General features: G+C 68.1%; 44 protein-coding genes and 2 tRNA genes (2 of these 46 only partly in view). 32 read left to right on the top strand and 14 right to left on the bottom strand.

Annotation, left to right across the window (positions count from 1 at the left end; translation table 11 throughout):
- From groES to BSZ36_RS06845, 7 genes are all read left to right on the top strand, one after another.
- Positions 1-248, top strand: partial view of a co-chaperone GroES gene (gene groES / locus BSZ36_RS06875; protein ID WP_094547261.1) — the 3' portion only. The gene continues 43 nt to the left of window position 1, outside the view; 248 of the gene's 291 nt are visible here — the last part of the coding sequence; the start codon falls outside the window, past its left edge; its stop codon occupies positions 246-248.
- A gap of 110 nt (positions 249-358) precedes the next feature.
- Positions 359-2,002, top strand: coding sequence for a chaperonin GroEL (gene groL / locus BSZ36_RS06870; protein ID WP_094547259.1), 1,644 nt, complete (start codon positions 359-361; stop codon positions 2,000-2,002).
- Positions 2,003-2,217: 215 nt separating this feature from the next.
- Positions 2,218-2,946 (top strand): PP2C family protein-serine/threonine phosphatase, encoded by a 729-nt coding sequence (locus tag BSZ36_RS06865; RefSeq protein ID WP_094547257.1) that lies wholly within the window; start codon positions 2,218-2,220, stop codon positions 2,944-2,946.
- Positions 2,946-3,386 (top strand): FHA domain-containing protein, encoded by a 441-nt coding sequence (locus BSZ36_RS06860; RefSeq protein ID WP_094547255.1) that lies wholly within the window; start codon positions 2,946-2,948, stop codon positions 3,384-3,386. Before BSZ36_RS06865 ends, BSZ36_RS06860 begins: the two co-directional genes overlap by 1 nt.
- A 2-nt stretch (positions 3,387-3,388) precedes the next feature.
- On the top strand, positions 3,389-5,917 hold the full coding sequence (locus BSZ36_RS06855; RefSeq protein WP_094547253.1) for an FHA domain-containing protein: 2,529 nt from the start codon (positions 3,389-3,391) through the stop codon (positions 5,915-5,917).
- 50 nt (positions 5,918-5,967) lie between these two features.
- Positions 5,968-6,420, top strand: a complete 453-nt coding sequence (locus tag BSZ36_RS06850; protein ID WP_094547251.1) for a hypothetical protein — start codon at positions 5,968-5,970, stop codon at positions 6,418-6,420.
- The gene (locus BSZ36_RS06845; RefSeq protein ID WP_094547249.1) at positions 6,421-7,593 is read left to right on the top strand and encodes a cation:proton antiporter; all 1,173 of its coding nucleotides are present in this window, start codon (positions 6,421-6,423) and stop codon (positions 7,591-7,593) included.
- 40 nt (positions 7,594-7,633) lie between these two features.
- Here BSZ36_RS06845 and BSZ36_RS06840 read toward each other — a convergent pair whose 3' ends face one another.
- Positions 7,634-9,403, bottom strand: a complete 1,770-nt coding sequence (locus BSZ36_RS06840; RefSeq protein ID WP_179271063.1) for a serine/threonine protein kinase — start codon at positions 9,401-9,403, stop codon at positions 7,634-7,636.
- Positions 9,404-9,531: 128 nt separating this feature from the next.
- On the bottom strand, positions 9,532-10,920 hold the full coding sequence (locus BSZ36_RS06835; protein ID WP_094547245.1) for a pyridoxal-phosphate dependent enzyme: 1,389 nt from the start codon (positions 10,918-10,920) through the stop codon (positions 9,532-9,534).
- 220 nt (positions 10,921-11,140) lie between these two features.
- On the opposite strand from BSZ36_RS06835, the gene BSZ36_RS18865 reads away from it, so the two are divergent.
- Entirely contained in the window at positions 11,141-12,652 is a 1,512-nt protein-coding gene (locus BSZ36_RS18865; protein ID WP_179271062.1) for a hybrid sensor histidine kinase/response regulator, read from the top strand.
- A 21-nt stretch (positions 12,653-12,673) separates the two neighbouring features.
- On the opposite strand, the gene BSZ36_RS06820 is transcribed toward BSZ36_RS18865, so the two are convergent.
- Entirely contained in the window at positions 12,674-13,270 is a 597-nt protein-coding gene (locus BSZ36_RS06820) for a septal ring lytic transglycosylase RlpA family protein (RefSeq protein WP_179271061.1), read from the bottom strand.
- A gap of 103 nt (positions 13,271-13,373) precedes the next feature.
- Between BSZ36_RS06820 and BSZ36_RS06815 the strand changes: the two genes are divergently transcribed.
- The 3 genes from BSZ36_RS06815 to BSZ36_RS06805 all read left to right on the top strand — a co-directional run bounded on the left by BSZ36_RS06815 (position 13,374) and on the right by BSZ36_RS06805 (position 16,206).
- On the top strand, positions 13,374-15,164 hold the full coding sequence (locus BSZ36_RS06815; RefSeq protein ID WP_094547239.1) for an ABC transporter ATP-binding protein: 1,791 nt from the start codon (positions 13,374-13,376) through the stop codon (positions 15,162-15,164).
- 96 nt (positions 15,165-15,260) lie between these two features.
- Positions 15,261-15,674, top strand: a complete 414-nt coding sequence (locus BSZ36_RS06810; protein ID WP_094547237.1) for an ester cyclase — start codon at positions 15,261-15,263, stop codon at positions 15,672-15,674.
- A 52-nt stretch (positions 15,675-15,726) separates the two neighbouring features.
- Positions 15,727-16,206 carry a peptidylprolyl isomerase gene (locus BSZ36_RS06805; protein WP_218827594.1) on the top strand — a complete coding sequence of 160 codons (480 nt, stop codon included), beginning with the start codon at positions 15,727-15,729 and terminating at the stop codon, positions 16,204-16,206.
- Between the two features lie 40 nt (positions 16,207-16,246).
- Here BSZ36_RS06805 and BSZ36_RS06800 read toward each other — a convergent pair whose 3' ends face one another.
- Both BSZ36_RS06800 and BSZ36_RS06795 read right to left on the bottom strand, forming a co-directional pair.
- The gene (locus BSZ36_RS06800) at positions 16,247-17,425 is read right to left on the bottom strand and encodes an AI-2E family transporter (RefSeq protein ID WP_094547235.1); all 1,179 of its coding nucleotides are present in this window, start codon (positions 17,423-17,425) and stop codon (positions 16,247-16,249) included.
- A gap of 127 nt (positions 17,426-17,552) precedes the next feature.
- Entirely contained in the window at positions 17,553-18,668 is a 1,116-nt protein-coding gene (locus tag BSZ36_RS06795) for an LVIVD repeat-containing protein (RefSeq protein WP_179271060.1), read from the bottom strand.
- 187 nt (positions 18,669-18,855) lie between these two features.
- Between BSZ36_RS06795 and BSZ36_RS06790 the strand changes: the two genes are divergently transcribed.
- From BSZ36_RS06790 to BSZ36_RS06780, 3 genes are all read left to right on the top strand, one after another.
- Positions 18,856-18,929 (top strand) — tRNA-Lys (locus BSZ36_RS06790).
- 59 nt (positions 18,930-18,988) lie between these two features.
- A tRNA-Leu gene (locus tag BSZ36_RS06785) sits at positions 18,989-19,072 on the top strand.
- Between the two features lie 173 nt (positions 19,073-19,245).
- Complete coding sequence (locus tag BSZ36_RS06780; protein ID WP_094547231.1) at positions 19,246-21,153, top strand: ABC-F family ATP-binding cassette domain-containing protein; 1,908 nt, start codon at positions 19,246-19,248, stop codon at positions 21,151-21,153.
- Positions 21,154-21,170: 17 nt separating this feature from the next.
- Here the strand turns inward: BSZ36_RS06780 and BSZ36_RS06775 are convergent, their stop codons facing one another.
- From BSZ36_RS06775 to BSZ36_RS06765, 3 genes are all read right to left on the bottom strand, one after another.
- Positions 21,171-21,770 (bottom strand): MarC family protein, encoded by a 600-nt coding sequence (locus BSZ36_RS06775; RefSeq protein WP_094547229.1) that lies wholly within the window; start codon positions 21,768-21,770, stop codon positions 21,171-21,173.
- 34 nt (positions 21,771-21,804) lie between these two features.
- A complete protein-coding gene (locus tag BSZ36_RS06770; RefSeq protein ID WP_094547227.1) occupies positions 21,805-22,737 on the bottom strand; it encodes an EamA family transporter in 933 nt (310 codons plus the stop codon).
- A gap of 94 nt (positions 22,738-22,831) precedes the next feature.
- On the bottom strand, positions 22,832-23,863 hold the full coding sequence (locus tag BSZ36_RS06765; RefSeq protein WP_094547225.1) for an LLM class flavin-dependent oxidoreductase: 1,032 nt from the start codon (positions 23,861-23,863) through the stop codon (positions 22,832-22,834).
- 272 nt (positions 23,864-24,135) lie between these two features.
- On the opposite strand from BSZ36_RS06765, the gene BSZ36_RS06760 reads away from it, so the two are divergent.
- The 13 genes from BSZ36_RS06760 to cls all read left to right on the top strand — a co-directional run bounded on the left by BSZ36_RS06760 (position 24,136) and on the right by cls (position 43,948).
- Positions 24,136-24,939 (top strand): DUF305 domain-containing protein, encoded by an 804-nt coding sequence (locus BSZ36_RS06760; protein ID WP_094547223.1) that lies wholly within the window; start codon positions 24,136-24,138, stop codon positions 24,937-24,939.
- Positions 24,940-25,005: 66 nt separating this feature from the next.
- Positions 25,006-26,982: an LVIVD repeat-containing protein gene (locus BSZ36_RS06755; RefSeq protein ID WP_094547221.1), complete on the top strand. Its 1,977-nt coding sequence runs from the start codon at positions 25,006-25,008 to the stop codon at positions 26,980-26,982.
- Between the two features lie 84 nt (positions 26,983-27,066).
- A complete protein-coding gene (locus tag BSZ36_RS06750; RefSeq protein WP_094547219.1) occupies positions 27,067-28,359 on the top strand; it encodes a dipeptidase in 1,293 nt (430 codons plus the stop codon).
- 310 nt (positions 28,360-28,669) lie between these two features.
- Positions 28,670-30,466 carry an AGE family epimerase/isomerase gene (locus BSZ36_RS06745; protein ID WP_094547217.1) on the top strand — a complete coding sequence of 599 codons (1,797 nt, stop codon included), beginning with the start codon at positions 28,670-28,672 and terminating at the stop codon, positions 30,464-30,466.
- Positions 30,467-30,594: 128 nt separating this feature from the next.
- Complete coding sequence (locus tag BSZ36_RS06740) at positions 30,595-34,293, top strand: T9SS type A sorting domain-containing protein (RefSeq protein ID WP_094547215.1); 3,699 nt, start codon at positions 30,595-30,597, stop codon at positions 34,291-34,293.
- A gap of 110 nt (positions 34,294-34,403) precedes the next feature.
- Positions 34,404-36,800 (top strand): aspartyl protease family protein, encoded by a 2,397-nt coding sequence (locus BSZ36_RS06735; protein ID WP_094547213.1) that lies wholly within the window; start codon positions 34,404-34,406, stop codon positions 36,798-36,800.
- Positions 36,797-38,272 (top strand): amidohydrolase family protein, encoded by a 1,476-nt coding sequence (locus BSZ36_RS06730; RefSeq protein ID WP_094547211.1) that lies wholly within the window; start codon positions 36,797-36,799, stop codon positions 38,270-38,272. Before BSZ36_RS06735 ends, BSZ36_RS06730 begins: the two co-directional genes overlap by 4 nt.
- Entirely contained in the window at positions 38,269-39,435 is a 1,167-nt protein-coding gene (locus tag BSZ36_RS06725; protein ID WP_094547209.1) for a sensor histidine kinase, read from the top strand. Before BSZ36_RS06730 ends, BSZ36_RS06725 begins: the two co-directional genes overlap by 4 nt.
- Before the next feature lie 34 nt (positions 39,436-39,469).
- Positions 39,470-40,228, top strand: coding sequence for a LytR/AlgR family response regulator transcription factor (locus BSZ36_RS06720; RefSeq protein WP_094547206.1), 759 nt, complete (start codon positions 39,470-39,472; stop codon positions 40,226-40,228).
- Between the two features lie 42 nt (positions 40,229-40,270).
- Complete coding sequence (locus tag BSZ36_RS06715; RefSeq protein ID WP_094547204.1) at positions 40,271-40,648, top strand: hypothetical protein; 378 nt, start codon at positions 40,271-40,273, stop codon at positions 40,646-40,648.
- A 125-nt stretch (positions 40,649-40,773) separates the two neighbouring features.
- A complete protein-coding gene (locus BSZ36_RS06710) occupies positions 40,774-42,126 on the top strand; it encodes a TIGR00341 family protein (RefSeq protein WP_179271059.1) in 1,353 nt (450 codons plus the stop codon).
- On the top strand, positions 42,075-42,470 hold the full coding sequence (locus BSZ36_RS06705; protein ID WP_094547200.1) for a hypothetical protein: 396 nt from the start codon (positions 42,075-42,077) through the stop codon (positions 42,468-42,470). The genes BSZ36_RS06710 and BSZ36_RS06705 overlap by 52 nt, the downstream gene beginning before the upstream one ends.
- Complete coding sequence (cls, locus tag BSZ36_RS06700; protein WP_094547198.1) at positions 42,470-43,948, top strand: cardiolipin synthase; 1,479 nt, start codon at positions 42,470-42,472, stop codon at positions 43,946-43,948. Before BSZ36_RS06705 ends, cls begins: the two co-directional genes overlap by 1 nt.
- 20 nt (positions 43,949-43,968) lie before the next feature.
- Here the strand turns inward: cls and BSZ36_RS06695 are convergent, their stop codons facing one another.
- The 5 genes from BSZ36_RS06695 to BSZ36_RS06675 form a co-directional block, all read right to left on the bottom strand.
- Positions 43,969-44,382 carry a YfiM family lipoprotein gene (locus BSZ36_RS06695; protein WP_094547196.1) on the bottom strand — a complete coding sequence of 138 codons (414 nt, stop codon included), beginning with the start codon at positions 44,380-44,382 and terminating at the stop codon, positions 43,969-43,971.
- A gap of 11 nt (positions 44,383-44,393) precedes the next feature.
- On the bottom strand, positions 44,394-44,801 hold the full coding sequence (locus BSZ36_RS06690) for a hypothetical protein (protein WP_094547194.1): 408 nt from the start codon (positions 44,799-44,801) through the stop codon (positions 44,394-44,396).
- Positions 44,801-46,402, bottom strand: a complete 1,602-nt coding sequence (locus BSZ36_RS06685; protein ID WP_094547192.1) for a sodium-dependent transporter — start codon at positions 46,400-46,402, stop codon at positions 44,801-44,803. The genes BSZ36_RS06690 and BSZ36_RS06685 overlap by 1 nt, the downstream gene beginning before the upstream one ends.
- Before the next feature lie 111 nt (positions 46,403-46,513).
- Positions 46,514-47,371: a penicillin-binding transpeptidase domain-containing protein gene (locus tag BSZ36_RS06680; protein ID WP_094547190.1), complete on the bottom strand. Its 858-nt coding sequence runs from the start codon at positions 47,369-47,371 to the stop codon at positions 46,514-46,516.
- 35 nt (positions 47,372-47,406) lie between these two features.
- Positions 47,407-48,858: a hemolysin family protein gene (locus BSZ36_RS06675; protein WP_218827593.1), complete on the bottom strand. Its 1,452-nt coding sequence runs from the start codon at positions 48,856-48,858 to the stop codon at positions 47,407-47,409.
- A 191-nt stretch (positions 48,859-49,049) separates the two neighbouring features.
- On the opposite strand from BSZ36_RS06675, the gene BSZ36_RS06670 reads away from it, so the two are divergent.
- Together BSZ36_RS06670 and BSZ36_RS06665 are read left to right on the top strand one after the other, a co-directional pair.
- Positions 49,050-50,699 (top strand): vWA domain-containing protein, encoded by a 1,650-nt coding sequence (locus BSZ36_RS06670; RefSeq protein ID WP_094547188.1) that lies wholly within the window; start codon positions 49,050-49,052, stop codon positions 50,697-50,699.
- 155 nt (positions 50,700-50,854) lie between these two features.
- Positions 50,855-53,395: a transglycosylase domain-containing protein gene (locus BSZ36_RS06665; protein ID WP_094547186.1), complete on the top strand. Its 2,541-nt coding sequence runs from the start codon at positions 50,855-50,857 to the stop codon at positions 53,393-53,395.
- Here BSZ36_RS06665 and BSZ36_RS06660 read toward each other — a convergent pair.
- Positions 53,358-53,927, bottom strand: a complete 570-nt coding sequence (locus BSZ36_RS06660) for a hypothetical protein (RefSeq protein ID WP_094547184.1) — start codon at positions 53,925-53,927, stop codon at positions 53,358-53,360. The two genes, BSZ36_RS06665 and BSZ36_RS06660, sit on opposite strands and share 38 nt — an antisense overlap.
- Positions 53,928-54,054: 127 nt before the next feature.
- On the opposite strand from BSZ36_RS06660, the gene BSZ36_RS06655 reads away from it, so the two are divergent.
- From BSZ36_RS06655 to purF, 3 genes are all read left to right on the top strand, one after another.
- A complete protein-coding gene (locus tag BSZ36_RS06655) occupies positions 54,055-55,791 on the top strand; it encodes an alpha/beta hydrolase family protein (protein ID WP_094547182.1) in 1,737 nt (578 codons plus the stop codon).
- Positions 55,792-55,885: 94 nt separating this feature from the next.
- On the top strand, positions 55,886-56,152 hold the full coding sequence (locus BSZ36_RS06650; RefSeq protein WP_094547180.1) for a hypothetical protein: 267 nt from the start codon (positions 55,886-55,888) through the stop codon (positions 56,150-56,152).
- Positions 56,153-56,286: 134 nt separating this feature from the next.
- Positions 56,287-57,671 carry the 5' portion of an amidophosphoribosyltransferase gene (gene purF / locus BSZ36_RS06645; protein WP_094547178.1) on the top strand. The gene runs 148 nt beyond the window's last position, so the window shows 1,385 of its 1,533 coding nt (coding positions 1-1,385); it begins with the start codon at positions 56,287-56,289; its stop codon lies beyond the right edge, outside the window.

Raw genomic sequence — 57,671 nt, 5'->3', positions numbered from 1 at the left:
CTCAGGAAGCCGAGACGCAGACCGCCAGCGGTCTCTACATCCCCGACTCCGCCAAGGAGAAGCCGCAGCGCGGCACGGTCATCGCCTTCGGACCCGGCAAGGTCGAGAACGGCACCAAGATCGACATGACCGTGCAGGAGGGCGACACCGTTCTCTACGGCAAGTACGCCGGGACGGAGATCCAGCTCGACGGTGAGGACGTCCTCATCATGCGCGAGTCCGACATCCTCGGCATCGTCAACGACTAGTCCCGCCAGAGGCCCCGTGCCTCTTGCGAGACGCCCCGGCCTCTGGCGCCGCGCCCGTCCCCGCGCGACCGCCGCCAGCGGCTCCCGATTACTGAACCCAACCCACTACAATGCCTAAGCAGATTCACTTCGACGTCGAGGCACGCGACACGCTCAAAGCGGGCGTCGACGCCCTCGCCAACGCCGTCAAGGTGACGCTCGGTCCTAAGGGCCGCAACGTCATCATCGAGAAGAAGTTCGGAGCTCCGACCGTCACCAAGGATGGTGTCACCGTCGCCAAGGAGATCGAGCTCGAAGACAAAGTCGCCAACGTCGGCGCGCAGATGGTCAAGGAGGTCGCCTCTAAGACCTCCGACGTTGCCGGTGACGGCACGACGACCGCCACGGTCCTCGCGCAGGCCATCATGAACCAGGGCCTCCGGTCCGTCATGAGCGGCGCCAACTCGATGGACATCAAGCGCGGCATCGACAAGGCCGTGACGACCATCGTCGCCAACCTCCGCGAGCAGTCCCGCGACGTGGGCGGCAAGGCTGAGATCGCCAACGTCGGCATGATCTCCGCCAACAACGACCAGGAGATCGGCGACCTCATCGCTGACGCGATGGACAAGGTCGGTCAGGACGGCGTCATCACCGTCGAGGAGGCCAAGGGCACCGAGACGACGCTCGACACCGTCGACGGCATGCAGTTCGACCGCGGCTACCTGTCGCCGTACTTCGTGACGGACCCAGAGAACATGGAGGTCGTCCTCGAGGACGCGCTCGTGCTCATCCACGACAAGAAGATCAGCGCGATGAAGGATCTCCTTCCCGTGCTGGAGAAGGTCGCGCAGACCGGCGCTCCCCTGCTGCTCATCGCAGAGGACATCGACGGCGAGGCCCTCGCAACGCTCGTGGTCAACAAGCTCCGTGGCACGCTCCGCGTGGCCGCCGTTAAGGCCCCTGGCTTCGGCGACCGCCGCAAGGCTATGCTCGGCGACATCGCGACGCTCACCGGTGGCGAGCTCCTCTCCGAGGAGATGGGCTACAAGCTGGAGAACGCGACGCTGGACACGCTCGGCCGCGCCAAGCGCGTCGTCATCACGAAGGACAACACGACCCTCGTGGACGGTGCCGGCGCACAGGACGGCATCACGGCCCGGATCAATCAGATCAAGGCTCAGATGGAGACCACGACCTCGGACTACGACCGTGAGAAGCTCCAGGAGCGCCTCGCGAAGCTGTCCGGCGGCGTCGCCGTCATCAAGATCGGTGCCTCCACGGAGCCCGAGATGAAGGAGAAGAAGGCCCGCGTCGAGGACGCACTCCACGCGACCCGTGCGGCCGTCGAGGAAGGCATCGTCCCCGGTGGTGGTGTCGCGCTCGTCCGCGCGCTCCCCGCTCTCGATAGCTGCGAGGTCGACAACGAGGATCAGCAGATCGGCGTGGAGATCATCCGCCGCGCGCTGGAGCAGCCGCTCCGCACGATCGTGAACAACGCGGGCCTCGAAGGCTCCGTGGTTGTGAACAAGGTCAAGGAGGGCAGCGGAGCCTACGGCTTCAACGCTCGCACCGAGGCCTACGGTGACCTCCTGGAGATGGGCGTCGTGGACCCGACCAAGGTCACGCGCACGGCTCTCGAGAACGCCGCGTCGGTTGCAGGCCTCCTGCTCACGACCGAGGCTGTTATCAGCGACAAGCCTGAGCCCGAGGCAGCGATGCCGATGGGCGGTGCCCCCGACATGGGTGGCATGGGCGGCGGCATGGGCTTCTAAGCTCAGGCTTTTAGCCTCTGGCGCTCGCGCCACGGCCTCGCAAGAGGCCGATTCGGGCGGCTCTCTTCGGAGGGCCGCCCGTTTTTTGTGCTGCCTCTGGCGCCAGAGCGAGAAAAACCGCTGGCGCGTGAGCCGCTTCCGAGCGCTTCCACGATGGAGAGGGCAGAGGAAATCCCAACGTGCTCGCTATCCTCGTGCGAGCCCTCGCGACGCCGATGCCCTTCCAGACCGCTCCCCCGCTCTCCCACGCTGGAGGCCGCGCCACCAACCAGGACTGCGCGGGGTGGCGCGAAGCGGACGGGGCGACGTGCTGGGTATTGGCAGACGGCCTCGGCGGCCACGCCTCTGGCGAGGTGGCGAGCGAAGCCGCCGTAGAAGGCGCGCTGACCGCGTTCGAGAACCGGCCGGGGACCGACGCCGAGACCGTTCAGCGGTGCATCAACCGCGCGCAATCGGTTGTCCGCACGTTGCAGGAAGGGTCGCCGTCGCTGGACTCGATGCGCACCACGCTGGTCGTCGCCGTCGCCAGAGGCCAGCAGGTACGGTGGGGGCACGTCGGGGACTCACGCCTTTACCACTTCCGTGAGGGCCGCATCGCCGGGCGCACCACGGACCACAGCGTTCCTCAGGCTCTCGTGGAAGCGGGCGAGATCGGCCCGGCGGACGTGCGCGGGCACCCGGACCGCAACCGGCTGCTCCAGGCCGTCGGCGGCAACAGCGCGCCGCGCGCCACCATCGCCGAGGCCTCTGGCGTCCAGTCCGGCGACGCCCTCCTCCTGTGCTCCGATGGGTTCTGGGAGCTCGTCGAGGAGGAGGAGATGGAAGCCGATCTCGCGGCAGCCTCGTCGCCAGAGGCGTGGCTTTCGGCCATGGAGGCACGCCTCACGGCCCGCGCAGACGGGCGCCACGACAACTACTCCGCTCTCGCCACCTGGGCGACCTGATGCAAACGCTCACCCTCCGCTGGAGCCACCGTTCACACCACCACGAGCGCGCCTTCGCGCAAGGGCAATCGGCCGTGATCGGGCGCGACCCGGCCTGCGACGTGTCGCTCCCAGCAGACGACCGGACGGTTCACCGCCGCCACGCGGAGATTATCTGGGACGGCGGCGCTCCGAGCATCCGCGTGATCGGCCAAAACGGCGCGCGGGTGGACTCTCACGCGGGAAAGCTTCGTCAGGGAGAAACCGCGCGGCTAGCGGCGACGGACCGAATTCGGATCGGCGCGTCGGAGATCGAGGCCGTCTACCATAGAGCGACGGCGGGCCCTCGAAAGCTGAGGTGCCACAACTGCAACCGCGTGCAGGACTACGCGCCGGAAGGGATGTGCGTCCACTGCGGCTTCGCGCTGGCGAGTGCCGAAACCGTCTTTATCCAAGAGTGAGCATGACCGTAACGATTACCTGGACCGGCCCCGAAGGCGACGGCGAATGGACGGGCAGCGTGCCGGTCGTCATCGGCCGAGAGGGCGACCTCGAGATCAGCGACCCGCAGCTCTCGCGCCGCCACGCAGAGCTCAGCGAAGCCTCTGGCGTGTTGACGCTTACGGACCTGAACAGCGCGAACGGCACGTTCGTCGGCGACGCTCGGATCGAGAGCGAGTCCTTGGACAGTTCTGGCCGCTTCCGCCTGGGCCACGTCTCGTTTATCGCCGCGCCTCTGGCGCCAGAGGCCGCGAGCGTCGAAACCGTGCGCGTGGACCCGAACGCGACGGTTCGCATCGCTGCACAACCCGTTGTAGCTGCCCGTCCGCACATTGTGGTGGCATGGCGAAACGTGGAGAACGGTGCGACCGGCGAGGCGCGTGTCCGCCCGCCAGCGGCGATCGGGTCGCGGGACGACGCCGAGATCCAGCTCGAAGACGGCCGCGTCAGCCGCCGCCACGCGACGGTTCACTTGCAAGCCGGCGCCGGAGACTTCGCCATTGTCGTCCAGGACGAAGGATCGTCCAACGGCACCTACCGATCTGGCGAAACAGAGCGGATCGACCGGGTGGACCTGGGCGCCTCTGGCGAGATCGAGATCCGTCCGTACGTGCTTCGCCTGTCGCTGGAGGGCGTCGCAGCCGAGCCCGATGGCGGTTCGGAGCGCGCGCAGCCCGTCGTGGCGGACGAAGTCGCGCCGCCTTCGCTGACGCCGCCACCCGAGTCGTCTCCCGAGCAAACGGTTCCTCCATCTCTTCGCTCCCCAGCGCCAGAGGCCCGGGCCTCTGGCGACGAGGGAGACCCTCGCGAGGAGACCTCGTTTGATGAGGAGGCGTCGATCGTGTTCGACGAGGAGCCGCTCATCATCGCGCGGGACTTCCCGCCACCGTTGTTCGACGCCCCGACGGTCTCGGTCGACGCGATCACGCGCGACGGGCGCCCGATCCTCGAGGCCGACTACGTCGCCGTCGGCGGGGGCTTGGGAAGCTTTGTGTGGGTGGACATGCTCCGCATCGGCGGCGTCGCCAGAGGGCAGATCGCGGTCCTGGGTCTGGAGGAGAAGCCGCACAGCCGGTACGAGCGGCTGTGCATCCAGTCGCAGATCCCGGACCATGAACGCCTGCGCTCGGACTCCGGCTCGTGCCCGGACTGCATCTGGGGCTGGCCTGGCTACGCCGTTCGCGAGGCGTGGAAAGAGACGTTCAAAGGCGACCTCACGACCGCCGGACGAGCCGTCTGGAAGATCTTCAACGAGCCCACCTTCGCGACGACCTACACCCCGCGCTCTGGCGACGTGTTCGCCTCCATCGACGTGGAGGCGGAGCGGATCGGGTGGGACGAAATGCGCTACCCGGCCCGCGTTCGCGCCATCCGCAAAACCGACGACGGGCGCTACGCCATCGCGTATACCGTCCCGACGAATGACCCGAACCGCGAGCGGTACGCCCTCGCGCGATACGTCCACGTCGCCGTGGGCTACCCCGGCATCCGGCTGCTGCCGGACCTGCAGACGTACCGGCAAGAGACCGGCGATACGAAGCGCGTGGTCAACGCCTACGAGGAGCACGAGCAGGTCTATCAGAAGCTCGCGCGAGACGGGGGCACCGTAGTCCTGCGCGGTTGGGGCATCGTGGCCTCTCGTATCATCCAGACGCTCTGGGAGCTACGGCGCGACAAGAAGGTCAAGATCAACGTCCTGCACCTCACACGTTCCATCGTCGCCAGAGGCAACAGCTACCGAGGCGCGCGTCGTGAGACGGCCAACAACTGGGAGTTCCAACCCTTTAACTGGCCCAAGGCGTGTTGGGGCGGAGATCTCCGGTTCCTGCTGGAGGAATCCGGGACGGCCGAGCGGGCCGAACTGCTCAAGGCATGGGGCGGGACAACAACTGCCGACCGCGAGGACTGGCGTGACATGGTGGTCCAAGGCCTCGATGAGGGCTGGTACCAGATCCGCGAGGGCGTCGTGGACCACGTTGAGCCCACGGCAGACGGGAAGGTCCGCACGGTCGTCGTCGGGCAGAAAACGATCCGCGACGAAGCGCAGCTCGACGCCGACTTCATCCTGGACTGCACGGGCCTGGTCTCCACGATCGACAGCCATCCCCTCTTGCGCGACTTGGTGGAGCACCATGGACTGGGCCGCAACGTGCAGGGCCGTCTGGACGTGGCGCCGGACTTCGAGATCCGCGGGATGCGGAACACGGCCTCTGGCGCCAGAGGCGAGCGAAGCGGGGGCCGGATGTACGCCGCTGGCGTCGCGACCCTTGGCGGCCCGTACGCGCCTGTGGACAGCTTTCTCGGGCTCCAGTATTCCGCCCAGCGCTCCATCGACGCGCTGGAGCGCCTCCGCGCGCCGCGCCTCCGCCACCTCAACTCAACGCGCTCGTTCGGGCAGTGGGTGCGCTGGGCGCGAGGCCAGTCCCCAGACGGGCGCCGCTCCCCCTCCACGCCGTCGCCCCGGCGCGCTCGCCCCCGTCAACACGCCTGAGCCTCTGGCGCCAGAGGCGCCGTGTGTCCGCCGCAAGAGGCGCCCCCGCTATGACTCCCACTCTTCTCGGCCGCTGGCAAACCCGTATCTGGCTTCTCCTGACGGTAGGCGTGCTGCTCTCCGTTTTCTTCGGGTCATGGTTTGAAACGATCGTGTTCGATGGGTTCGTGACGCCGTTCGTCGTCCTGTTCTGGGTGGGCGTTCTCGGGATCGGCTGGGACGCGCTGTACAACGTCGTTCAACACCGGCGGTGGGACAGCGACTGGCCGCCGGCCTATCAACTGTTCGCGGGGATCATCGAGGGCGTGTTCCTCTTCCTCCTGATCAAGACCGACCTCGTTCCCGGCGTCCCGGAGTCGCTTCCGGCCTGGATGTTCTGGGTTCACTACAGCGCGGTCTGGATCGCGACGTTCTTGATGACGCAGGGCCCGATGCGCATCCTCTTTCCGCAGTGGCGGTTCCGCGGCGGCCAGTTGGGCCGGCACCCGGCCACGCGCGAGTAGATGCTGGCCGACCTCGCGCTCGTCCTTCTTCTAGCGTGGCTCGCGGGCGCCCTCGCGGGACGGGCGGGCTATCCACCCGTTCTCGGCGAATTGGCCGCTGGCGTCGTCTTCGGGCCGCCCGTTCTGGGCTGGGTCGGTCCGAGCGAGGCGCTGACGGTTCTCGCGACCCTGGGCGTGGTGCTCCTGATGCTCCTGGCCGGGATTCGCGCAGACCCGCGCGACATCGCTCGTCACGCCGCAAGCGCGCTGCTCCCGGCTCTCGCAGGCCTCGCCCTTCCGATGGCCCTGGGCTACTTCGTCGTGACCGTGCTCGGCGGAACGCCAGAGGCCGGGCTCATGGTCGGTGTCATCCTGAGCGTGACGGCGCTCGCGACGGTCTCGCGCGTGCTCCTCGATCTCGACATGCTGGGATCGGGCTTAGGACAACGGTTGCTGTGCGTGTCGCTGCTGGAGGTCATCCTGGTGCTCGTCACGTTTGCGGTGGTCAACGGCGCGGTGGGCGGCGGCGGGGAGCCTCTGGCGACGGTCGTGCTCAAAGCCGCGGGCTTTCTCCTGGGCGCTGCCATTGCGGGGCTGTGGGTGCTGCCACGTCTGGGCGCGTTCCTCGCGCGGATCGGCCTCTTGCGCGCGCCGGGCGGCGCTTCGTTTGCCGTGCTGGTGGCGGTCGGGTTTGGCGCCGCGTCCGGCGCGGCGGGACTGACGTTCGTGCCGGGGGCGTTCCTCGCGGGCCTGTTCATTACGCCAGAGGTGCTCGACGAGCAGTTCGAGCCGGCGGCGCGTTCAGTCCGAGATGTTGGCCTCGGGGTGCTGACGCCAGTGTTCTTTTTCGCCGCGGGGTTCGCAGCAGACCTCGGTGTGATCGTGCGGGAGCCCGTGTTGGTCGTCGCCATCGTGGCAGCGGGCGTGGGTGGCAAGATCCTCGCGGGCGTGATCGGCCTGTTGCCGACGCGGGCGTCGTGGCGCGAGGGGGCCGTGCTCGGCATGGGCATGAACGGCCGCGGCGGCATCGACGTGATCCTCGCGGGCGCAGCGCTGGCAGGCGGCGTCATCACTGCCGACCTGTTTACCGCCCTCGTGATCACCACGTTCGCAGCGACGCTCCCGGTCCCGATCCTCCTCCAATGGGGCCAGGGTTGGATCGCTCCCGCCTCGCCAGAGGCCTCTGGCGCGTGAGCCGCTGGTGCGTGGGCCGCTGGTGTGTGAGCCGCTGGCGCTAGAGCTGGTCTGGCGTCACGGTAAGCGTGTACGAGCCGGCCTCCCCAGGCAGGTGGCTCGTGACGAAGAGCTGGTACACGCCGGGCGTGGGCAGTTCGACATCGAAGTACGAAACCGACGTATCGCCGTTGAAGTCGTCGTTCTGGATGATGCTGCTCCCGTCGGGGCCGTTCAGAATGAGAAACGTGTCGAAGTCGGCGGAAGTCAGCTCGGCGTATAGGTAGTTGGCCTCGACGGCTTCGACCGTGTACAGGTCCGCGAACTCGCCCGTGGGCAGCGTCCCGTCTCCCGCGCCGAGGAACCCGCTCGTTGTCGTCGCCTGGCCCAGGCCAGCGAACTGGAGCGCCTCGCCAGAGGCAATGGCTTCAACCGCGGTGCCTCCGGGGGCTGTGGGGTCCGCGTCGCCCAACGCATCCACAACGGCGACCAGGATCAGCAGACCGAACAGCGCGGCGGCTCCTCCCAAAAACCAGACCCATCCGCGGCCGCTTTTGGCCACAGGCCGGCAAGCCGCTTTTCCTCGCGCGGCACCTCGCGTCTTTCGCCCCCCGCTCGGCGCCGCCAGCGGCACCACGCGCCGTTCGCCTCTGGCGACGCGCATCGAGGTCCGGTGACGCTCGTCGCCGAAAGCCGCGGCAATCGCGTGCTCGCCAGGGGTGACGGGGACCACCCGCTCCTCCCCTTTCGCAAGCGTCATGATCTCGCCGCCGTCCAGCTTGTAGCGGCACGCCTCGGCTGCGCGGAGGACGAGAACGGTCTCGGGCCTCTGGCGAGATCCTCCGCCAGAGGCGGATCGGTCCAGGATGGTGTGGTCGTCCACAATCGTCTCGTCGGCGACGATCGTCTCATCCTGGATCACCACGGTCTCGCCCGCTCCGGCGAGTTGCGCGCGGAAATCCGCGATGGTCTGCGGACGGTCTTTGGGCATCGTCGCGAGCGCCGTCGAAACGGCGTTGGCGAAGGAGGGCGTGGCCGAGGGGTTTTTGAGGTGGATCGGCGCCAGAGGCTCCCCGGCAAGGCGGTCGGTGGCCTCTGGCGGCTTGTCGCCGGTGACCATGCGGTAGAGCATGGCCGCGGTGGCGTACACGTCGGTCCACGGGCCCTGGTGGCCGCGGCGCGAGTACTGCTCGAACGGCGCGTAGCCCGGTGTGAGAACGGCCGAGAGGCTCTGGCTTTCTTGTCCGAACGCGATCCGTGCCGCGCCGAAGTCCAGCAGGATGGTCTCGCCGGAGTCGGTGAGGTAGACGTTCTGCGGCTTGATATCGCGGTGGAGGATGTTCCGCGCGTGGACCGCCTCCAGACCGTTCATGACCGGCTCGACAAGAGCGAGCGCTTCGGAGCACGGCATCGGCCCTTCGTGGTCGTTAAGGACAGCGTCGAGCGTTTTGCCCTCGTAAAACGGCATCACCAGGTAGCCCGTCCCGTTCTGCCGGAAAAAGGCCCGCACCTGCACGATGTTCGGGTGATTGAACTGCGCGAGCGTCTGCGCCTCGGCGAGAAACGCGCTCAGCCCGTGCTCGAACACGTCGCTCTCGTTGCCGCCGTGCGGCTGCACCGTCGAGCGGTCCGTCCCGCGCCCCGCCACCTGCGCCGGAAGGAACTCCTTGATCGCGACCGGCACCTGGAGGTGCGTGTCCAGCGCTGCGTACGTAATGCCGAAGCCGCCTTTACCAAGGACGCGACCGATCTCGTAGGCGTCGTTCAGGATCGTCCGGGGCGGGAGGGCCAGGGACGTGCGGGGGCCAGATTCTTGAAAGACGGTGTCCATGCTCAGGAGGGGCAACGCTTTAAGAAACGGATTCCGACCCGATTCCGGCTCGCCCGAGCCCCCACAGACAAAGATCCCCCGCCAGAGGCCTCTGGCGGGGGACGACATAAACCTCTAGCGCCAGAGGCTCAGCTCGTCTGCTGAGCCAGCGCGGCGATCAGGTCGGAGCGCGTGAGGATGTGCGCCTCGCCAGAGGTGGTCGCGCGCACCAGCACGGCGCCCATACCGTTTTCCAGGTGCGCCGATAGACCGGCCACGCTCACGTCGGCCTCCACAACGGGGAAGGGCTCTCCCATGACCGCCTCGACGCGCTCCTGGCGCGCTTCGGGGTCCGCGACGAGTCGCGCGAGGATGCCGCGCTCGTTCAGGCTCCCGACAAGCGTTTCGCCGTCGTAGACCGGAAGCTGGCTGATGCCGTGCTCGTTCATGACCTCCACCGCATCGGCGAGCGTGGCCTGGGGTGAGACCGAGAAAACGCCGCCGGGGCGCGAGACCAGCACGTCGCCCGCCGTCAGCGCGCGTGGTGCTTCCAGGAAGCCGTGCTGGCGCATCCAGTCGTCGTTGAACGTTTTCGCGAGATAGCGGAAGCCGTTATCCGGCAGGAGCACCACAACCACGTCCTCTGGCGTCAGCTCGCCGGCGTGGTCGCGCATCCAGTCCAGCGCGCCCGCCATGGCCATGCCGCAGGACTGCCCCACGAACAAGCCCTCCTCTTTCGCCAGGCGCCGCGTCATCTGCATCGCCTCCTTGTCCGTGACCCGCACGTAGTCGTCCAGCAGAGAGAAGTCCATGTTGCCCGCCAGGATGTCCTCGCCCACGCCTTCGGTGAGGTACGGGAAGATCTCCGCCTCGTCGAACTCGCCGCCGGAGTGGAAATACTTGTAGTACACCGAGCCGTAGGGGTCCACGCCGATGCTCTTGACCGCCGGGTTCTGCTCCTTCAGGTAGCGCGTCGTGCCCGAAATCGTGCCGCCTGTCCCGGCGCCCGCGATAAAGTGCGTGATGCGGCCCTCGGTCTGCTCCCACAGTTCGGGGCCCGTCGAGTCGTAGTGCGCTTGCGCGTTGGCGGGGTGGTCGTACTGGTTGGGGTAGAACGAGTTGGGGATCTCCTCGCTTAGCCGCTTCGCAACGGAGTAGTACGAGCGCGGGTCCTCTGGCGCGACGGCCGTCGGGCACACGATGACCTCGGCGCCGAGCGCGCGAAGCGAGTCGATCTTCGCCTGGCTCTGCTTGTCCGTGGTGGTGAAGATGCACGAGTAGCCTCTGGCGATGGCGACAAGCGCGAGGCCGAAGCCGGTGTTGCCGCTCGTGCCCTCGATGATCGTCCCGCCGGGTTTGAGGAGCCCCTTGCGCTCGGCGTCGTCCACCATCGCGAGACCGATTCGGTCCTTGACACTCGCGCCCGGGTTGAAAAACTCCACCTTCGCGAGAACGGTGCACGGCAGGTCGCTGGCGAGCGCGTTGAGGCGCACGAGTGGCGTGTTGCCGATGGTGTCAAGAATGCTGTCGTGCCACATAGGAGTTGGAGAGGCGGAGGTCAGAATGCGAGGCCGAAGGTGCCCGGCTCAGCCGTCGCCGTCAAGCGAAAACCCCGTACGGGCGGCCTTGCGCCAGAGGCCAGGCGCGAACTCGCCTGCCAAAATCTGCGCCTCTGGCGAAAGATTTCGTGGGGCCCGCCGATACCCCTCAGGCGTTCCCCCAGGACGTGGTATCCTACACCGCGTTCCCACCACACGCATGGAGGTTGCCACCCCTGCCACGGCCTCGGCCGCGCCCTTACCGCTTATTGCCGCAGACCTCGTTACGGCGACGGTTACGGCGACCTGCGACTGCCTCGACGCCAATGAGGCGTGGCGCCAGCTGTTTGGGATGGACGGGCTCTGGGCACGCCTGCCCGCAAAAGACGCGCGGTTCGCGGCGAACTACATCACGGAGGCCGCCAGAGGCCAGATGGTCTCGCAGCAGGTTTTCCTCGTAGAGCCGTTGCCTGGCGCGGACCTGCCGACGCCGGTCTTGCTCAACTTCCACCCCGTCCGGTTGCCGGGGACCTCGGTGGGCCGCTACCCAGTGCTGATCTCGGGGGAGATTTTGCGTGAGCCTGTTTCCTGGGCTCAGGAGCAAACGCGGCGCCGGCGGATGGAAGTTGTGGGCCAGATGACGATGGGCGTCGCCCACGACTTCAACAACCTGCTCACGACCGTTCTGGGTCACGCCGAACTCCTGCGCAACGAACTAGGCGACTTGCCCAGCTCCGCGCTGGACTCGCTCCGCTCTCTTACGCGAGCGGCAAAGGACGGCGCGGCCCTCGTCAAGAAAATCCAAGCGTACCTCCGCCACGAGAAGCGCGAGCGCTTCGAGACCGTGGATTTGGCCTCGCTGGTCGGCGAAGTGGTCACGTTGACGCGGCCGTACTGGTACAATGAGCCCCGGCGCCAGGGGATCGCCATCGAGCTAGACGCGGACCTCGCGCCGGTCCCCCCTATTCAGGGCTACTCGACCGAGCTTCGCGAGGTGCTCGTCAACCTCGTGTTGAACGCCGTGCAGGCCATGCCCGCAGGCGGCTCCATCTCGCTCACGACGATCCGCGACCCGCACCGCAACGCCGCTGTCGTGGAAGTCGGGGACTCGGGCGTGGGGATGCCCCCGCGAGTCTTGAGGCGCATTTTTGAACCGCTGTACACCACGAAGGGCAGCAACGGCACAGGGATGGGCCTCGCCGTCGCCCAGGGAATCATGCAAGAGCACGGAGGACGCATCGAAGTAGAGAGCACGCCAGGGAATGGGTCGGTTTTCCGCCTCGTTCTCCCGTTCGCGCCAGAGGCCCCGATCCCAGACCGCCCCGCCCCAAAGGTCCGCATGGCCACGCAGCCCCCGATGCCCACGACTTCGCTTCGCCTGCTGATCGTGGACGACGAGCCGATGGTCCGCACCATCACGTCGCGCTTGCTCAGCCTTCGCGGCCACGCCATCGAGGCCGTCCACGGCGGCATTGCCGCGCTAGAGGCACTGGCCTCTGGCGCCTACGACTGCGTCGTTACCGACCTGTCCATGCCGGAGATGAGCGGGCGCGAGTTGGCGGCTCACGTACGCGAGAGGCACCCGGCGTTGCCTGTCGTGCTCCTTACCGGAGACACGGACCCCGACGCCGACAGCGACCACATCGCGGCCGTCGTGCGGAAGCCGTTCGAGGCGTCCAACCTGGACGACGTGGTGCGCCGCGTGGTCGAAGCGCACGCGGCGAGCCTTTAGGCCTCTGGCGCCAGAGGCGCCCTATCCGCGGCGGCGCGGGAGCAGTTCCATCCGGACGCGCGCTGTGCCCCGGCGGATCATGCCGATCTCGCGCGCCGCGCTCTCGGAGACGTCGAGCACGCGGTCGTCGGCAAACGGGCCGCGGTCGTTGACGCGCACGATCACGCTCGCGCCGGTCCGTTCATTGGTCACACGCACGCGCGAACCGAGGGGGAGCGTGCGGTGGGCCGCCGTGAGTTCGCTGGGATCAAAGCGCTCGCCGCTGGCGGTGCGGTTGCCCGCGAGTTCCTGGCCGTAGTAGCTCGCCCTGCCGGTTCCGATGACCTCGCCCTCTTCTACGCCCGACGCTGGAGCCGCCTCTTGCGCTACCTCAGGCGCCACAGGCGCAGGTGCTGCGATAGGCTCCGGCGCGCTCGGCAGCGGTGTCGCCAGAGGCCGCGTGGCCTTGGGGGCGGCCAAGCGCTTCACCTTCTTGACACGCGGCGGGACGGGCGCCGGGCTCGGCTGCGGCCAGAGGCCCACGCTCGTGATGGCCACAACGAGAGCGGCGGCCAGGCCTCTGGCGGAACGCCCAAACGCGCTGCGCTGCGGGGACGGGGGCGGGTGGGAGTCGCTCATAGACCGCAAGTGTACGTCGCCGTTCAGGTTGCACCAAATGGAGGTCGCGGGCTGAGATGCCGCGAAGGGAGAACCCCGCCCCACCTCTCTCGTAGGGGCGCCCATGAGCATTCCGAATTCGCCAGAGGCCAAGTCACGCGCCACCGTGCCCCTCCTGACGACGCTGCGGCGCATTCTCGCGTTTGCACGCCCGTATCGCGCTCGCCTGATTCTCGCTATAGGTCTAACGCTGGTGTCGACGGCGATCGGGCTGATCGTGCCGCTGGGCCTCAAGGAGTTGATCGACGCGGTGTTCACGGAGAAGAACGCGGGCCTGCTGGACCGCCTCTCGTTAGGGCTTTTGGGGCTGTTCGCAATCCAGGCGCTCGTGGGCTCTTTCGGGCGCTACTTCATGGAGTGGACCGGTGAACGCGTGGTGACGGACCTGCGGCGGCGGGTGTACGACCACTTGCACCGCCTCGGGCTCCGCTACTTCTCGACTACGCGGACCGGCGAGATCACGAGCCGACTGACGAACGACGTATCGAGCGTCCAGAAAACGGCCACGGACGACCTCGCGTCGGCGCTGACGCTTTCCCTCACGCTCATCGGCTCACTCGTGCTGATGGTGGTCCTCAACTGGCGCCTGACGCTCGTCATTCTCGTCACGGTCCCCATCATGGCGATCGGGACGCGGTACTTCGGGCAGGTGGTGCGCAAGCTCTCGCGCGAGATCCAAGACAAGCTCGCGGACACCACGGCGATCGCGGAAGAGGCCATCGCCGCGATCCGTGTCGTGAAGGCGTTTGCGCGCGAGCGGTTCGAGACCTCGCGCTACGGTACAGCGGTGGAAAGCCTGTTCGAGACCGCACGGAAGCGCGCCGTCGTGGTGGCGGCGTTTTGGGGCGGCGTCGGGTTCATGTTCTTCGTGGCCCTCGTTGTCATTTTCTGGTTCGGCGGCCGGGAGGTGCTGGCAGACCGGCTCAGCGCGGGCGACCTCGTCGCGTTTATCGTCTACGCCCTCAACATCGCGCGGACCGTCAGCGGCGCGAGCCGGCTTTACGCTTCGCTGAACAGCGCCGCTGGCGCCAGCGAGCGTTTGTTCGAGTTGCTGGACATGGCCCCCGAGATCGCCGACGCCCCGGGCGCCCGGCCTCTGGCGGAGCCCGTGCGTGGCGAGGTCGCCTTCGAGGACGTGCGGTTCAGCTACGACGACGGCAGACCTGTGCTGGACGGCGTGAGCCTGCACGTCAAGCCTGGCGAGACGATCGCCCTCGTCGGCCCGAGCGGCGCGGGCAAGACGACGCTGCTCAACCTGATCCCGAGGTTTTACGACCCCGACAAGGGCAGCATCCAGATCGACGGCGTGGATCTCCGCGAGGCGACCGTGGACAGCGTGCGTGAGGCGGTTTCCCTCGTCGCGCAGGACATCGAGTTGTTCGGTGTCTCCCTCGCACAGAACATCCGCTATGGACGGCTCGACGCGACCGACGACGAGATCGAACGCGCCGCTCGCGCCGCCAACGCGCACGAGTTCATCGTGGAAGCCGCCCAGGGCTACCAGACCGAGGTCGGCGAGCGCGGGGTCAAGCTTTCTGGCGGCCAGCGGCAGCGCGTAGCGATCGCTCGCGCACTTCTCAAGGACCCGCCCATCCTGCTCCTAGACGAAGCCACGAGCGCGCTGGACGCCGAAAGCGAGGCCGCCGTTCAGGAAGCGCTCGCGCGTCTCATGGAAGGCCGCACCACGTTCGTCATTGCGCACCGCCTCGCCACCGTTCGCGACGCCGACCGCATTCTCGTCATGGATGCGGGCCAGATCATCGACGAAGGCACGCACGACGACCTCGTCGCCAGAGGCGGCCTGTACGCCCGCCTCGCGGCCTTGCAGTTCAACGACGCGGTGCCTCTGGCGTAGGGAGAAGGCACGCCGAACGCGCCAGAGGCCTCTGGCGGTGAACCGCGGCGAAGGCTGCCCGTTGGAGCCGTCCCTTCATTCACTCCCTTCTCTCTGATGAGCGACCGCCAAACCAACCTCGACCAGCAAGCACGCTGGGGCGACGCCGTGACCTCCGGCAACCTCGACGCGCTGGACGACATCCTCGCCCCCACCTTCGTAGACCACGACCCCGGCGACTATCCCGGGACGCGCGAAGGCGTCAAAGCGTTTTTCCGCGACTTCCGGACCGCCTTCCCCGATCTCGATCTTGAGATTGAACAGATGCACGCCACGGATGACTGGGTCGTCTTCCGGTACACCGCTACCGGCACGCACCAGGGCGAGTTCAAAGGCCACGCGCCCACCGGCAAGACGTTTTCCGCTCCGGCGATCCAGATGGGGCGCTGGGAAAACGGCAAGTGCGTCGAGCGTTGGGGCGTGACCAACGAAGCCGCCATCCTCGAAGACCTCGGTCTCCTTTCCGCGTAACCCCTCCCCTGGCTCCTCTCTGGCGCCAGCGGCTCAACCCCCTACTCAACCCATGAAGAAGTACAACGCAGCCCCAGACATGCAGATCGACGCGAGCAAGAGCTACAGCGCGACGATCTCGACGAACAAAGGTGACATCGACGTTTCGCTCGATGCGGCCAACGCTCCCAAGACCGTCAACAACTTCGTCTTCCTCGCGAACGACGGCTTCTACGACGGCGTCTCGTTTCACCGCGTGATCCCCAACTTCATGGCGCAGGGCGGTGACCCCACGGGCACCGGTTCGGGCGGTCCCGGCTACCGCTTCGAGGACGAGACGCGAGGCAACCCCAACCGCCACGAGCGCGGCGTCCTCTCCATGGCGAACGCGGGCCCGAACACCAACGGCAGCCAGTTCTTTATCACGTTCCAGCCGCAGCCGCACCTCGACGGCAAGCACACCGTCTTCGGGCGCGTAACCGGCGGCATGGATGTCGTCGACAGCCTTAAGGGCGGCGACGTCATGAACTCGGTGACGGTCCACGAGGCCTAGCCCCGATCCGCCTCTGGCGCTGTCGCCAGAGGCGGTCCGGTCAGTCGTCGGGACCCGCGAGGGTCTCGGCCTCTGGCGCCAGAGGTGCGCGGTGGACTTCGGAGGCGCTCGTGATGATGGTTGGCGCTTCGCGAGGCAGGATTTCAGGGCCCGCGAACGTGAGGACGGCGTTATCGGCAGGGCCGAACTCCTCGGTAAAGATCTCCCAAACGGTCAGGAACAGTCCGGCGATGATGGGGCCGATCACGATCCCCGCGATTCCGAACGTGGCGAGGCCGGCCAGGGTGGACAGCAGGATCATGTAGTCTGGCATGCCCGCATCGCGCCCGACGAGGATGGGACGAAGCGCGTTGTCCACGGTCCCGATCACGGCCAAGCCGATCACGACGATGATTAGCGCTTTGACCCAAGAGCCGATGACCACGAGGTAGATCGCAGCCGGGAGCCACACAAGGGCCGTTCCCACGGCGGGGATCAAGGCGCAGATCGACATGATCGCGCCCCACAGGATCGGGGCGCTCAAGCCAACCGCCCAGAATCCGAGGCCTCCGATCGTGCCCTGCACGACGGCGACGATAAATGAGCCTTTGACGGTGGCCCGCGTCACAGCCGCAAAACGACTGAACAGGCGCCTCTCGCGTACGTCCCCGAGAGGAAGCGCCTGGACAAGCTTGTCCACGAGGGAGTCCCCATCTCGCAGGAAGAAGAACAAGAGGTAGAGCGTCACCGCCAGAAGCAGCACGAAGTGTGCGGTCTTTTGCCCCAGGCTCACCACGCTGCTCGCGACGAATTGGCTCGCGTTGAGCGCCGTGCTGGACACCCTCTCGCGAATGCCGTCGAGGTCCACGCCCCAATCCTCCGCCACGCGCGTGGCGCGCGGCAAGAGGCTTTCCGCTTGCTCCAGAATCTCCGTCAGGTCGATCGCGCCCGTGGTCACACCGGTGTACACGGACATCGCCTCGCCCGTCACGGCAAAGCCCAGCCCGATCAGCGGCGCGATCACGAGGAGGAGAATGAGCAGCAGCGTCAGCAGGGATGCCGCCGTTCCGTTCCCCCCCAGCCTCTTGCGCAACCAGCGGAACGGCGCCGAGAAGAGGATCGCCAGGACCGTCGCCCAGAACACAGTCTGCAAGTACCCCCCGAGCAGCCACGCGAACGCGACCGTGACAATTACGACGAGCGTCAGAAATGTCCGGGTTTCGAGGGTCTTCAGTTCCATGGCGAGGGGTTTTCGGCAAGATCCGATAGGCTACGGGAGGGCGCCATCCGGGTTACCCTGTGCCCTCAACGGAGAAGGGCCCGGAGCCAGTCTGACCCCGAGCCCTCGGACGGACGCCAGAGGCGACCTAGCTATCGACGGGCGCCGGGTCCCACTTGAGGACGGTGAGCGTGCCCTCCAGATCGCTCACGAAGATGTGACCGCTGGAGGTGGGGAGCGAGGTGCCCCAGTTGCCGTAGAACGCCGCGTCGTCGTTTTCCGGGTGCGTGTCGTACCGCGCGACTTCGACGGGGGCCGTCAGGTCCGTGATGTCCACGATGCTGACGCCAGAGGCGTAGTGCGAGACGAAGGCGTAGTCACCTTTGATGTGGACGTTGTGCGCCAGGTCGCTCGCGCCGATCCAGTTGCCGACGAGTTCGGGGTTTTCGAGGTCGGTCAAGTCCCACACCTTGACGGTCTTGCTGGCAGTCTCCTCCGTTGTCATCACGTGCGTGCCGTCATCGGTGGGCCACACGTTGTGGACGTAGCCAGGATCGGGGAAGACGGCCTCGCCCATCTTGACGGGGTTGGCCTTGTCGGTCATGTTCCAGATCGAGATCTTCGGCGAGCGGCCTTCTGCGATCCAGAGCGTGTCGCCTCTGGCGTAGATGTCGTGCGAGTCCGGCACGTCCACAGCGCCGACCTCGACGGGCTGGATCGGGTTCGTGAGGTCGAGGGCGACGATCTGGTTACCGTCCGAGTTGAGCATGTAAGCGTGTCCCGTGACGGTGTCGATCGAGATGTTGTGCGAGGACACGAGCCGGTCGTTCTCGCCCCGGATCACGGCGACCTCCTTCGCGGAGTGCGGAAGGCCGCGGAGGTCGATCACCTGCAGCCCCTCACTCCGGCCATAGGCCTCCGTGGAGATGTAAGCGAACGAGCCGTACGTCTTGATATCGCGCCAGTAGAACGGCGCGCGCTCGGTCGGGCCAGGGATCTGCGCGACGATCTCCAGCGAGGGGACCGCGACGATGGCGATGCCTTCAAGCGTGCCCATCATGGCGTACTCGCTCCCGTCGGGCGCCGTGTAAGCCCACACGTCCGAGCCGCCAACGATATTGGGGACGCCCGCGTTGGGGTTTTCGTCCGCACCGGGGCGCGGCATCGAGGGAAGCTCAACGGTGCCGATGAGTTCGAGCGACTGCGCGAACGACGTGGACGCCATCGCGAGGGCGACGGCTGCGAAGAGGACGATTCGTGTCATGCCTAGAAGGAGGAGAGCGAGCCCCAAAGTAGGGACCGGACACCGCGCACGGCACGGCAGCTCGCCTCTGGCGCGCGCGGGGCCGATGCGATCTTTGCTCTGGCTCCACATCCGCCCGTTGCCCTCGGCTCTCGAAGGTGTCTACCTTGGCGCACTGCCTTCCGGGACGCCGACGGTCCCAGCGACTGGCTCCGTAGCTCAGTTGGTTAGAGCAGCTGGCTTTTAACCAGCGGGTCGAAGGTTCGAGTCCTTCCGGAGTCACTTCGGCCTCGCGTCCCTCGCAAGAGGCCTTGTTCTTTTCTAGCGCTTCTGCGCGCCCTGCCCGGGTGGTGAAATTGGTAGACACGCACGCTTGAGGGGCGTGTGGAGTAAAATCCGTGCTGGTTCGAGTCCAGTCCCGGGCACCCCAGCCGCCTTCCGCATGTCGGGAGGCGGCTTTTTTGTTGGCCTCTGGCGGCGTCCGCCGCAGGGATTTATGCGCGTGAGCGGCCTGCCTCTGGCGCCAGAGGCGTGACTCCTCCTCTCGCCAGAGGCCCGTTCTGTTCGCGCCCTCCGCGCCTCCACTCTCGCTTTCAGCATGGCTCTCCTCACTTTCGACCGCGTTCGCAAGGATTACGGCACCAAGCCGCTGCTCGACGAGGTCTCGTTCGTGATCGAGGCCGACGAGAAGGTGGGCGTGATCGGCGCCAACGGGTCTGGCAAGACGACGCTGCTGAGGCTCGCCTCTGGAGTGGAGCCGCCCGACGGCGGCCGCATCATCAAGGGGTCCGGCGCTCGGATCGGCTACCTGCCCCAGCGGCCGGAGCTGACGCCAGAGGACACGGTCTTGGACGCCGTCTTTGCCGGCGACGGCCCGATGGCGACCGTTCTCCGCGACTACGAGAAAACGGTCCACGCGATGGAGCACGGGGACACGAACCCGGCGCTGATCCAGCGCATGACCGACCTCGCGCACAAGCTGGACGCCTCTGGCGGATGGGACTTGGAAGCGCAGGCACGCGCGGTCTTGGACCGCCTGGGCATCACGGACCTTGACCAGACGGTGGGGACGCTGAGCGGTGGGCAACGCAAGCGCGTGGCGCTGGCTCGCGTGCTCGTGGAGCGGCCCGACCTGCTCATCTTGGACGAGCCCACTAACCACCTCGACGCCGAAACGGTCGGGTGGCTGGAGGACTTTATCCAGTCGTGGACCGGCGCGCTCTTGCTCGTGACGCACGACCGCTACGTGCTGGACCGGGTGACGAACCGGATGCTCGAAGTTGGCGGTGGCGAAGTGGAGCGCTACGTCGGCACCTACTCGGACTACCTCGCGGCCAAGGCCGAGAAGGAGATGCAGGCCGAGGCCGCCGAGGCCACGCGTGCCAACCTCGCCAAGCGCGAGCTCGCGTGGCTCCGCCGCGGCGCCAAAGCGCGCACCAGCAAGTCCAAGCACCGCATCGCCAAAGCGCACGAGCTGTTGGACGCCGCGCCAGAGGCCGCTGGCGCCGAGATCGAAATCGCGTCGGCCACGACGCGGTTGGGCAAGAAGGTGATCGAGATGCAGCGCGTAACCAAGGGCTACGACGGCCGCACGCTCGTCCGCGACTTCACCTACGGCTTTACGCGCAACGACCGCGTCGGCATCATCGGCCCCAACGGGGCGGGCAAGACGACGCTCTTGGAGATGATCACCGGGCGCCTCGCGCCGGACTCCGGGACGGTTGAGCGCGGCCCGACGGTCAGCATCGGCTACTTCGATCAGGAGAGCCGCATCCTAGACGACGAGAAGCGTCTGATCGACATCGTGACCGACGTGGCGGAAAACGTCAAGACCGCCGACGGCTCGATCATCACGGCGGGACAGATGCTGGAGCGGTTTCTGTTTCCGGGCAAGCAGCAGTACACGCCTGTCGGGCTCCTCTCCGGTGGCGAGCGCCGCCGCCTGGTCCTCCTGCGCGTGCTCATGGGCGCGCCCAACGTGCTGATCCTGGACGAGCCCACCAACGACCTGGACATCCCCACGCTCGTCGCGCTGGAGGACTACCTCGACACGTTCGCCGGGTGCCTCATCACGGTCTCCCACGACCGCTACTTCCTAGACCGCACGGCTGAGCACCTTTTCCGCTTCGAAGAGGACGGCCGCTTGCGCGAGATCCCCGGCAACTACAGCGCGTGGTTGGAGATTGAGGCGCGCGAGAAGGCCGCAGAGCAGGCGCGCACCAAGGCGGCTAAAGCCGCTCCCGCACCCGCACCGGTTCAAACGTCCGCGCCAGAGGCCTCTGGCGAGGCGCCGAAAAAGCTCACGTACGCCGAAAAGCGCGAACTGGGAGATGTCGAAGCGCGCATTGAGGCCGCCGAGACCCGCCAGCCGGAGTTGGAGGCGTTGCTCGCCGAGCACGCGACCGACGCGGACAAGGTCGTCGAGTACAGCAAAGAGCTCGGCGCGCTACTCAAGCAGATGGAGGCTGACGTGGAGCGCTGGGCTGAGCTCGCCGAACGCGCTTGAACCTCTGGCGCCAGAGGCTAGCCGAACACGCTCTGGATGCCGTTGACCAACATCTGCACCGCGATCATCATCAGCAGCATCCCCATCAGCCGCTCTAGCGCCGAGAGGCCGCGGCGGCGCAAGAGGCGGTAGAAAAACGGCGCCGCGAGCAGGATCGCGGCCGTCGCGGCCCACGCGAGTAAGAGTCCGGCCGTCCACGTGGCCATCGCGTCGGGCTCGCTCCGCACCATCAGGATCAGCGTGGCGAGCGCGCTCGGGCCCGCAAGCAGCGGGATGGCGATGGGCACGATAAACGGCTCGCCCTCTGGCGTGTCGCCCATGACGCCCTCCGCGCTCGGGAACACCATCCGCAGGCCGATCACGAGAAGCACGATCCCGCCGGCGATCGTGACCGATTCCTGCTTGAGGTGCAGCACGTCGAGCAGGTTCTGCCCGAAGAACAGGAACACCAGCAGGATCGCCAGCGCAATCAGCAACTCGCGCCCGAGCACGATCCACCGCCGCTTGGGCTCCAAATCTTGGAGCAGCGTCAGCGCCAGAGGCACGTTGCCGAGCGGGTCCATCACGAAAAAGAGGACCGTGGCGGCGGAGAGGATGGACGGGCCGGACTCGAACATGGGCGGCGGGGTACGGTAGTGGCCTCTGGCGAGTCTACCGGACAGACACGGTTGCGGCAGGCGGACGTGCCGGGACGGCCTTGGCCGTCGTGATCAGTGCGACGGCGAGGACGACGGTAACGCCAGAGGCGATCACGCGTGGACCGAGCGGCTCGCCCGCGAGCGCCCACCCGAGCAGCACGGCCACGATCGGGTTTACGTAGGCGTAGGTCGACGCTTTGGCGGCCGTGCTCACCTTGAGCAGCCACACGTACGCGGAGTAGCCCACGATCGCGCCGATGAACACCAAGTAGGCCAGCGAGAGGCCGGACTTCAGGGACACCGCCTCTGGCGAGAGACGTTCACCGAGCGCGAGTCCAAAAACGAGGAGCAGGGTGCCGCCGGCGAGCATCTGCATCCCCACATTGAGAAGCGTCGAGTCGGCCTTGGGCGCCCTGCGCTGGTAGATGGAGCCGATGGCCCAACTAAGCGCTGCTCCGCCGACCGCCAGCGCGCCGAGACCGTCCACGGTCTGTCCGCCCAGACTGCTGGGACCCACCAAGAGAAACATCCCGACAAGCCCTACGAGCAATCCGAGCTCGACGGCCCACCCCGGGCGCGTGCCGCCCGGACGGAGCCAGTCGAGGATCACCATCCACATGGGCGTGGACGCGATCAGCAGTGCCGCCACGCCAGAGGGAATGCGCTGCTCCGCCCACGTCACGCCGCCATTCCCGCCCAGCAACAACAGGGCGCCCACGACAACCGCCGTGCGCCACTGCGGACGCGACGGCGCGGCGGCGCCTCTGGCGCGCGACCACCCGTACAGCATCGCGCCCGCCGCGAGGAACCGGATGCCAGCCATCGTGAACGGCGGCATTGTCTCGATGGCGAACCGTATTCCGAGGTACGTCGAGCCCCAGATGATGTAGAGCGCAGCGAACGCCGCGAGCACGGCCGCCAGGGGCGGCTTCTGATCGGTAGACATGGAGCGTGGAGGGAAGCGACCGATGCTAGCCTCTGCTGCCGACTCCGCTTACCTCTCTGGGCGTCCTCTCACGTTCTCCTCTGGCGCCAGAGGCCTACGCCGCCACGGCGCGCGCGGCGACCTCGCGCCGCACGACCGGCGCCACGTCGCGGCCGTAGATCTCGATGGCGCGCATCACATCAGCGTGGTCGATGGGGCCGACAGTGAGTTGGAGCATGTGGCGGTCGTGGCCGAACAGCTCGTGCGCGTAGAGGATCTTGTCGATGGCCTCTTGCGCAGAGCCCAGGACGAGGGCGCCCTCGAGTGCCGTCTCGGCCTCGAACTGCGCGCGGGACGGCGGCGGCCAGCCCCGCTCGCGGCCGATGCGTCCCATCGTGGCCATGAACGGCTCCAGCGCGAGGTCGCGCGCGGCCTCTGGCGTGTCGGCGAGAAAGCCGTGGCCGTTGATGCTCACCTTGAGCGTAGAGGGATCGTGGCCGGATTCGGCGCCGGCCTGCCGGTACAGGTCCACGAGCGGCGCGAACCGGGCCGGGGCCCCGCCGATGATGGCGATCGCCAGAGGCAGACCGAGCACGCCCGCGCGGATCACGCTGTTCGGCGTGCCGCCGACGGCGATCCACACCGGGAGCTTGTCCTGCTGGGGACGAGGGTAGACGCCCTGCCCCGCCAGAGGCGCTCGGTGCGTGCCGCTCCACGTCACGCGCTCGTTCTCACGCAACGCCAGCAGCAGATCCAGCTTTTCCGCGTAGAGCGTGTCGTAGTCGCGGAGGTCGTAGCCGAAGAGTGGGAACGACTCGGTAAACGAGCCGCGGCCCGCCAGAATCTCGGCGCGGCCGTCCGAGAGGAGGTCCAGCGTGGCGAAGTCCTGGAACACGCGGACAGGATCGTCCGACGAGAGGACGGTGACGGCGCTCGTGAGGCGGATGTTTTGGGTGCGCGCGGCTGCGGCGCCGAGGATGACAGCGGGAGCGCTCGCGGCGTAGTCCATCCGGTGGTGCTCCCCCACACCGAACACGTCGAGGCCGATCTGGTCGGCGAGTTCGATCTCCTCCACCAGGTCGCGGAGGCGAGAGGACTGGGTGTGTCCCGGAGGGACTTCGGCAAACGAGAAGAGACCGAGTTCCATGGCGGCTGCGTTAGTAGTTGTTGTCACAACGAACCAATCGGCCGTCGGGTCCCACCTGGAGCGTCCTCCTCACCGAGGCCCTCCGATGGAGGCCGGCCGCTGGCGCGACGCATCTGGCACCCCGCGCCCTTTCGTGTCACCGTGCCGGCGGTCCGCACCGATTCAGAAGTGTCCCGCGCCGCCCCGCGTTACGAGACGCCCCTCTGGCGCCAGAGGCCTTCGCACCGAGCCGTCGCCCCGTACATTCAAGGGTCCCCACCGCTTTCCGCAAGATGCACCACTCCCCTTTTCGACCCCTCGTCGGACTCCTCGCCCTGGGCTTCCTCGCGAGCGGGTGCAGCGGGAGCGCTCCTGCGCTGGAGACGCAGCGCGACGCGCCAGAGGCCAGCCGCTCTGACATTGAGTCGCTGTACTGGCAGCGGATCGCTGAGAACAAGACGTACTCGGAGGCTGACGTGGCGTACATGACGGGCATGATCGGCCACCACGCGCAGGCGCTCATCCTGGCCGACATGGCCTACCGCAACGCGGCCTCTGGCTCCATCAAGACGCTCGCCGCTCGAATCGAGAACGCGCAGAAGGACGAGATCGAGTCCATGCAACGCTGGCTCCGCGACCGCGGCCAGCCGGTCCCGGTCCCCACCTTCGAAGGCACGCTCCTGACGGTCACGATGGAGGCGCCAGAGGCCTCTGGCGAGATGGACCACAGCGCGATGGACCACCAGGCCTCTGGCGAGATGGAGCACTCCGGGATGGATCACAGCACGATGGACCACTCGGGTATGGATCACGGCGCGATGGGGCACGGCGGCATGGACCACTCGGGGATGCCCGGTATGCTTTCCCAGGCGCAGCTCGACGAGATGAACGCCGCCAAAGGCCGCGCCTTTGACGTCCTGTTCCTGCGCTACATGATCCAGCACCACGCAGGCGCCGTGACCATGACCGACGACCTCTTTACCAAGGACGGCGCCGCACAGGACGACACCGCCTTCAAGATCGCGTCCGACATCCAGGTCGATCAGCGCACCGAGATCGCGCGCATGCAGCTCATGCTCGACCGGCTCTCCGACTAGCTCCGCCTCCGCCAGCCCCGGCACGCCAGAGGCCACCCGTTTCCTTCGCTCACCCCTCCCTCTTTCATGCAACGCTTCTCCCCTTTCCTTGCGCTCGTGGCCCTCGTGGCTCTCGCGGCGTGCTCGGGCTCCTCGCCCATGACGACGCCCGCGCCTGGCGCGATGGAGTCGGACCGGATGCCCGGCGCCATGCCGGGCGCGTCTGACGCCGATCCCCGCGTCGGCCTCGGCGCTGGCCTCTTCGACGCCGAAGAAGCCATCTGGAACCTCAAGATGGTTTCCACCACGCCTCCGCCAGAGGCCTTTGTCGGGGTCACCAACTCCGACCTCGCCTTTAAGGGCAACTACGCGTTCCAGGGCAACTACAACGGCGTGATCATCTGGGACCTCACGGACCCGGCCAACCCGGTCATGGTCAAGGACTTCGTCTGCCCCGCGTCGCAGAGCGACGTGTCCGTGTACGAGAACCTGATGTTCGTCTCCGGCGAGGGCCTCGGTGGCCGCCTCGACTGTGGAACCGAGGGCGTCCGCGAAGCCGTCAGCCCGGACCGCCTCCGTGGCATCCGGATCTTCGACATCTCGGACATCCGTAACCCGGAGTACATCGCCAACGTGCAGACGTGCCGCGGCTCGCACACGCACTCCGTCCTGAAGGACCCGAGCGACGACGAGAACCTCTACATCTACGTCTCCGGCTCGGCCGGCGTCCGCCCCGAGGGCGAACTCGCGGGTTGCTCCAGCGGGATGCCCGGCGAGGACCCCAACACCGCGCTGTTCCGCATCGAAGTCATCCAGGTGCCTCTGGCGAACCCGCAAGCGGCAGCCATCGTCAGCTCGCCTCGCATTTTCGAGGGCCTGACGGAGCCCGAAGGCCACGGCATGTCTCCCGCCGACCTCAGGGAGATTGAGCAGGCTCGCGCCGAAGGCAAGTTCGTCGCGGAGATCCGCGGCAACTCCGTCGTGATTCCCGATCAGTACGTGCGCCAGATGCTCGCCGGCATGGTGGCGCAGCGCGGCGGCTCTGGAGAGCCCACGGCGGCCGATAGCACGATGCTTCGCGAGCAGCTCCCGACCATCATCGCCGCTCAGTTCGGAGCTGGCGACGAGGAGGAGGACGCGGGCCCACAGCCCGGCCCGACGCAGTGCCACGACATCACGCTCTACCCCGAGATCGGTCTCGCCGGCGGTGCTTGCGAAGGCTACGGCTTGCTCCTCGACATCTCGGACCCCGCACGCCCGACGCGCATCCAGGCCGTCGCGGACTCCAACTTCGCCTACTGGCACTCCGCCACGTTCAACAACGACGGCAGCAAGGTGCTGTTCACGGACGAGTGGGGCGGCGGCGGCCAGCCGAAGTGCCGCGAGGACGACCCCATGGAGTGGGGCGCCAACGCCATCTTTACGCTGACCAACAACCGGATGGACTTCGCGAGCTACTACAAGCTCCCGGCAGCCCAGAGCAGCACCGAGAACTGCGTGGCGCACAACGGCTCGCTGATCCCCGTGCCCGGCCGCGACATCATGGTGCAGTCCTGGTACCAGGGCGGCATCTCCGTCTTTGACTGGACGGACGCGGCCAACCCCATCGAGATCGCCTACCACGACCGTGGGCCTATCGACGCGGACAACTTCCAGATGGGCGGTAGCTGGAGCGTCTACTGGTACAACGGCATGATCGTCAACTCCGAGATCGCCAGAGGCCTGGACGTGTTCACGCTCACGCCCAGCGAGTACCTCACGCAGAACGAGATCGACGCCGCCAACACGGTGAAGCTGAGCTACCTCAACGCGCAGGGCCAGCCCAAGTACACGTGGCCGATGTCCTTCTCGCTCGCCAAGGCATACGCCGATCAGGCGATGCGGAACGGGGACATCACCGCTGCGCAGATGTCTCAGCTCACGTTCGGCCTCAACTCCGCAGAGGACGCCTCTGGCGCACAGCGCACCGGGATCCTCAACCAGATCATCGCGCAGGCCTCCGCCAGCCCTGCGCCGAAGGTGCAGAAGATGACCGAGGTCCTCCGGGCTCTCGCAACGATGTAGTCCCCTCTGGCTTCATCCCTTCCGGGCCTCTGGCGATCGCGCCAGAGGCCCGGTTTATGTTCAGGCCCCCGCTCTCCCCAATCGATGCGCTCGCTTCTCGCCCTTCCGCTCCTCTTTTCCCTCGCCGCCTGCAGCGGCAGCACCACCACGCGCACGCCAGAGGCCTCTGGCGAGGTCCAGGTTCAACCCGGCCCCGCCGCGCCCGAGGAGGTCGCGGTGTCGGTGCCGGCGCGAGACGCGGCGAGCACGGCGCTGATGGCACGCGCCAACCAAATCGCGCGAGACGCGATCATCGTGGACGGGCACATCGACGTGCCGTACCGGCTGAAGAACAACTATGTGGATGTGGGCGCCGCAACCGACGGTGGAGACTTCGATTACCCACGCGCGCTGCAAGGGGGATTGGACGCGCCGTTTATGTCGATCTACATCCCCGCCTCCTATCAAGAATCCGGCGGCGCGGCGGCGCTCGCGGACTCGCTGATCGACATGGTGGAGGGCATCGTGGAGCAGCACCCAGACAAGTTCGCCCTGGCCTCTGGCGTGGCGGACGTGCGCGCCAACCACGCGGCAGGCCTGATCTCTCTGCCCCTGGGCATGGAGAACGGCGCGCCGGTGGAGGGCGACCTGGCGAACCTCGCGCACTTCCACGCCAGAGGCATCCGCTACATCACGCTCACGCACAGCAGGGACAACGAGATCTCGGATTCCTCGTACGACGAGACCGGGACGCACGGAGGGTTGAGCGATTTCGGACGCGACGTGGTCCGCGAGATGAACCGCCTCGGCATCATGGTCGACATCTCGCACGTGAGCGACAACGCCTTCGACGACGTGATGGAGGTCACGAGCGCACCCGTTATCGCGAGCCACTCCTCGGCGCGGCGCTTTACGCCGGGCTTCGAGCGCAACCTGGACGACGGCCGCATCGAACGGCTGGCCGAGAACGGCGGCGTCATCATGATCAACTACGGCTCGTCGTTCCTGCTGAAGCGATACCAGGACGACCGGGACGCGGCGCGGGCTCGCATCCTAGAAGAAGCGGAACGCCGCGGCTGGGAGCCCGGCAGTGACGACTTCAACGCCTACAGTGACCAGTACTTCCGCGACAACGTCCCGTACGCCGATCTGCAGGATGTCGTTGACCACATCGACCACGTCGTCGGTCTCGTCGGCATCGACCACGTCGGCATCGGCTCGGACTACGATGGTGTGGGTGACTCCCTCCCGACCGGATTGAAGGACGTCGCCTCGTACCCCAACCTCATCGCGGCGCTTCTCCAGAAGGGCTACTCCGAGACCGACATCCGGAAGCTTCTCGGCGAGAACGCGCTCCGCGTCTGGGCCGAGGTGGAGCGCATCGCCGCACGCTCCTAGCCTCTGGCGCCAGTGAACATTGCTTCCGTCCTGTACTTCCTTTCCGGCCTCGTGTTGATAGCAGGTGGGATATGGATCTGGGTCCGCTCGATCCCTACGCCCGGCGAGTCCGTGCGAGTCTCGTGGTCAGAGCGAAGCAGTAAGAGGCTACCCGAGGGTGGGTCTAGAATCATCTTCGCATTGGTAATACTAGGTTTCGCACTTATCGCGAAAGCGCTTAACGGCTAACGCCAGAGGCCTCTGGCGCGGATCGCGCAGGTGCAGGCCGCCTCGTAGCTTCTGGCGTCGCCCTCCAGACCCGCCCAACCGCATGAAAACCCTCCGCCTGCTCCTCTGCGTCCTCGCGTGTGGAAGCGCTTACGCACAGCCCGCGCTCCAGAGCGAGCACCTCGCCGATCCCGACCTGCTCGTCGACGTGCTCCGCACGAACGCGGAGTTCTGGCTGGACGACGCCTGGGACACGTCGCGCGGCGGCTTCTACACCAACGTCGCCCGAGACGGCCGGGTCAACTTCAGTTGGGGATCGGACAAAAACGTCCTGACGCAGAGCCGCAACACCTTCGCGTTCGTCCGCGCGTTCCAGCTCACCGGCGAGGAGCGGTTCTTGGACGCCGCCCGGAGCGCGCTCGATTTCCAGTACGCACACGGCTGGGACGCCACCAACGGCGGCTGGTACGAAAAGCTGGGGCCGACTGGAACAGTCCAGGGCGCCAACAGCGACAAAACCTCGTTTATCCAGCACTACGCCGTGCTCGGGCCTCTGGCGATGTGGGAGGCGACGGGCAACCCCACTGACCGCCAGTGGACGCTGGACGGCCTTGCATGGAACGACGCCCACCTCTGGGACAGCCGAACCGGCCTGGAAGGCTACTTTGACCGGGTCCGCCGCGACGGCTCCTCAGGCACCGGTAAAGGCTTCAACGCGACCGTGGACGCTTTTACCACGCACGCCTTCGCGCTGAATGCGCTGGAGGGCTCCGCCGACACGCGCCAGAGGCTCAACGACTTGGTCGCAAACGTGCAAGACCGCCTCCTCCCCACTATGGACGACGGCGTGATCGGCTTTGCCGAGCAGTACTCCACCGATTGGAACGTGCTCTCGGGTGCGGGCGACCAGCGCCGCACCATCATGGGCCACGTGCTCAAGACCGCGTGGGTGCTGGCCCGCTACGCCGAAGTCACCGGCGAAACGCAGCCTCTGGCGGACGCGCAGATGTTGGCGGATCACGTTCTCGCCAGAGGCTACGACCACGAGTTCGGAGGCCCGTACAAGGATTACGACCGGTTCACCGGCGAGATGCTTCTCTACGGCTTGCAGGACTCCACCAAGGCGTGGTGGCAAATGGAACAGGCCGTGACGGCCGGGCTGGAGTTGTACCGGCAGACCGGAGAGGAGCGCTGGGTGGAGATGGCGGACGAGACGATGGCCTTCTTTATGGACCACTTCCAAGACGCCACCTTTGGCGAGGTCTACGCCGACGTGACGCGGGACGGCCGCACGATCCCGCAGTGGGGCAACCTCTTCAAAGGCGACAACTACAAAGCCGCATACCACTCGGCAGAGCTGGCCTACCTCGCCCACCTGTACGCGACGCTATACGTCCACGGCGAGCCGGCCACGGTGTACTACCGCTTCGACGCGGCCCCCGCGCTGCGCACGATTCCGCTCAACCCCATTGACGCCGGACCCGATGGTCTCCGCCTCGCCTCCGCCACGCTCGGAGGTCAGCCTCTGGCGGTTGACGCCATCGCAAGGACCGTCACGATTCCAGCCGACGTTTCGGGCGTGGTCACCGCCACGTTCTCCAACCCAGAGCCCGTCGTCCTAGAAAGCGCGCCTCTGGCGACGCTCTCTTTGAGCGCTCCGGCGCCCAACCCCGCCAGAGGCCGCGTACGCCTCCGCGCAAGCCTCGCGGCCCCCGCCGACGTCTCGCTTACCGTCCACGACGCGCTCGGGCGCGAGGTCGCCGTTCTCGCCAGAGGCCCGTGGCCGGCTGGCGACCAGTCGGTCTCGTTCGACACCGCCGCGCTCGCCTCTGGGGTCTACATCGTGCGCCTCTCAGCCTCGGGCGACGTGCGCACAACGATGCTGACCGTCGTGCGCTAAGCGCCGTCTGCCGTCCTGCCAGAGGCCTCTGGCGGGCTCGGTCCATTTTCCGCTCGGCTAGCCGGCCACTACCGCCAGAGGACAACGCGTGCTAAACTGACGCGCTGCCTCCTCCCACCCGTTTCCGCATGAAGGCTCTCCTCTCCCTCCTCGCCTGCGCGCTTGTCTGTGGAAGCGCTTACGCACAGCCGCGCGGCGCTGCGCCGGATGTGCTCTTTCAGGGCTTCCACTGGAACGTCCACCCCGGCGACCACGCGACGGACAGCGGGGGCGTATGGTGGGACTCCGTTGCGACGGTCGCTCCGCGTTTGGCCGCGGGCGGTGTGCAAACGGTCTGGATCCCCTCACCCGTCAAGGGCGGCAGCGGTCGGTGGTCGATGGGCTACGACCCGTACGACTACTACGACCTGGGCTCTATCGGGCAGAAAGGCAGTGTGCGCACGCGCTTTGGCACCGAGGCGCAGCTTCGCGCCGCTATCGCGCAGATGAAGACGAGCGGGCTGCGGGTCATGGCGGACGTGGTGCTGAACCACCGCGATGGCGCCGACGCGCAGTCCAACGTGGCCTGCGTGCCGGGCGGTGGCGCTCCGTTCCTCAAATGGAACGTGTTCAACCCGCTCAGTGGGCGCTTCCCGGCCGGCCCAAACGCGTTCCACAGCAACACGACGCACTGCGACTTCGACGCACCCTACCACGACGCGCCGTTCGGGCAAGACATCTGCTACTTCCACGACTACGACCGCGTCCTAGACCCTAGCGCCCCTAACAACGGGTGGTACCACGGTCAACAAGGCATGGGCGCGACCGCCGACTCACTTGTCGCCTGGGGCCGCTGGATCATGGACGACCTCGGCGCGGACGAGGTGCGCCTGGACGCGATCAAGCACATCGACCCGGCCTTTCTTGCGCCGTGGGTTGTAGAGCTATCCTCTGGCGAGCAGCCCTTCGCGCTCGGTGAGAACTGGTCCAGCACGGGCGAGATCATCGCGTACCACAACCAAGTCGAGAGCTTCAACTCCACGTTCGGAAGCGGTGGCAAAGACGCCAACATGGCGATGTTCGACTTTGGACTGCGCTACGCGCTCCGCGATATGGCCAACGGCGGCGGGAGCTACGACATGCAGAACCTCAACGGCGCCGGCCTTCACTTTGGCGGCCTGGACCCGTTCGATGTCGTCACGTTCGTCGAGAACCACGACGTGGACCGCGTAGGCTGGCAGGGCGCCGACTGCTCCGAGCCCGGCGCCGTCCAGACCGGCAGCACCTGCGTTAAGCCCGGCATCGACAGCGGGCATGACCCCATCGTCTCGCGCAAGCATATGGCCTACGCCGTCATCATGGCCTCCGAAGGCCGCCCGACGGTGTATTGGAAGGACTACGTCTGGTTCGGTCTGGGCGATGAGATTGACTGGCTGATGGCGCTCCGCCGTTCCACCGCGCAGGGCGAGAGCCGACCGATGAACGCCCTCAGCCCCGGCGGCACGCTCCCCAACAACGCCTTCAACCTCTCGGACCTCTGGGCGCTCACTCGCGACGGCGATGCGGCCTCTGGCGCCGGCCGGTACGGCATGGCGCTCGCCATCAACGACGCTGGCGGCGGAGAACTCGGCACCTACGTCAACACCCCACACTCGAACCTCGAACTCAAGGACTACTCCGACGCCTACGCGTTTGAGACGACGACGGCGTTCGGCGACAACCGGGCGCTCGTCAAGGCGCGAGGCGGTAACTACGCGTGGTGGGCACCGACGGGTTTGTACCCGCGCCCCCTGGATGAGCCTGCGTCCGCGTTTAACGCCTCGGCGGCGCCAGGCGGCAAAATCCACCACATCGTGCTTCGCGCGAGCGACGCGTCCTCCCTCGTCGTCAATGGTGCGCCGATCCAGCCGGGGGATCAGGTCGCGGTTCTTGCTCCAGGTGCAACCGCCACCTCTGGCGCAAACGTCGCAGGCATTGGTCGCGTCGGACAGCGGCTGCGCTGGGACGGCGTGCACGACATGACTATCGAGGTGCTCGGCAACGGCGCTAACATCGGCGCCGACGGCAGCCGCCTCAACGATGGAGACGCCCTTCGCCTGGTCGTCTACGACGCCGACACTCAGCAGACCTTCGAAGCCGGCAGCGTCGCGTGGGCCTCTGGCGGCACCGGCTTCACGTTCAACCCGCTGCGCCCGGCCTCTCGCGGCGGCGCGTTTTCCTTCGGCACGACCGACGGCGACGGGATGTACACCGATGGGGCCGTCTCCCTCGTCACCGCCTTCGAGGCCGGTGCCAGCACACCGCCGATCGTGCTGACCGGCGAGGCCGGGTGGCGCATGATGGCACTCCCCTACCCCGACCTCGGTCTGGGCGGTAGCGATCCCGCGAACCAGGGCGGCGCGGTGACTCCGGGCTTGCTGGAACCACTGTACACCGCCGGCTATGCCGGCGCGGACATCGACGAGGACGGCTCTGGCGGCTACGCCAACGTCTTCCTCTACCAGGAGTCCGACGTGAGCTACCCGCTCCCCGCCACCTCCACGTCGGTCCCGACCGGCCGGGGCTTCTGGTTCTACGCCTTCGAGGACGACGACCCATTCACGAACGGCACGCAGGGCACCTTCCCCAAGGTGCTACCTGCCAGCGGCACGCCTCTGGCGACCGACCACGACTTCGGCATCACCTACACGTCTTCGTCCGCGTTCCGGGGCGGGCACCTGCTCGGCAACCCGTATGACCAGGACCTGGACTGGGACCACGCCGACTGGACCAAGACCAAGATCTCGTCCACGATCTACGTGTACGACCCCGCCTACAACGGCGGCGACTACCTCTCGTGGACGACCGGAGTGGGCGGGACGCTGAAAGAGGGCACCATCCCGGTCGGCCAGGGCTTTTTCGTCTACGCAACGGGCTCCAACCCGCGGCTCGTCGCGCCGTCGTCGGCGCGGCTGGGCACGTGGAGCCCGATCAACGGCTTGGCAGAGACCGCGCCAGAGGCCTCTGGCGCAAGCGCCAAGAACCGCGAGGACACGCTGCCCCACGTCCGCCTCCGTCTGACCGGTCAGGTCGGCGGGCACAACCGCACGGCGCGGCTCGCCATCGCGGTCGATGCCGACGCCGCGCCGGGCTTGGACACGCGGGACGCCCTCGCGATTGCTCCCGCAGCAGGCGCCGACGCGCTGAGGCTCGTGGCCGCGACGCCAGAGGCCGACGCGCTGACGGTCTCGGCCGTCCCCGGCGAGGCGCTGATCCCCGTCCACGCCGAAGCGATCGCCTCTGGCGCGCCATCGGACGCCGAGGCGACGCTCGCCTGGGAGCCGGTCGCGCTGCCGGACGGCTGGACCGCCACGCTTTTTGACCGCACGAGCGGCCAGAGCTACGACCTCACAACCTCCGGCGAGGTCCGCCTCGCACTCTTGGCCGACGACGCGCGCCTGGATTTCCCCGACGCTCCAGAGGCGCAGAAGCAGGGCAGCGCCGCCCCGTCTCTCCTTCCGCTCCGGCTCGATGGCTCCGGCGAGGCGCGCTTCGCGATCTCGATCCGCCCCGCCATCACGACCGAAACCTCGGGCGGCGCAGCCTCCACGTTCGTTCTCGGGGCGCCGCTACCCAACCCGACGAGCAGCGTGACGCGGATCCCGTTCTCGCTGGGCGCGAGCACGGACGCGCGGCTTGCGGTCTACGACGCGCTGGGCCGCGAGGTCGCCGTGCTGGTAGAAGCCTCGCTCCGTGCGGGCGAGCACGAGGCCACACTAGACACCGCGCCTCTGGCGCCAGGCGTCTACGTGGTACGGCTCACGGCGGGATCGGAGACGCTGACGCGGCGCGTGACCGTCGTCCGGTAGCGCCGCTGGCGGACGGGGGCTGCGGCCCGTGGCCGTCAGATGCGTCTGGTGGGACGCCTCTGGCGGCGCGGGTCGCCAGAGGCGAGACTGTGGTCCCGCCCCGCTTCACCATGCGTTCCGCTCTCGTCGCCGCCGTTCTCCTCTTCGCCGCTGCGCCTCTGGCGCCGACGGCCGCGCAAACGGCGTACGTCGGCGGGCGTTGGTTCACCGGGGAGCGGTTCGCACCGCGCGATACGGTCTGGGCCTCTGGCGGCGTGTTCACCTCGCGGCCCCTGGCGCCAGAGGCCGCCCGCGTCGTGGACCTGGACGGGCGGTACATCGTGCCGCCGTTTGGCGACGCGCACACGCACATGCTCGCGGATTCGTACTCCGCCGGCCTCGCGCACGAGCTGTTCGTGGACCGCGGCGTGTTGTACGCGCTCGTCCTCAACGACGACGCCAGAGGCGGACCCCGCGGCGACCTCCCCGCAGGCCTCGATGTCGCACTCGCCCACGGCGGGATTACCTCTACCGGCAGCCACCCGGCGCCGCTCTACGAGCGCCTCGCGCGCAACCCCAACGCGGCCTCTGGCGCCGCACGCAGCGACACGCTCGCGTGGACGGCCCACCGCCGCGCGTACTGGTTTTTCGATACGCCCGCGATCGTTGAGCAAGAATGGGCCGACTTCCTCGCGACCGAGCCCGACGCCGTCAAGGTGTACCTCACCTACAACGCGCGCTGCGACGGCCGCCCCACCTACCGCGGATGTGGGCTCTCGCCTCAGGCGCTCCACGAGGTCGTCCGCCGGTCGCGAGAGGCCGGGCTCCCGGTCGTGGCCCACGTCAACACTCGCGACGACGTGCGCCGCGCCGTGGAAGCCGGCGTGGACGCCCTGGCGCACCTGCCGAGCGGCAACGACGGCATCGGGACCGCCGACCCGCGTTTCTGGCTCGACGCGGAGACGGTCGCGCGGATGGCCTCTGGCGGGGTGACTGCGATCCCGACGGCGTCGCTGCTCATGAAGGACCTCGACGCGTTTCGCGCGGACACTCTACAGACCGAGGTCGCGCGCCAACGCGCCGAACTCCAGGCTCTGCACGCCGCCGGCGTGCCCCTCGCGCTCGGCGCCGATCAGTGGCGGCGGAGCGCCGCGTTCGAGGCCGACTACCTCGCCGCAGCGGGCGTGTTCGAACCCGCCGTACTCTTGGACCTGTGGAGCCGCGTCACGCCCCAGACCGTGCTTCCGGATCGCGAGATCGGCCGACTCGCGCCGGGCTACGAGGCCAGCTTTCTCGCCCTCGCCTGCGACCCTCTGGCGGACTGGACGTGCACGCGGCGGATCACTCACCTCGAAAAGCAGGGCGTCGCGCTGCGCTCGTCGCCAGAGGCCTCTGGCGACCCGGCCGAAACGGTTCGCCTCTGGCGCGAGGTCGATCTCGCGGCGTTCACGGCCCCACCAGAGGCCAGCGACGGGCCGCTGCGTGCGGGACTCAAAGCGCTCGTCGACGCTGACTTCGACGGCGCTGCGCGGCGATTAACAGAAGCGCTGGACGCGGTCCCGGATTCGCTCCGGCCGTTTGTGCACAGCCGGATCGGGGACGCGGCGGCGGCGCGTTTCGACTGGGACGCCGCGCTTGGCGCCTGGAAGGCCTCTGGCGACGACGTGGAAGGCGGGACAGTTGCCGGCTGGGCGCGATTCCCGGGGGCGAGCGTCCGGTTTAGCGCGCCAGAGGCGACGGTGCCTTTCGATCACCTCAGGGTGCCCGCAGCGGTCAACGGCGAAGCCGTCCGCGCCATCGTAGACACTGGCGGGCCGAACACGAGCGTCTCGCGCGGCCTAGCCCAGCGGCTCGGCCTGCGCGTCGACTCCACCGCCAGAGGCTTCAGCTACGTCCCCTCGGCAGGGACCACCACCCCCAACTACGCCGTCTTGATCGACAGCGTGCAGGTCGGCGCCGCGACGTTCTACAACGTGCCCGCGACGGTCTCGTGGACCGATGACGCCTCTGGCGAAGCAGTTGAGCCCGGCGAGGAGACCATCTTCCTCGGCGCGATGCTGCTGCGACGCTTCGCAGGCGCCATCCGCTACAACTACGCCGACTCCACGTTCACCATCGTCCGTGACGTGCCCCGGACCGACGCGCGGCCCAACTCGATCATCGAAGGCCAACTCGCGCCCGCCATCGCCGCGACCGTCAACGGATCGCGCGCGAAGGCACTTGTCGACACCGGCAGCAGCACGGATGTGTACCTCGCCTCTGGCGAGTTCGAGATTCCGCCAGAGGCGTACACGCGCACCATCAGCGGCACGCTCGCCAGCGGCTACACGTGGACGCAGAGGCTCTACGCCCTCCCGTTCGAGATCGACGGCCACCCCGCGTCGACGCTGGAGGCGTACGAAGCCAGCTACATCCTCAACGCCGACTCGCCCGTGACCGTCCTGCTCGGCAAAACGGTCTGGCGCGAGGGGACGCTCACGATCGACTTCGTCAACCGCCGCGTGAGCTACGCGCCCGCTTTCAGATGATGCCTCTCCTCCGCCTCGCCAGAGGCCTCGCGGTCCTCGTCGCGCTCGCCGCCCCGCCTCTGGCGCAGACCGTCGCGGTGGTCGATGTCTCGCTCGTTCCGCTGGACTCGGCGCACACGATTCCGCACCATACCGTGCTGATCGAGGACGGCGTGATCGTGAGCGTCGGGGGTGCGAGCGAGGTGGCGGTCCCGCCAGAGGCGACGGTCGTGGACGGCGCCGGACGGTTCTTGATGCCGGGGCTTTCGGACATGCACATGCATTTCGCCGCGCCGGGCGTGCAGGCCTCGGCGGAGAGCAATCGCGCGACGCTGGCGCTGCTGCTCGCGCACGGCGTGACAAGCGTGCGCAACCTGTGGGGCTCGGAGGCGCTGCTCGCGCTCCGCGACAGCGTCGACGCGGGCCACCTCTTCGGGCCGCGGATCTGGACGACGGGGCCGTTTGTCGTCGGTCGGCCCGACACGCTGACCGCGCCGTGGTCCGAGCGCGAGTTGGCCTCTGGCGAGCCGGGCTACATCTACGCGCGGACGGAGGAGGACGGGCGCGCGGCGGTTCGCTACCACGCCGCCAGAGGCTACGACGGCCTGAAGGTGCACAACCAGACGCCAATGGCGGTCTACCGCGGCGTGATCGACGAGTCGGAGCGCCTAGGTGTAGCCGTCGTGGGACACGCGCCGTGGGCGGTCGGTTTGGGGCACGTCCTCACGCACGACGGGCAGAGCAGCGTGGAGCACTACGATTCGTTCGTCGGCCTCGCCCAGGCCTCTGGCGCGCCTTCGCGCACGGCATCCGCGTGGTACGACCGGACGCTCGGCGCGGCGCAGTACGCCAGCGACGACCGCCTCGCGCTGCTCGCAGAACTCGCTGAGGTCTCCGGCATGTGGTTCACGCCCACCACTCTCGTCGCCGAGTGGTACTCCGGCCCGCAGCCCGATATGATCGCGCGGCTCGGCGCGCCAGAGGTGCTCCGCTACACGTCGGCGGCGCAGCGTGGCCTCTGGCGCGCCTACGCCGAGGGCTTCGCCGTCAACTACGCCGCGTGGGGGCTCGACATGAACGACGACCGCATCTTCGCACTCCGCACACTCCGAGCGCTGCACGGAGCCGGAGCGCGGCTGCTTGTAGGCAGCGACGCGCCCGCGACGATGGCCCCGCAGGGCCTCGCGCTGCACGACGAGATGGCACTCTGGGCCGAGGCCGGTCTCTCGCCTCTGGCGATCCTCCAGGCCGCCGCGCTCGCGCCGCACGCCTACTTCCGCGAGGTCGGATTCTCCGAGTTCACCGGTGCCATCGCCGTCGGCCAGCCCGCCGATCTCGTGCTGCTCAACGCCGACCCTCTGGCGGACATCGCCCACGCCCGCGAGATCGAGTCCGTCATCGCCAGAGGCCGCCTGCTCACGCGCACCGATCTTGACGCCATGCTCGCGATCGTTGAAGCCACCTACGCCGCCTCTGGCGAGAACGCGCCGTGACGCCAGAGGCCCCGCTCCCGCGCCTGACGTGGCGCGGCGTCGGCTTCGTCGCGGCGGTGTACGTGGCGCTGGCCGTCGTCTACGCCGCGACCATCGCCGGGAGCTACCTCACCGTGCGGCCTCTGGCGGAAACCCTCGCGACGTTCGCCGTCCTGGTACCCCGGTCGCTCCTGGACTACGCGATCAAAGGCGCGCTGACGCTGCCCGTCTGGTGGCTCGTCGTGCGCGGGATGGACCGGCGCGGATCGGGCGCGCAGTTGGCAGCGCACGCCTTTCTCGGTCCGCTCTGGGTGGCCGCTTGGTTCTGGACATACCGGCCTCTGGCGGCCGCACTGGGCTACTCCATCCTGACCGGCGGCGGCGAGGTCTGGGACATCTACATCCCGGCGCTGATCTACGCGGGCCAGTTCGCCGCTTTCCACGCCGTGCGGACCGTCGCCAAGGAGCGCTACCGCGCCGACCGCGAGCACCTTCTGCGCGACGCCGCCCGGCAGGCCGAGCTCTCGGCGCTCAAAGCGCAGCTCAACCCGCACTTCCTGTTCAACACCCTCAACTCGATCTCGGCGAGCGTCCCGCCCCAGGCCGAGCACACGCGCGAGCTCGTCTCCCGCCTCGCGCATCTCATGCGCTACGCGCTCGACGCGAGCCGCCGCGAGACCGTCGCGCTGGACGCCGAACTCCAGTTCACCCGCGCCTACCTCGACCTGGAGCAGGAGCGCATCGGCGACCGCCTCCGCGTGGAATGGGACGTGGACAGCGCCGCCAGAGGCCTGTCGCTGCCGCCCATGCTGGTGCAGCCGCTCGTGGAGAACGCCGTGCGCCACGGCATCGCGCCGAGCATCGAAGGCGGAACCGTCCGCGTCTCGGCGCGCCTCCGCGGCTCCACGCTCGCCATCGAAGTCGCCGACACCGGCCGCGGGCTGGCCTCTGGCGAGAGCGTCGACCTTATCGCGTCCCGCACCCGGACGGACGGCGGCGTCGGGCTCGGCAACACGCACGCGCGGCTGCTCTCGCTGGGCGCCTCTGGCGTCGAGATCGACGCGACGCCCGGCGAGCCCGGCTTCGCGGTCCGCTTCGCGCTGGAGGTGGAGCGCCCCGAGTCGCCTCTGGCGCCAGAGGCCGGAGTGAGGCGTGATGCGAGATTCGCGACGCCCTCGCCCTAGCCCCCTCACGCATCCCGCTTCACGGATCACGCCCATGCGCGCCATCATCGCGGACGACGAGGCCCCGGCCCGCCGCCTACTCCGGCAGTATCTCGGCGACTTTCCCGAGGTCGAGATCGTCGCCGAGGCCGCCAACGGCATCGAAGCCGAGGCGAGCGTCCGCGAGCACGCGCCCGACCTGCTGTTCCTGGACGTGCAGATGCCCGGCCGCACCGGCTTCGAGGTCATGGACGCGCTCCGCCTCGCGCCGCCCGCGTCCATGCCCCGCGTCATCTTCTCCACGGCCTTCGACCAGTACGCCGTCCGCGCCTTCGAGGTGGCCGCCGTCGACTACCTGCTCAAGCCGTACAGCCGCGCCCGCTTCTCCGAGGCCGTCCGCCGCGCTCTCGACGCCTCGGCCTCTGGCGCCATTCCCGGCCTGGACGACCTCGCGGCGCTTCTCGACGCCCGCCAGAGGCCGACCTACGCCGAGCGCCTGCTCGTGCGCGACGGCGTGCGCGTGATCCCGGTAGAGACCGCCGAGATCCTGTGGGCCGAGGCCTCTGGCGACACCACGACGCTCCACGCGACGGGCGGGCGCTCCTTCCTCGTCGGCCAACGGCTCGGCGCGCTGACCGAGCGGCTCGACCCCGAGCGGTTCGTGCGCGTCCACCGCTCCGCCGTGGTCGCCCTTGGCGCGCTCCGCGGCCTGGAGCCCGACGGCTCCGGCGGCTTTCACGCCGCGCTCGTGGACGGAACCGCCCTCCGCGTCAGCCGGACCTACGCCCCCGCCCTCCGCAACCGGCTGGTCTAGGTCGCGCCTCGCCAGAGTCCGCCCGCGCGCTATCCTCGCGAGGTGAACTGGCGCCGCCACCTGCTCTGGATCGACTGCTCGGCGGGTGCCGCTGTCGGGACGCTCGTGCTCATCCTCCACGGCTGGCTGAGCAATCTGTACGCCCTGCCCGTGGGCTTCGTCTTGTTCATGGGCCTCGCCAACGTCGCGTACGCCTGCGGCTCGTTCTCGCTCGCCGTGCGGCGCCAGAGGCATTTGGCGGGCGTCCAGGCACTCGCTATCGCCAATATGGCGTGGGGCGCGTTTCTGATCGGGATGACCGTCGTCTTCGCGCGAGAGGCCAGCGCGTTCGGGCTCGCGACGCTGGTCGCGGAAGCGGTATTCGTGGGCGGCCTCGGGGCCGTGGAGTGGCGCCACCGGCATGGGCTCCTCACGGCCTGAGGCACCGCGCCAGAGGCCTCTGGCGCCAGAGGCGCGTTCCCCTTCCGACGCCCGCCGAGCCCCTGGCGAACCCTTTGGCCGCCTCTGGCGTCATGCAGGGCTCCCCTCTCCTCGCCTGCTCCTCCATGCCCGCTGCTTCCGACGCGCCTTCGCAAGAGGCGCCTGACTCCCGCAAAGCACCGGACCTCCGCGGAGGCGTGCCGCACGAGGAGACTCCCCTGGAAGAGGCGACACGCAAAAAGCTCGGGCTGCAGCGCTGGGACCGGCCGGCCCTTTTCCGCGAGACCGCCGAGGCGGCCGTCGACACTGACCTCCCGTTCTGGCTCGTACTCCTGCTTTCGGGCGCGATCGCGACGCTGGGCCTACTCCTGAACCAGACGGCGGTCGTGATCGGCGCGATGCTCGTCGCACCGCTGCTCGGGCCGCTGCTCGGGCTCTCGCTCGCGCTCGCCATCGGCGACGGGCGCCTCGCGGCGCACACGTTTCTGACCATCCTTTGCGGGATGCTGGGCGTGATCGCGGTCGCGGCGGGCCTCACCCTCGTGCTGCCGTTTACCGAGGTCACCTCCGAGATCGCCGCACGCACGCGTCCGACGACGCTGGACCTCGCCATCGCCATCTTTTCCGGCCTCGCAGGCGCTATCGTCACGGTCTCGCGCGAGAGGCGGCTGTCGGCGAGCATCCCAGGCGTGGCCATCGCCGTCGCGCTGATCCCGCCGCTGGGCGTCTCCGGGTTCGGCCTGGCCACAGGCCAGTGGGCGCTCGTGAAGGGCAGCCTGCTCCTGTTTGGCGCCAACCTCGGCGGCATCGTCATCATGGGGATGCTGGCCTTTCTCGCTGTGGGCATGCACCGCGACGACGTGCGCGAGGCCGCGCGGAAGTGGCACGACATGGAAACCGAGGACACGTTCGGCGCCCGCATCGCGTCGCTGCCCGGCATGAACCGACTGGGCGTGTTGCGCTCGCCTCTGGCGCGGGTCGCGCTCGTGGGCGCGTTCGTGGCGGCCGTCGCCATCCCGCTGTCGTCGTCGCTGGAGCAGGTGCTCCGCGAGGGCCGCGTCAAGCAGGCCGTCGCGATGGCTGTCAACCGACTCGAAGCCGACGACGAGGCCTCCGTCCTCACGCGCGAGATCGAGTTCGGCGAGCGGAGCACGAGCGCCGCGCTGCGCATCGCGACCACAGCCTGGATCTCGGACGAGGAGCGCCGGACCGTCGAGGCCGAAGCCAGCGACGCCGCGGGCGAGCCCGTCGCGCTGCGCCTGGAGCAGGTCCTGGCCTCTCGCGGCGACATCCAAGCCCTCGCCGACCAGCTCCCCACCGACCCCACGCCCGCCCCGGCGCCAGAGGCCTCTGGCGCGCCGCCCTCGCTCGACGCCGTCCGCGCGCGCGTGGCCGACGTACTCGCCAGCATGGCCGTGCCGACAGCGTGGCGCTGGTCGGCGGCGAGATCGGCGTGGGCGACGGGCCGCCCGCGCTGACGGTCCTCTACGCCGCCTCGCGGCGGCTGAGCCCCGACGCCGAGCAGCTCCTGGCACGACAGGCAGCCCTCGCGCTCGGCGTGCCGCCAGAGGCCGCCCGCACGCGCTCGGTCCGCCTGGGCACCCGCGCCGTCCCTGCTGACTCCTCCAGCGCCGCCCGCTTCGCGTCGGACCTCGGAACCCTCGTGGGGCGCTATGCTTCGCTGCGCCTCGTCGTGCGCGCCGACTCCGCCTCTGGCGCCCGGCTCCGCCAGGGGCTCGTGCGCGCCGGGGCGCCAGACGCCCAGGTCTCCGTTCGGCGGGACTCCGTGCCCGCCCGAATCACCCTCCGCCTCGCCAACTGATGCCCGATGTCCCCTCTCTCGTCGAAGCGCTCGGGTGGGCTCCCTGGGCCATTATCCCGCTGTACCTCCTAGGCATCGGCACGGCCGTAGACGCCGTGATGAAGTCCCGGACGCCCCAGGGCTCCGTCGCGTGGGTCTTCGCGCTGGCCACCCTCCCCCTCGTCGCGCTGCCGATCTACTGGATCCTCGGCCGGTTCAAGTACGACGACTACATCGACGCGCTCCACGAGTTCGACGCCCGCATCGCCTCGGGGATCGAGAGCGCGCTCCAGACGGGCGTGCGGGACCTCTTAGTCCAGCCCAGCGACCTCCACGATGGCGAAGGGCTGCGCGAGAAAGGCGAGATGAGGGCCTTTGGCGAGATGGCGACGCTCCCGTTCACCTGCGGCAACGACATCTCGCTCCTCATCGACGGCAAGGCGACGTTCGACGCCATCATCCCCTCTATTGAGAGCGCGGAGACGTACGTCATGGTGCAGTTCTACATCATCCACGACGACGAGATCGGCACTCGCTTCCAGAAGGCGCTCATCGAGGCCGCCGCCAGAGGCGTCGAGGTCCGGCTCTTGTACGACGCCATCGGAAGCTGGAAGCTGCCGCGGCGGTACCTCAACGAGCTCCGCCAGGCGGGCGTCCACGTCGCGCGGTTCGCCGGTCCCCGCTCGTGGCTGAAAAAGCTGCGTCTCAACTTCCGCAACCACCGCAAGATCGTCGTCTGCGACGGGCGCACCGCCTTTGTCGGCGGCCTCAACGTGGGCGATGAGTACCTCGGCCGCGACGAGAAAATCGGCCCCTGGCGTGACACCCACCTGCAGGTGAAAGGCCCCACCGTCCAAGGCCTCCAACTCTCGTTCGCCCGCGATTGGTTCTACGCCACGCGGGAAGGGCTCGCCCACTTGGAATGGACGCCCCAAGCCGCCTCTGGCGATGACCAAACGGCGCTCGTTCTCGCCAGCGGCCCGGCCGATGAGCTGGAGACGTGTGGATTGCTCTACACGCACGCCATCGAGAGCGCCGAGAAGCGCGTCTGGATCGCGACGCCCTACTTCGTGCCCGACGGCCGCGTGCTCGGCGCACTTCAACTGGCCGCGCTCCGTGGCGTGGACGTGCGGGTGATGATGCCCCGCACGTCGGACAGCCTGTGGTTCAAGTGGGTGCCCTACGCGTACCTCCCCGAGGTGGAGCGGGCAGGCGTCAAGGTGTTCCTCCACGAGCCCGGCTTTATGCACCAGAAGGTGGCCCTCGTCGACGACGACTTCGCAGCCATCGGGACGGCGAACTTCGACAACCGCTCGTTCCGCCTCAACTTCGAGGCGACGATGGTGATGCACGACACGGCCTTCTGCGAGGAGACAGCGGAGATGCTGGAACACGACTTTTCCAACGCGACGCCTATCACGAGAGAAGATCTGGAAGGCCGTTCCTTCCTCTTCCGCTTCGCAGCCAGCGCCACGCGCCTCTTCGCGCCCGTGTTGTAGCCTCTGGCGCCAGAGGTCTTCTAGAGCCGAGAGACAGCAATCGCGAGGGCAACGCCTGCCGCATCTGCGGCGAGGTCCCGCCACGAAAACAGCGGTCGGTAGGCCCGGCGGGAGTCCATGACCTCCTTGGCCAGCCCCACACCGAACGCCAGCCCGCCCGCCAGAGGCGCGGCAAGCTTGGGCTCCATCCCAGCCCCTTCCGTTAACGCAACGTGGGCCCCCAGCGCGAGGCCGAAGGACACGCCGACGTGGTAGGCCTTGTCGCGACCCAACCAGGGATCGTGCGGCGGCCCGTCTAGCGTGTCCGAGAGGGCGAGAGGATCCGCCTCTGGCGTGCCGAACTCGTCCGGCAGGCGGTACCCAAGGTCCACAGCCAGCGTCTGCGCGCCCGCGCTCAGACTGAGCGCCAAAGGCGCCGCAGCCAGCAGGGCCATCGCCAGAGGCCTCATGTGTCCAGCGGGAGGTTCGTTGGCGTGTCCTCGCTCAGAAGAGCTCGCATGGCGAAGGCGGCACCTCCGAAAAGCACGATACCCGCAAGGGTAAGGATGAGGATGCCGCTGACCGGGGTTCGGTCAAACCTGACGGATACGTTCTGAGATGCCCCGGCGGGGGTCGCGAGTGCGACGACGCCTGCGCGATTTGGGGTCCACGTTGCGGACGTACCGGAGGCCGGCACAACCTCCTTGTAAGCAATCCCACTGTTTGGGCGGTAGGTCACGAGAAGGGAGTCCGTCGGCTCGGCGAACGTGACGGTTACGGGCTCGCCGCGGACGATGACCTCGGGTGAGGTGGTGATCTGAGCCTGGGCGCCAGAGGCGAGCGCGAGGGCGATCAGGAGGAGAAAGCAGCGCATCAGGCCTGGGTGTCGACGGCGGTGAGGGTCGGATCGCCCGCGTGGTGCGGAGGCGTGGAATGGGTGCGGCGCGTGGTCAGGTACGCCGCGAGGCCGACGGTAAAGGCGAGCCACACGATGGGCACGACGACGGGCAAGATCCCGATGGCCTCTACGCCCCACTGGAATCCGTACACGCCGCCTTCCTGCGTGATGTCCTCATACAACGTCCCGATGAGCACGAAGCCCAGGATGGCCGGGATGATGAGCTTGATCATCCAGTCGAAAAAGGCGGGCAGCTTGAACTTGCTGTGCTCGTTCACCGCAGCGCGGATCTTCTCGGCACCTAGGACCCATCCGAGGAGAAGGCATTCCAGCAGACCGACCGTGATGAGGCTGTACCGGAAGGCCCAGTGGTCCACCAGGTCGAACAGCGTAAAGCCGAGGGTGCCGTCGCCAGAAAGCGCAGGGTCCACGATGAACGGGAGCGCGAACGTGAGCGAGCCAGCTACGCCCGGTGTCATCACGAGCGCGAGGGCGCGTGCACGGCTGATGCCCAGCTTGTCGATCAGCGCGCTCGCCATGCCTTCGACGAGCGAGACCGCACTCGTCAGGCCGGCAATCACGAGCAGGAAAAAGAAGAAGACGCCGAAGCTCTTGACGAGGAGCGGAAGCTCGGAGAAGCCCGCGATCCCTTGAGGGATGACGAAGAACGAGAGCGAGAGCGTGCCGCCGGCCGGGTTGAGCGCGTACACGAAGAGGATCGCGAAGATGGCGATGCCGGCGATGTACTCGAAGCCGCAGTTGAGGAAGCTCACCAGCAGCGAGTTGTTGACGTTGTCCGCGTCTCTGGGCAGGTAGCTCGCGTAGGCGACCATTGTGCCGAGCCCGAGCGAGAGCGAGAAGAACATCTGCGCAAAGGCGCCCTGCCACACCTGGATATCGGTGATGCCGTCCAGGTTGGGCGTGAAGAGGTACGCCACGCCGTCCGTCCCGCCGGGAAGCGTGAGGCCGTGGATGACGAGCCCGATCATGAACACCCACATCAGCGGAACGAACACGCGGACGCCCTTCTCGATGGTCTCGGTCCCCTTCCAGAGAAGGATTGCCGTAAGCGCCCAGATCACCGAGACGGCCACGAGCGGCCACCACGTCGCGATCATGTTGAAGAACCACACCTGGGAGTTGACGCCCTCAGACGGTTCCAGAAACGGCTCAAAAGGGGCTGTCGCGCCCGGCTCGAACAGGCTCCCGAACGAGCCGACGAGCATGGCGAGCGCCCACCCGAGGATCGTGATGTAGTACATCGTGATCGTGAGCGCGCTCGCAAGGCTCCACCAGCCCACGAACTCCCCCTTCTTGCCCGCCAGCTTGCCCAGCGCCAGCGGGATGCTCCGCCCGGTCATGGTCCCGACGGTGAACTCCAGGATCATGATGGGAATGCCCATCACGAAGAGCGCGATGAAGTACGGCAGGTAAAACGCGCCGCCGCCATACTGGTAGGCGTTGGACGCGAAGAACACGATGTTGCCCAGCCCGATGGCCGAGCCGCTGGCCGCGAGGATGAAGCCGAGTTTCGAGTTCCAGGCGCCGCGGTTGGCGTCAGGGGTGGGGTCTGCCACGGAGAAGCGGGGGGTGAGCGGACTGTGAAGCTACCACGCGTGAGCGTTCTCGCGAGAGGTCCGTCTGGAGAGAGCGACCTCTGGCGTGATACTGATGGGTACTCGCTCGCGTCAGTCGCCCGAAAGAAAGCCCTCACCGCCAAGGACAGCGCGGACGATCTGCAAGCGACCGGGCCCGATGTCGAACGATCCCGCCGATGCCTCCGTCGCGTTCATGGCGAAAACCAGATCGCCCTCCTCGCGCTCCACCCAGCCGACGAGCCAGCCGATAGAGGGCTCGCCGTCTGGAATGCCCCACCCCGTCTTGGCCCTGAGCACCCAGCCGTCGCCAGAGGCGAGTTCGGGCAGAATCTCGCGCGTCGTGGCCTGCGCATCTGGCGAGAAGCCGAGCGTGCCGCAGCGGAGGCCATCCAGGAAGCGCACTTGCTCGTCGGCGGAGATGCGGAGCGTGCCGTTGAGCCACGCCATGTCAAGCGGCTCTCCCATCGTAGAGTTGCCATATGGCTGTCGGGCGAAGACCTCATCGTAGCCGGACTGTCCGACTTCGCGCGCGAGACGCTGGAACAACCAGACAGCGGAGAACTCCACGCCGGTGCGCAGCGAGTGATCCCGGTTCCAGGCGTCCATGCGGCGGTCAATGCCGTCCCACGCGAGCATGGAGTCCGGGTCCGTCACCACGCCCCGGTCTAGGAAAACCAGCGCGTTGAAGACTTTCGAGGTGGACGCAGGCGAGAAGCGCTCAGCCGCGCGCCCGGGGTCAAACCGCGACACCTGCCCCGTCTCCGTGTCGAGGAGCACAAACGTGCCTCTGGCGCCAGCGGCCTCGAAGTGGGCGCCCCAGTCGGCGCGGATCGTATCGGCGGGTGCCGCTTCCGCCTCGCCCATAGCCTCTGGCGGCGGGTCTGTGACCTCCGGGGACGCGTTGCAGCCGGCGGCGAGGGCGAGCAGGAGCCAGAGGCGTAGGAACATGACAGAATCGAGCGATTCGCCTCTGGCGCCAGAGGCTAGAGGTCCTCGTCCTCCTCGGGCAAGGGCGGTGGGAGAACCTCCACGCGGACCTCGCGGATGCGGTTTTCTTCCACGCCTTCGACGCGGAGGCGGAGGCGGTCGATGTCGAGTTCGTCGCCGGGCGTGGGGACTTCGCCGGTCGCGTGGAGGATGAGGCCGCCGAGCGTTTCGAAGTCGTAGCCGTCGGCGCCCAGGTCGAGTCCAATGGCGTCCGCGAGGTCATCGAGGTCCACGCGGGCGTCGGCGGCCCACACGTGGGGTCCCGCGCCGGGAAGCGGACGCACAAAGGTCTCGTCGTTGGCGTCGTCCAGCTCGTCGCGGATTTCGCCGACGACCTCTTCGAGCAGGTCTTCCAGCGTGACGAGACCCGCCGTCCCGCCGTATTCATCCACAACGACGGCCATATGCGTGCTGGTGGTCTGGAAGTCGGCCAGCATGTCGTCCAGCGGCTTGCTTGCGGGCACGAACCGCGGTTGGCGCGCGATGGTCGCCCAATCGGGCGGCTCGGCGCCAGAGGCCCCGAGGTAGGGCAGCAGGTCCTTGGCGTAGATCACGCCCAGGATCTGGTCCAGGTGCTCCCGGTAGAGAGGGAAGCGGGAGTGGCCCGTCGCCCGGATCTCATCGAGCGCCTCTTCGAGCGTGGCCGTTTCGGGGAGCGCGTGGACATCTACGCGGCTGACCATGACCTCGCGGACCGTCGTCTCCCCGAACTCGACGATGGAGTGGATCAGCGCCCGCTCGTCCTCCTCCAGGCTTCCCTGCTGCTCCCCCACGTCGGCCATGCTCTTGATGTCCTCGGAGGAAAGCGGGTCCGCCTGTCCGCGGAAGCGCGCTTGCAACAGAGAGGCCAGCGACGCCAGCAGGTCCGCAACGGGCGAGAGCACCCGAACCAGGGGCAAGAGAAAGCCGCTGACGTTGGTCGCAAACCATTCGGGCCGCCGGCTCGCGATGAGCTTCGGCGCGATCTCGCTCGTGACGAGGAGGATGAACGTCAGGGCCACTACCTGCACGATGAGCACCACGATCTCGCTCCACCCCATCGCGGTAGCGAGCGCCAGCGTCATCTGCGCCGATAGGATTGCCGCGCCCACGTTGACGAGCGTGTTGAGCAACAGGATGGCCACGAGAAGCCGCCTGGGGCGGTCCAGCAGCCGAACCACGCGGCCGCTGGCGGGGTCGCCCCGTTCGCGCATCTCTTCCACGTCCCCCGCCGCGAGCGAGAACAGCGCCACCTCGGCACCCGAGAACAGCGCGGAAAGCCCGAGGAGCACCACAAAGATCACCCCTTGGACCACGAGCCCGGTGACGCCGGGCGCGGTCTGGAGCAGCGCCAGAGGCAGCGCAACGAGAGAGGTGGCCGGGGTGCCCGGCGAAATAGAGAAGGGGTCCAATGCGGGAGGACCTGGCGACACAAACGCCTCCGCCGTTACAGCGAGGACGGGCGACAAGACGAAGATACGCGCCTACAGGTTCGCCCCCTGCGTCCGATGCCTCTGGCGCTGAGGATCCACAGACGCGCACCAACCAGAGACATTGTGGCGTTCCGGTGAAGCGACGGACGGTGTCGAGACATTGTGGCGTTCCGGTGAAGCGACGGACGGTGTCACACGTCCGCGCAGATCACCCGCCCCCCATTTTTATGTATACCCCACCCCCCCTGGCTCGCGCGTCGCTCGTCGCCGGCCTGCTCCTATTCCTCGCCGCATGCGGCAGCACCGACGCCTCCCACTCGGGCGCGAACGAGGTCTTCGGCGACGCGGCGTATGCGCCTTCAGTGGCCCAGGCGCCTCTGGCGGAGGCTCCGCCCCCGACGGACCGCGAAGCCTACGCGGCGCTGGACGAGACCGGCTTCGTCACGCCAGAGGCCGCGCCGTTCTCCACCTTCTCTATCGACGTGGACCGCGCGAGCTACGCCAACGTCCGGCGCATTCTGGGCGAGGGCCGCCTCCCTCCCGCCGACGCTGTTCGCGTCGAGGAGTTCGTCAACGCGTTCGAGTACGACCTCGTAGCGCCAGAGGCTGGCTCTCGGCACCCGTTCGCAATCGAGACCGAAATTGCGCGGGCGCCGTGGGCCCCCTCGCACCACCTGGTTCGTGTCGCGATGCAGGCGCGGCGGATGGATACAGAAGACCTCCCGCCGCTCAACTTGGTGTTTCTGCTCGATACGTCGGGCTCGATGAACTCCGCCGACAAGCTGGGACTTCTCAAGCAGGGCCTGAAGCTTCTCACCCACGCGATGCGCCCTCAGGACCGCGTGGCGATCGTGGCCTACGCCGGGTCGGCCGGACTCGTGCTGCCGTCCACGTCGGACCGCGGCGAAATCCTGGACGCGCTGGACTGGCTCCACGCCGGAGGCTCGACCGCTGGCGGCGAGGGTTTGCGCCTCGCGTACGCCACCGCCCGCGAGCGCTTCGACCCCAACGCCACCAACCGCGTCATCCTCGCGACCGACGGCGACTTCAACGTGGGCGTGTCCTCCGACGCCGAAATGCAGCGGCTCGTCGAGAGGGAACGGGCCTCTGGCGTGATGCTGAGCGTCCTCGGCTTCGGACGCGGTAACCTGCAAGACTCCAAGATGGAGGCCCTAGCCGACCACGGCAACGGCAACTACGCCTACATCGACTCCATCCGCGAGGCCGAGAAAGTGCTCGTGCGCGAGATGGGCGGCACGCTTGTCGCCCTCGCGAAAGACGTCAAGGTGCAGGTCGAGTTCAACCCCGCGCACGTGGCGGCCTACCGCCTGATCGGCTACGAGAACCGCCGTCTGCGCGACGAGGAGTTCAACGATGACACGCGCGACGCGGGAGAACTCGGTGCCGGGCATACCGTTACCGCGATTTACGAAGTGATTCCCGCAGGTCAGCCTGTGCCCAGTGGCGCGGGCGTGGACGCGCCGCGCTACCAGCAGAGCGTGCCCGCCTCTGGCGCCAGAGGCGCGGGCGAGTTGATGACCGTCAAGTTCCGGTACAAGCCCGCTACCGGGCCCGGCACGTTCTCCGACGAGAGCATTCGGTTGGACCGCGTTGTCCGAGCCGACGAGGCTCAGGACGTGCGCGTCTCCAGCGAGGCGATGCGCTGGGCCACGGCCGTGACCGAGGGCGCGATGGTGCTCCGCCAAACGGCGTACGCGCCGGGCGCGAGCTACGACCATGCGCTGGACCTCGCGCGGACCGCCCGAGGCCAGGACCCGCACGGCGACCGCGCCGAGTTCGTGCGCCTCTTGGAGACCGCCCGCGCGCTCGCCGCCACCTCGGGCCGCGAGGCGCAGGCGCGAGCCGTACCGGACTGACCGTTCAGGGTCCACTGGCCTCTGGCGGGAATCGTCTCGCCAGAGGCCTGTTTCGCCGCGTGATTTGATTGCCACAGGCGTACGGGCACGTCGCTTGGGGATCACGCGTTGGGTGCCGATACTGACGCATCGGGCCCCTCCCTCTCGCCCGCCACATGCCCGACAAGCTCCCGCCCCTCCTCATTCGCCCCGAAACGCGTCCGCACCCGCTGCGTCCGCGCGTTTCGCCGATCCCGCGAGCCGACCCGCCACCGCCGAGAGGCCTCTGGCGTCGGTTCTGGTGGCGCGTGACCGATCGCGAGCGCCCGCTGTGGCGCCGCGCACTGACGGTTCTCGGAGCGTTCGCCGCGCTCGGGACGGCGCTTGCGCTGACCGGAGCCGTCGTGCTCGTGGTATACGCGATGTCCCTTCGGGCGTCGATGCCGGACACGTACCAGTTGATGGCCGCGACGCGCGCCCAGCCGACGCTGGTGTACGCGGCCTCTGGCGAGAAGCTGACGCAGTTTGAGCCGCGCTTCCGTGAGTGGGTGCCGCTGGACTCCGTTCCGGTCCACTTCACGCACGCCCTCATCGCGACCGAGGACCGCCGCTTTTACGAGCATGGCGGCGTGGACCTGAGGCGGCTCGTGGGCGCGATGTACTACTCCGCCAGAGGCGACCGCCAAGGCGGCTCCACGATCACGCAGCAGCTCACGCGCAACCTCTTCCCCGAAGCCATCGGCAACGTTGGCATCGTGGACCGCAAGCTGAAAGAGGCCATGGCGGCGCGGCAGATTGAGAAGGCCAACACGAAGCGCGAGATCCTAGAGGCGTATGTCAACACGACGCCGTTTCTCTACAACGCGCACGGCATCGAGTTGGCCGCGCGCACCTACTTCGGCGTGCCGGCGCGCGAGCTCAGCGTGGCTCAGTCCGCCATGTTCGTCGCGATGCTTAAAGGTCCCAACCGGTACAACCCGGTCCGGTACCCGGAGCGCGCCCTGGCCCGCCGCGATCTCGTGATCTCGCTCATGGGCACCAACGGCGACCTTTCGCCAGAGGCCGTCCGCGAGGCGCAGGCCGAGCCGCTTGGTGTGGAGCTCCGCCCGCAGCCGGGTGAGCAGTCCCTCGCGCCGCACTTTACCGAGATGGTCCGCCAGCAGCTCAACGCGTGGGCGCGAGATCGTGGCTACGACGTGGAGCGCGACGGTCTGGTGATCCGTACCACGCTGGACCTCGGCATGCAGCGCCAGGCCGAGGCCGCCGTGGCCGAGCGCGTCCCGCAGGTCGCCCGGGCCGCTGGCGCGCGCTACACCGGCGCCACGCTCGACGTGCACCTCCGCCGCACGCCGCTCTACGCACGCGCCCTTGCAGGGGGCGAGTCGCCAGAGGCCGCTCTCCGCGCCGTGCGCCAGGACCGCGCCGTGGTAGACTCGGTCAGGCAGATCCTCACGCGCCTTCAGGTGGGCCTTGTCGCGATGGACCCGCAGACGGGCTACGTCAAAGCCTACGTCGGCAGCCGGGACTACCTGACCGACCCGTTTGACCACGCGGGCGTGGCGAGGCGGCAGCCGGGGAGCACGTTCAAGGCCTTCGTCTACGCCGCAGCGCTCCAGCGCGGCTACTCGCCCGAGGACCGCGTCGTGGACGAGGCGCCAGAGGTCAACATGGGCAACGGCAAAACGTGGCGCCCGACAAACGCCGGCGGCGGGGCCTCTGGCGGGTCCGTTCGCCTGGTGGACGCGCTGGCGTACTCGAAAAACACCGTTGCGGCGCAGTTGGGCTTGGAGATCGGCGCGCCGCGCCTCGCCATGCTCGCCCGCGCGATGGGTATCGAGAGCGAGATGGACATCGTGCCCTCGCTCGCACTGGGCACGAGCCCGGTGACCGTCCTTGAAATGGTCGGCGCGTACGGCACCATCGCCAACGACGGCGTGCGCCGCGCGCCCATCCTGATCCGGCGCATCGAGAGCGCCAGCGGCCGGGTGATCGAGGAGCGCGGCGGGACCGGCCGGCAGGTGCTTACCCGCCGCGACGCCCGCGTGCTGACCGGCATGATGCAGGAGGTCATCGCCCGGGGCACCGGCGCCCGCGCCCGGGAGTACGGCGCCTCTGGCGCCCTCGCGGGCAAGACCGGCACCACGCAACGCAACATGGACGGGTGGTTTATGCTCATGCACCCGCGCCTGGTGACGGGCGCCTGGGTGGGCTACAACGATCAGCGCGTGACCTTCAACCAAGGCAGTTCCGGCTATGGCGGCCGGACCGCGTTGCCCGTCGTCGCGAGCTTTTTCGCGCGCGTCCAGGACGGCCTGCCTCCGGCCGCCTTCCCGACCGCTCCGGGATTCGGCGAGGAGATGACTGCCGAGAACCCCGACAGCCTGTTCGGCCGGATCGACGATCCCACGATGGCGGAGTTCGACTGGGATGCGTACTTGGAAGGCTATGGCGAGGACCCGTCCAGCCCGCGCGAGCGCGAGGCGCCCGAGATCGAGCGGCCGGACACGCCGCGGCCGTCCGTGGACCCGCAGCCGCGCCGCATTTCGCGCACGAACGCCGTGGACGACGTGCAGCGCAACGCGCGAGAGGCCCAGGAGCGTCGCGAAAGGGCCGGCACGCGCCCCCAGGTCCCGCCGCCCGCACCGCCCACCGAGAGCAACCCGAACAACAAGGGTGGGCTCACCGCTGAAGAGATGCTCGGCGTGGACGACGGCTGACCGCCAGCGGCTTTGGCCTCTGGCGCGAGCCGGGAGTGCCAGAGGCGAGCGCGGGGAATCCGAGGCGCGCGCGGATCGCGTCCCGGATCTCCTCGGCGCGAAGGCGTACGGGAACGGTGTAGCGCGTGAGGTGCAGGGACTCTCCATCTACGAGTTGCAGGTCCACGCCATACGCCTCGTCGCCATCACTATCGGTCTCCACGCGGACCATCACCTCGCGGACCTGACTCGGCGCGATATGACGGCGGACCGGCCGCCGCCACGTCTTGTGATGCACGAGAACGATCCCGGCGCGCGTGACCGTGCACCTGTTCCACCGCCCCCACCCGACCGCGTAGCCCCCGGCGAGGTGCGAGAGCCCGATGACCGCGACGACGCCTCTGGCGACCCAGGACCCCCCCTCCATGGCACCCAGAAACGCGAAGCTGAGCGCAACCGTCCCGCTGAGCAGAAACACCCCGCCGAAAAGGCGCAGGCATCCAGTGGCGTCGGTTACGGTATCGGCTCGGCGCGTGGAAACGAGTCGGATCATCGGGCGAACCGGCAGTAGGCACCACGAGTATCGGCCGGCTACGCGAAGGCCTGAATCTGATCTCCCTGGGGGACCGTTCGGGGTCCGCGCCGTATCTCGGACCACCTAACCATTGCTTGAGCCTCTAGTGCTGAACCGTTTTCTCCTTCTCGTTTGCCTGTTCTTTGCCTCCGCTGCCGCTGCCCAAGACCTCTCCGGGAGTTGGAGGGGTCCGCTCGTCACACCTGGCGGGACCCTCACCCTCGTCCTTCACCTCACGCCAGAGGCCTCTGGCGGCTACACCGCCGCCGTTGACAGTCCGGACCAGGGTGTTCGCGGTCTGGGGGCTACGGCCACGGCCACGGGCGACACTTTGACCGTTACGGTTGGCGCCGTGGGTGCGCGCTACGTCGCCACGGCCTCTGGCGACACGATGACCGGCACCTTCTCACAAGGAGGCGGATCGTTCCCGCTAACGCTTACGCGTGGCGACGCGCCAGAGGCCGCCGTGGTGGATCCTTCTGCCACGCTCGCGCCGCTTGTCGGAGAGTGGAACGGTGTGCTGGGTGGCGCGCTGCCGCTCGTCCTCACGCTCTCGCCCGGCACCTCGCCCGACACGCTCCTCGCCACTCTGGACAGCCCCTCGCAAGAGGCCTTCGGCATTCCCACAGCCGGCGCGTGGATCGAGAGCGGGCGGCTGCAGGTCAGCATCCCTGTCATCTCCGGTGGCTACACCGCCGAGATCCGCGGCGACTCGCTCGTCGGCACGTGGGACCAGGGCTTCGCGCAGCCGCTCACGCTGACGCGGGCCTCTGGCGACCGCTCCGAGGTGCGCGCGCCGAACCGCCCGCAGACGCCCGTAGGCCCGTTCCCCTACCGCGAGGAGAGCCTGAGCGTGGTCTCCACGCCAGAGGTCACGCTTGCGGGGACGCTCACGATTCCCGAGGGAAGCGGTCCGTTCCGCGCCGTCGTGCTCGTCAGCGGCTCCGGGCCGCAGGACCGCGACGAGACGATTCTGGGGCACAAGGCCTTCGCTCTCTGGGCCGACCGCCTCGCGCGCGAGGGCGTGGCGACGTACCGCTACGATGACCGCGGCACGGCCGAAAGCACAGGCGAGTGGGATCGCGCCACGATCGCGGACTTCTCGGCCGACACCGCAGCCGCCGTTCGCGCACTGATCGCGCGAGAGGACATCGCGAGCGTGGGCGTGATGGGCCACAGCGAAGGCGGGTATGTGGCGCCGCGCGTGGCCTCGCTGGTGCCCGAGACCGAGTTCGTCGTGCTCTTGGCCGGTCCCGGCGTGCACGGGCGCGACGTGTACGTAGAGCAGCAGCGGATCATCGCCGAGTCCCAGGGCACGCCTTCGGAGGTCGCGTCGCTCTACGCCGACGTAGTCCGAACGCTTATCGAACCGTTTACGCGCGCCGACGACGCGACGCCTCTGGCGGACCGCCGCGCCCGCGGCGAGGCGGCGGCAAGGGCGCGGCTTGCCGAGGCGCCAGAGGCCACCCGCCTTGCCCTTCTACAGGGACAGGACCCAACCGCGACTTTTACGGCGCTGTTGGACTTCGTCTCCACGCCCGGAATCGGCTCGTTCCTCGCGTTCGACCCTGCCGAGGACTTGCGGGCGCTTCGCGTCCCGGCGCTCGCGGTGTTCGGCGGCAAAGACATGCAGGTCCCTCCATCCCAAAGCGCGGGGCCGATGGAGCAAGCGCTGGCCGCATCGCAGAGCCCGACGCACGCCGTTGTGACGTTTGCGGGGGTGAACCACCTCTTCCAGCCTTCGGAGACGGGCCGCGTGGAAGAGTACGGGCGTATCGAGACCACCATCGACGACGAAGTGCTCGGGTTCGTTACCCGCTGGATCTCCGGTCTGGACGCATAACCCTGGCGACAAGATCGTTCCCACGCCAGAGGCTAATTAAGCCAACCGAGAGGGCGCCGATACCGGGAGCCGCCCCACGATTCACGCCCCCTCGATGGATTCAGCACCCTTCCCCCTCGACTTCGAGAAGTTCGGCTTCTCCAACCCGACGCCGGAGTTCCTGATGGTCACCACCGGTGACGATGAAGGCCGCGCTGCCGTCGAGGGCGTCGTCGTTATCCCGGGTCTCCCCGTTTGCCGCGTGCGGATGCGGACGGATACCGAGCGCCTCTTCCGCTACGGGCCTGGACGCCGAGCCCTGATTGCCTACGTCCGCGCGGCGTTGCATGAGGACATCGCGCGCGAGTTGCCTGTCAACTGACGCGCCCTTATCGGCGCCTCCCGCCCTCAGCGGCGCCCTCGCGTGAAGCCTCGCGCCAGAGGCCTCTGGCGTTGTGAAACGCGCCCCGCTCCCGGCGCCGCGCTGTACCTTTGCAGCCCACCACCTGAGGCACAGTGGATAAGGCGCGTGACTATTGCGGAGTCGTCGGAGTGTTCAACCACCCGGACGCCGCTCGGCTCTCCTACTTCGCCCTGCACGCGTTGCAGCACCGTGGGCAGGAGTCCGCGGGGATCGTAACAAGCGTGTACGACGAGGCCAAGCGCCGGCGTGTGATGCCGGTGCACAAGGACTTCGGACTCGTCCTGGACGTGTTCGACGACAAAAGCCTGTTCGAGGACACGCTCGTTGGCGACTCCGCCATCGGGCACACGCGGTACTCCACGTCGGGGAGTTCGACGAACCCTGCCAACGTGCAGCCCTTTGTGACGCACTTTCAGGAGGGCCACCTCGCGCTGGCGCACAACGGAAACCTGAGCAACGCCCGCGCGCTCCGCGAGGCGCTCACCGCCAGAGGCACGCTCTACACCTCGTCCTCGGACTCGGAGTTGATCCTCCACCTCGCGGCGCAGAGCGAGGAAAGCGGCGTCGTGCCACGCATCATCGACGCCCTGCACCAGTGCGAGGGCGCCTTCTCGCTCGTCATCCTGACCGACGAGACGCTGATCGCTGTGCGCGACCCCAACGGCTTCCGGCCTCTGGCGCTTGGCCGGCTCCCGGCTGCACCGGGCCGCGAGCACCCGGGCTGGATCGTGGCGAGCGAGACCTGCGCGTTCGACATCGTCGGCGCGGAGTACGTGCGGGACATCGAGCCCGGCGAGATCCTCGTCATCGATCGGCCGGGCGTGGAGCGCGTGGGCGAAGGCAAGACGCCAGAGGCCGTCGCGGGGTTTGGCGGCGTGTGCATGCCGCGGCGTCACGGCGTGAGCCAGTGCGTGTTCGAGTACGTGTACTTCTCGCGTCCGGACTCGCTCGTTTTCGGCGCCATGGTGGACAAGGTGAGGCGCCGGCTGGGCAAGCGGCTGGCGCACGACGCCCCGGTCCCGCTCGTCAAAAAAGGCGAGGGCAAGCGGCCTCTCGTGATGGCCGTTCCGGACTCCTCCAACACGGCGGCGATCGGCTACGTCTCGGAGTCCAACAAGATGGGACGCCGGTGCAAGCTGGACATCGGCCTGATCCGCAATCACTACGTCGGGCGCACCTTTATCGCGCCGGGCCAGAGCAGCCGCGAGCAGAAGGTCCGGACCAAGTTCAACACCGTCCGCGGCGTGCTGAAAGACCGCATCGTCGTCATGGTGGACGATTCGGTCGTGCGTGGGACGACGGCGCGGCAGCTCGTCAAAATGGTCCGGGAGGCGGGCGCGAAGGAGGTCCACTTTCGGGTGTCCAGCCCGCCGGTCGCCAACCCGTGCTTTTACGGGATGGACTTCCCGAGCCGGGAGGAGTTGGCTGTCAACGCGCACGGCTCAGTCGAGGAGATCGCGGAGTGGCTCGGCGTGGA

Origin of the sequence: Rubricoccus marinus, assembly GCF_002257665.1 — a bacterium.
GTDB classification, from domain to species: domain Bacteria; phylum Bacteroidota; class Rhodothermia; order Rhodothermales; family Rubricoccaceae; genus Rubricoccus; species Rubricoccus marinus.
The sequence above is the reverse complement of the archived record's forward strand: the minus strand, read 5'-3'. Positions and strand labels throughout refer to the sequence as shown.

Bases quoted from the DNA above. Each gene is read 5' to 3' on its own strand.
- BSZ36_RS06860 (WP_094547255.1), top strand. From the start codon at position 2,946: ATGCAAACGCTCACCCTCCGCTGGAGCCACCGTTCACACCACCACGAG.
- BSZ36_RS06775 (WP_094547229.1), bottom strand. From the start codon at position 21,770: ATGTTCGAGTCCGGCCCGTCCATCCTCTCCGCCGCCACGGTCCTCTTT.
- BSZ36_RS06650 (WP_094547180.1), top strand. From the start codon at position 55,886: ATGGATTCAGCACCCTTCCCCCTCGACTTCGAGAAGTTCGGCTTCTCC.
- groL (WP_094547259.1), top strand. From the start codon at position 359: ATGCCTAAGCAGATTCACTTCGACGTCGAGGCACGCGACACGCTCAAA.
- BSZ36_RS06855 (WP_094547253.1), top strand. From the start codon at position 3,389: ATGACCGTAACGATTACCTGGACCGGCCCCGAAGGCGACGGCGAATGG.
- BSZ36_RS18865 (WP_179271062.1), top strand. From the start codon at position 11,141: ATGGAGGTTGCCACCCCTGCCACGGCCTCGGCCGCGCCCTTACCGCTT.
- BSZ36_RS06680 (WP_094547190.1), bottom strand. From the start codon at position 47,371: ATGTTCCTACGCCTCTGGCTCCTGCTCGCCCTCGCCGCCGGCTGCAAC.
- BSZ36_RS06810 (WP_094547237.1), top strand. From the start codon at position 15,261: ATGAGCGACCGCCAAACCAACCTCGACCAGCAAGCACGCTGGGGCGAC.
- BSZ36_RS06745 (WP_094547217.1), top strand. From the start codon at position 28,670: ATGAAAACCCTCCGCCTGCTCCTCTGCGTCCTCGCGTGTGGAAGCGCT.
- BSZ36_RS06665 (WP_094547186.1), top strand. From the start codon at position 50,855: ATGCCCGACAAGCTCCCGCCCCTCCTCATTCGCCCCGAAACGCGTCCG.
- BSZ36_RS06695 (WP_094547196.1), bottom strand. From the start codon at position 44,382: ATGGCCCTGCTGGCTGCGGCGCCTTTGGCGCTCAGTCTGAGCGCGGGC.
- BSZ36_RS06835 (WP_094547245.1), bottom strand. From the start codon at position 10,920: ATGTGGCACGACAGCATTCTTGACACCATCGGCAACACGCCACTCGTG.
- BSZ36_RS06750 (WP_094547219.1), top strand. From the start codon at position 27,067: ATGCGCTCGCTTCTCGCCCTTCCGCTCCTCTTTTCCCTCGCCGCCTGC.
- BSZ36_RS06670 (WP_094547188.1), top strand. From the start codon at position 49,050: ATGTATACCCCACCCCCCCTGGCTCGCGCGTCGCTCGTCGCCGGCCTG.
- BSZ36_RS06690 (WP_094547194.1), bottom strand. From the start codon at position 44,801: ATGCGCTGCTTTCTCCTCCTGATCGCCCTCGCGCTCGCCTCTGGCGCC.
- BSZ36_RS06710 (WP_179271059.1), top strand. From the start codon at position 40,774: ATGCCCGCTGCTTCCGACGCGCCTTCGCAAGAGGCGCCTGACTCCCGC.
- BSZ36_RS06850 (WP_094547251.1), top strand. From the start codon at position 5,968: ATGACTCCCACTCTTCTCGGCCGCTGGCAAACCCGTATCTGGCTTCTC.
- BSZ36_RS06795 (WP_179271060.1), bottom strand. From the start codon at position 18,668: ATGACACGAATCGTCCTCTTCGCAGCCGTCGCCCTCGCGATGGCGTCC.
- BSZ36_RS06740 (WP_094547215.1), top strand. From the start codon at position 30,595: ATGAAGGCTCTCCTCTCCCTCCTCGCCTGCGCGCTTGTCTGTGGAAGC.
- BSZ36_RS06720 (WP_094547206.1), top strand. From the start codon at position 39,470: ATGCGCGCCATCATCGCGGACGACGAGGCCCCGGCCCGCCGCCTACTC.
- cls (WP_094547198.1), top strand. From the start codon at position 42,470: ATGCCCGATGTCCCCTCTCTCGTCGAAGCGCTCGGGTGGGCTCCCTGG.
- BSZ36_RS06780 (WP_094547231.1), top strand. From the start codon at position 19,246: ATGGCTCTCCTCACTTTCGACCGCGTTCGCAAGGATTACGGCACCAAG.
- BSZ36_RS06820 (WP_179271061.1), bottom strand. From the start codon at position 13,270: ATGAGCGACTCCCACCCGCCCCCGTCCCCGCAGCGCAGCGCGTTTGGG.
- BSZ36_RS06760 (WP_094547223.1), top strand. From the start codon at position 24,136: ATGCACCACTCCCCTTTTCGACCCCTCGTCGGACTCCTCGCCCTGGGC.
- BSZ36_RS06815 (WP_094547239.1), top strand. From the start codon at position 13,374: ATGAGCATTCCGAATTCGCCAGAGGCCAAGTCACGCGCCACCGTGCCC.
- BSZ36_RS06865 (WP_094547257.1), top strand. From the start codon at position 2,218: ATGCCCTTCCAGACCGCTCCCCCGCTCTCCCACGCTGGAGGCCGCGCC.
- BSZ36_RS06755 (WP_094547221.1), top strand. From the start codon at position 25,006: ATGCAACGCTTCTCCCCTTTCCTTGCGCTCGTGGCCCTCGTGGCTCTC.
- BSZ36_RS06800 (WP_094547235.1), bottom strand. From the start codon at position 17,425: ATGGAACTGAAGACCCTCGAAACCCGGACATTTCTGACGCTCGTCGTA.
- BSZ36_RS06735 (WP_094547213.1), top strand. From the start codon at position 34,404: ATGCGTTCCGCTCTCGTCGCCGCCGTTCTCCTCTTCGCCGCTGCGCCT.
- BSZ36_RS06765 (WP_094547225.1), bottom strand. From the start codon at position 23,863: ATGGAACTCGGTCTCTTCTCGTTTGCCGAAGTCCCTCCGGGACACACC.
- BSZ36_RS06840 (WP_179271063.1), bottom strand. From the start codon at position 9,403: ATGGACACCGTCTTTCAAGAATCTGGCCCCCGCACGTCCCTGGCCCTC.
- BSZ36_RS06845 (WP_094547249.1), top strand. From the start codon at position 6,421: ATGCTGGCCGACCTCGCGCTCGTCCTTCTTCTAGCGTGGCTCGCGGGC.
- BSZ36_RS06660 (WP_094547184.1), bottom strand. From the start codon at position 53,927: ATGATCCGACTCGTTTCCACGCGCCGAGCCGATACCGTAACCGACGCC.
- BSZ36_RS06730 (WP_094547211.1), top strand. From the start codon at position 36,797: ATGATGCCTCTCCTCCGCCTCGCCAGAGGCCTCGCGGTCCTCGTCGCG.
- BSZ36_RS06805 (WP_218827594.1), top strand. From the start codon at position 15,727: ATGAAGAAGTACAACGCAGCCCCAGACATGCAGATCGACGCGAGCAAG.
- BSZ36_RS06770 (WP_094547227.1), bottom strand. From the start codon at position 22,737: ATGTCTACCGATCAGAAGCCGCCCCTGGCGGCCGTGCTCGCGGCGTTC.